The sequence below is a fragment of the Gryllotalpicola protaetiae genome (genome assembly GCF_003627055.1).
Taxonomy (GTDB): Bacteria; Actinomycetota; Actinomycetes; order Actinomycetales; family Microbacteriaceae; genus Gryllotalpicola; species Gryllotalpicola protaetiae.
The window spans coordinates 3,215,059-3,271,330 of record NZ_CP032624.1 but is presented as its reverse complement, the minus strand read 5'-3'; the positions used below and the strand labels follow the sequence as shown (position 1 = coordinate 3,271,330).

The 56,272-nt window shown below is 69.7% G+C and carries 54 protein-coding genes and 1 tRNA gene (2 of these 55 running past the window's edge); 34 read left to right on the top strand and 21 right to left on the bottom strand.

Annotation, left to right across the window (positions count from 1 at the left end; translation table 11 throughout):
• Positions 1 to 298, top strand: partial view of an RNA polymerase-binding protein RbpA gene (locus D7I44_RS15945; RefSeq protein WP_120790398.1) — the 3' portion only. 65 nt of this gene lie to the left of the window's left edge; the window shows 298 of its 363 coding nt (coding positions 66–363); the start codon falls outside the window, past its left edge; its stop codon occupies positions 296 to 298.
• A gap of 100 nt (positions 299 to 398) precedes the next feature.
• The gene (locus tag D7I44_RS15940) at positions 399 to 773 is read left to right on the top strand and encodes a hypothetical protein (RefSeq protein ID WP_120790397.1); all 375 of its coding nucleotides are present in this window, start codon (positions 399 to 401) and stop codon (positions 771 to 773) included.
• Here the strand turns inward: D7I44_RS15940 and pgl are convergent.
• Genes pgl through tkt form a run of 6 tightly spaced genes read right to left on the bottom strand, consistent with a single transcriptional unit; the run spans position 767 to position 8,890 of the window.
• On the bottom strand, positions 767 to 1,540 hold the full coding sequence (gene pgl / locus D7I44_RS15935) for a 6-phosphogluconolactonase (protein ID WP_120790396.1): 774 nt from the start codon (positions 1,538 to 1,540) through the stop codon (positions 767 to 769). The two genes, D7I44_RS15940 and pgl, sit on opposite strands and share 7 nt — an antisense overlap.
• Positions 1,541 to 1,563: 23 nt before the next feature.
• Complete coding sequence (locus D7I44_RS15930) at positions 1,564 to 2,508, bottom strand: glucose-6-phosphate dehydrogenase assembly protein OpcA (protein ID WP_120791011.1); 945 nt, start codon at positions 2,506 to 2,508, stop codon at positions 1,564 to 1,566.
• Complete coding sequence (zwf, locus tag D7I44_RS15925; protein WP_120790395.1) at positions 2,505 to 4,046, bottom strand: glucose-6-phosphate dehydrogenase; 1,542 nt, start codon at positions 4,044 to 4,046, stop codon at positions 2,505 to 2,507. The genes D7I44_RS15930 and zwf overlap by 4 nt, the downstream gene beginning before the upstream one ends.
• Before the next feature lie 12 nt (positions 4,047 to 4,058).
• Positions 4,059 to 5,660, bottom strand: a complete 1,602-nt coding sequence (locus tag D7I44_RS15920; protein WP_120790394.1) for a glucose-6-phosphate isomerase — start codon at positions 5,658 to 5,660, stop codon at positions 4,059 to 4,061.
• Entirely contained in the window at positions 5,657 to 6,775 is a 1,119-nt protein-coding gene (gene tal, locus D7I44_RS15915; protein WP_120790393.1) for a transaldolase, read from the bottom strand. The genes D7I44_RS15920 and tal overlap by 4 nt, the downstream gene beginning before the upstream one ends.
• Before the next feature lie 12 nt (positions 6,776 to 6,787).
• Positions 6,788 to 8,890, bottom strand: coding sequence for a transketolase (gene tkt, locus D7I44_RS15910; RefSeq protein WP_120790392.1), 2,103 nt, complete (start codon positions 8,888 to 8,890; stop codon positions 6,788 to 6,790).
• Positions 8,891 to 9,149: 259 nt separating this feature from the next.
• Between tkt and D7I44_RS15905 the strand changes: the two genes are divergently transcribed.
• The 9 genes from D7I44_RS15905 to D7I44_RS15865 all read left to right on the top strand — a co-directional run bounded on the left by D7I44_RS15905 (position 9,150) and on the right by D7I44_RS15865 (position 18,005).
• Positions 9,150 to 10,073, top strand: coding sequence for a heme o synthase (locus tag D7I44_RS15905; protein ID WP_120790391.1), 924 nt, complete (start codon positions 9,150 to 9,152; stop codon positions 10,071 to 10,073).
• Entirely contained in the window at positions 10,073 to 11,056 is a 984-nt protein-coding gene (locus D7I44_RS15900) for a COX15/CtaA family protein (protein ID WP_120790390.1), read from the top strand. Before D7I44_RS15905 ends, D7I44_RS15900 begins: the two co-directional genes overlap by 1 nt.
• Before the next feature lie 143 nt (positions 11,057 to 11,199).
• Positions 11,200 to 12,618, top strand: coding sequence for a Fe-S cluster assembly protein SufB (gene sufB, locus D7I44_RS15895; protein ID WP_120790389.1), 1,419 nt, complete (start codon positions 11,200 to 11,202; stop codon positions 12,616 to 12,618).
• Between the two features lie 2 nt (positions 12,619 to 12,620).
• Positions 12,621 to 13,775 (top strand): Fe-S cluster assembly protein SufD, encoded by a 1,155-nt coding sequence (gene sufD / locus D7I44_RS15890; RefSeq protein ID WP_245979748.1) that lies wholly within the window; start codon positions 12,621 to 12,623, stop codon positions 13,773 to 13,775.
• Entirely contained in the window at positions 13,775 to 14,104 is a 330-nt protein-coding gene (locus D7I44_RS15885) for a non-heme iron oxygenase ferredoxin subunit (protein ID WP_120790388.1), read from the top strand. Before sufD ends, D7I44_RS15885 begins: the two co-directional genes overlap by 1 nt.
• Entirely contained in the window at positions 14,104 to 14,868 is a 765-nt protein-coding gene (gene sufC / locus D7I44_RS15880) for a Fe-S cluster assembly ATPase SufC (protein ID WP_120790387.1), read from the top strand. Before D7I44_RS15885 ends, sufC begins: the two co-directional genes overlap by 1 nt.
• Positions 14,869 to 14,870: 2 nt before the next feature.
• Positions 14,871 to 15,200: a metal-sulfur cluster assembly factor gene (locus tag D7I44_RS15875; protein WP_120790386.1), complete on the top strand. Its 330-nt coding sequence runs from the start codon at positions 14,871 to 14,873 to the stop codon at positions 15,198 to 15,200.
• 19 nt (positions 15,201 to 15,219) lie between these two features.
• The gene (locus tag D7I44_RS15870; protein WP_120790385.1) at positions 15,220 to 16,818 is read left to right on the top strand and encodes an ABC-F family ATP-binding cassette domain-containing protein; all 1,599 of its coding nucleotides are present in this window, start codon (positions 15,220 to 15,222) and stop codon (positions 16,816 to 16,818) included.
• Positions 16,819 to 16,853: 35 nt separating this feature from the next.
• Positions 16,854 to 18,005 carry an SURF1 family cytochrome oxidase biogenesis protein gene (locus D7I44_RS15865; RefSeq protein ID WP_245979746.1) on the top strand — a complete coding sequence of 384 codons (1,152 nt, stop codon included), beginning with the start codon at positions 16,854 to 16,856 and terminating at the stop codon, positions 18,003 to 18,005.
• Positions 18,006 to 18,191: 186 nt separating this feature from the next.
• On the opposite strand, the gene D7I44_RS15855 is transcribed toward D7I44_RS15865, so the two are convergent.
• The gene (locus D7I44_RS15855) at positions 18,192 to 18,464 is read right to left on the bottom strand and encodes a DUF3099 domain-containing protein (RefSeq protein ID WP_120790383.1); all 273 of its coding nucleotides are present in this window, start codon (positions 18,462 to 18,464) and stop codon (positions 18,192 to 18,194) included.
• 54 nt (positions 18,465 to 18,518) lie between these two features.
• On the opposite strand from D7I44_RS15855, the gene fabG reads away from it, so the two are divergent.
• Positions 18,519 to 19,229, top strand: coding sequence for a 3-oxoacyl-ACP reductase FabG (fabG, locus tag D7I44_RS15850; RefSeq protein ID WP_120791008.1), 711 nt, complete (start codon positions 18,519 to 18,521; stop codon positions 19,227 to 19,229).
• Here fabG and serB read toward each other — a convergent pair.
• On the bottom strand, positions 19,226 to 19,888 hold the full coding sequence (serB, locus tag D7I44_RS15845) for a phosphoserine phosphatase SerB (RefSeq protein WP_120790382.1): 663 nt from the start codon (positions 19,886 to 19,888) through the stop codon (positions 19,226 to 19,228). The genes fabG and serB overlap by 4 nt on opposite strands.
• Entirely contained in the window at positions 19,885 to 21,129 is a 1,245-nt protein-coding gene (gene glgC, locus D7I44_RS15840) for a glucose-1-phosphate adenylyltransferase (RefSeq protein WP_120790381.1), read from the bottom strand. Before glgC ends, serB begins: the two co-directional genes overlap by 4 nt.
• A 47-nt stretch (positions 21,130 to 21,176) precedes the next feature.
• Between glgC and glgA the strand changes: the two genes are divergently transcribed.
• The 3 genes from glgA (at position 21,177) to D7I44_RS15825 (ending at position 23,533) form a co-directional block, all read left to right on the top strand.
• Positions 21,177 to 22,358 (top strand): glycogen synthase, encoded by a 1,182-nt coding sequence (glgA, locus tag D7I44_RS15835; protein ID WP_120791007.1) that lies wholly within the window; start codon positions 21,177 to 21,179, stop codon positions 22,356 to 22,358.
• 21 nt (positions 22,359 to 22,379) lie between these two features.
• Positions 22,380 to 23,168 carry an ABC transporter ATP-binding protein gene (locus D7I44_RS15830; RefSeq protein ID WP_120790380.1) on the top strand — a complete coding sequence of 263 codons (789 nt, stop codon included), beginning with the start codon at positions 22,380 to 22,382 and terminating at the stop codon, positions 23,166 to 23,168.
• Positions 23,169 to 23,278: 110 nt separating this feature from the next.
• Complete coding sequence (locus D7I44_RS15825) at positions 23,279 to 23,533, top strand: type B 50S ribosomal protein L31 (protein WP_120790379.1); 255 nt, start codon at positions 23,279 to 23,281, stop codon at positions 23,531 to 23,533.
• Between the two features lie 51 nt (positions 23,534 to 23,584).
• Here the strand turns inward: D7I44_RS15825 and D7I44_RS15820 are convergent, their stop codons facing one another.
• Positions 23,585 to 24,280: a 3'-5' exonuclease gene (locus D7I44_RS15820; protein ID WP_120790378.1), complete on the bottom strand. Its 696-nt coding sequence runs from the start codon at positions 24,278 to 24,280 to the stop codon at positions 23,585 to 23,587.
• Positions 24,281 to 24,342: 62 nt separating this feature from the next.
• On the opposite strand from D7I44_RS15820, the gene D7I44_RS15815 reads away from it, so the two are divergent.
• The gene (locus tag D7I44_RS15815; protein ID WP_120790377.1) at positions 24,343 to 25,224 is read left to right on the top strand and encodes an alpha/beta fold hydrolase; all 882 of its coding nucleotides are present in this window, start codon (positions 24,343 to 24,345) and stop codon (positions 25,222 to 25,224) included.
• Complete coding sequence (locus tag D7I44_RS15810) at positions 25,221 to 26,306, top strand: glycosyltransferase family 4 protein (RefSeq protein WP_120790376.1); 1,086 nt, start codon at positions 25,221 to 25,223, stop codon at positions 26,304 to 26,306. Before D7I44_RS15815 ends, D7I44_RS15810 begins: the two co-directional genes overlap by 4 nt.
• A 28-nt stretch (positions 26,307 to 26,334) precedes the next feature.
• Here D7I44_RS15810 and D7I44_RS15805 read toward each other — a convergent pair whose 3' ends face one another.
• The gene (locus tag D7I44_RS15805) at positions 26,335 to 26,952 is read right to left on the bottom strand and encodes a histidine phosphatase family protein (protein WP_120790375.1); all 618 of its coding nucleotides are present in this window, start codon (positions 26,950 to 26,952) and stop codon (positions 26,335 to 26,337) included.
• Entirely contained in the window at positions 26,949 to 27,782 is an 834-nt protein-coding gene (locus D7I44_RS15800; RefSeq protein WP_120790374.1) for a Sir2 family NAD-dependent protein deacetylase, read from the bottom strand. Before D7I44_RS15800 ends, D7I44_RS15805 begins: the two co-directional genes overlap by 4 nt.
• 52 nt (positions 27,783 to 27,834) lie before the next feature.
• On the opposite strand from D7I44_RS15800, the gene D7I44_RS15795 reads away from it, so the two are divergent.
• Positions 27,835 to 28,653 (top strand): TrmH family RNA methyltransferase, encoded by an 819-nt coding sequence (locus D7I44_RS15795; protein ID WP_120790373.1) that lies wholly within the window; start codon positions 27,835 to 27,837, stop codon positions 28,651 to 28,653.
• A 17-nt stretch (positions 28,654 to 28,670) separates the two neighbouring features.
• Complete coding sequence (locus tag D7I44_RS15790) at positions 28,671 to 30,032, top strand: D-alanyl-D-alanine carboxypeptidase family protein (RefSeq protein ID WP_120790372.1); 1,362 nt, start codon at positions 28,671 to 28,673, stop codon at positions 30,030 to 30,032.
• Here the strand turns inward: D7I44_RS15790 and D7I44_RS15785 are convergent.
• Positions 30,029 to 30,838 carry an SGNH/GDSL hydrolase family protein gene (locus tag D7I44_RS15785; RefSeq protein ID WP_181445577.1) on the bottom strand — a complete coding sequence of 270 codons (810 nt, stop codon included), beginning with the start codon at positions 30,836 to 30,838 and terminating at the stop codon, positions 30,029 to 30,031. The two genes, D7I44_RS15790 and D7I44_RS15785, sit on opposite strands and share 4 nt — an antisense overlap.
• Positions 30,839 to 30,932: 94 nt before the next feature.
• Here D7I44_RS15785 and D7I44_RS15780 point away from each other — a divergent pair, with 94 nt between their 5' ends.
• Positions 30,933 to 32,768 carry a DEAD/DEAH box helicase gene (locus D7I44_RS15780; protein WP_120790370.1) on the top strand — a complete coding sequence of 612 codons (1,836 nt, stop codon included), beginning with the start codon at positions 30,933 to 30,935 and terminating at the stop codon, positions 32,766 to 32,768.
• Positions 32,769 to 32,784: 16 nt separating this feature from the next.
• Positions 32,785 to 33,288 carry a DUF6328 family protein gene (locus D7I44_RS15775; protein ID WP_120790369.1) on the top strand — a complete coding sequence of 168 codons (504 nt, stop codon included), beginning with the start codon at positions 32,785 to 32,787 and terminating at the stop codon, positions 33,286 to 33,288.
• Positions 33,289 to 33,382: 94 nt separating this feature from the next.
• Here the strand turns inward: D7I44_RS15775 and D7I44_RS15770 are convergent, their stop codons facing one another.
• The 6 genes from D7I44_RS15770 to D7I44_RS15745 are packed head-to-tail and all read right to left on the bottom strand — an operon-like array spanning position 33,383 to position 40,442.
• The gene (locus tag D7I44_RS15770; RefSeq protein WP_162940326.1) at positions 33,383 to 34,069 is read right to left on the bottom strand and encodes a hypothetical protein; all 687 of its coding nucleotides are present in this window, start codon (positions 34,067 to 34,069) and stop codon (positions 33,383 to 33,385) included.
• Between the two features lie 50 nt (positions 34,070 to 34,119).
• Positions 34,120 to 34,446: a type II toxin-antitoxin system PemK/MazF family toxin gene (locus tag D7I44_RS15765; RefSeq protein ID WP_120790367.1), complete on the bottom strand. Its 327-nt coding sequence runs from the start codon at positions 34,444 to 34,446 to the stop codon at positions 34,120 to 34,122.
• Positions 34,443 to 34,646: an antitoxin MazE family protein gene (locus D7I44_RS15760; RefSeq protein WP_120790366.1), complete on the bottom strand. Its 204-nt coding sequence runs from the start codon at positions 34,644 to 34,646 to the stop codon at positions 34,443 to 34,445. The genes D7I44_RS15765 and D7I44_RS15760 overlap by 4 nt, the downstream gene beginning before the upstream one ends.
• Positions 34,647 to 34,690: 44 nt before the next feature.
• Entirely contained in the window at positions 34,691 to 38,182 is a 3,492-nt protein-coding gene (locus tag D7I44_RS15755; protein ID WP_120790365.1) for an error-prone DNA polymerase, read from the bottom strand.
• A gap of 8 nt (positions 38,183 to 38,190) precedes the next feature.
• Complete coding sequence (locus D7I44_RS15750; protein ID WP_245979744.1) at positions 38,191 to 39,813, bottom strand: DNA polymerase Y family protein; 1,623 nt, start codon at positions 39,811 to 39,813, stop codon at positions 38,191 to 38,193.
• A complete protein-coding gene (locus D7I44_RS15745; RefSeq protein WP_181445576.1) occupies positions 39,810 to 40,442 on the bottom strand; it encodes a hypothetical protein in 633 nt (210 codons plus the stop codon). The genes D7I44_RS15750 and D7I44_RS15745 overlap by 4 nt, the downstream gene beginning before the upstream one ends.
• A gap of 265 nt (positions 40,443 to 40,707) precedes the next feature.
• Here D7I44_RS15745 and D7I44_RS15740 point away from each other — a divergent pair, with 265 nt between their 5' ends.
• Together D7I44_RS15740 and D7I44_RS15735 are read left to right on the top strand one after the other, a co-directional pair.
• Positions 40,708 to 42,345 carry a SulP family inorganic anion transporter gene (locus D7I44_RS15740; RefSeq protein ID WP_120790363.1) on the top strand — a complete coding sequence of 546 codons (1,638 nt, stop codon included), beginning with the start codon at positions 40,708 to 40,710 and terminating at the stop codon, positions 42,343 to 42,345.
• A gap of 54 nt (positions 42,346 to 42,399) precedes the next feature.
• The gene (locus tag D7I44_RS15735) at positions 42,400 to 43,233 is read left to right on the top strand and encodes an undecaprenyl-diphosphate phosphatase (protein ID WP_120790362.1); all 834 of its coding nucleotides are present in this window, start codon (positions 42,400 to 42,402) and stop codon (positions 43,231 to 43,233) included.
• 158 nt (positions 43,234 to 43,391) lie between these two features.
• On the opposite strand, the gene D7I44_RS15730 is transcribed toward D7I44_RS15735, so the two are convergent.
• Positions 43,392 to 43,476: transfer RNA gene (locus D7I44_RS15730), tRNA-Leu, on the bottom strand.
• Positions 43,477 to 43,654: 178 nt separating this feature from the next.
• On the opposite strand from D7I44_RS15730, the gene D7I44_RS15725 reads away from it, so the two are divergent.
• Together D7I44_RS15725 and mshC are read left to right on the top strand one after the other, a co-directional pair.
• A complete protein-coding gene (locus D7I44_RS15725) occupies positions 43,655 to 44,965 on the top strand; it encodes a M20/M25/M40 family metallo-hydrolase (RefSeq protein ID WP_120790361.1) in 1,311 nt (436 codons plus the stop codon).
• Complete coding sequence (gene mshC, locus D7I44_RS15720) at positions 44,965 to 46,209, top strand: cysteine--1-D-myo-inosityl 2-amino-2-deoxy-alpha-D-glucopyranoside ligase (RefSeq protein ID WP_120790360.1); 1,245 nt, start codon at positions 44,965 to 44,967, stop codon at positions 46,207 to 46,209. Before D7I44_RS15725 ends, mshC begins: the two co-directional genes overlap by 1 nt.
• A 10-nt stretch (positions 46,210 to 46,219) precedes the next feature.
• On the opposite strand, the gene D7I44_RS15715 is transcribed toward mshC, so the two are convergent.
• Positions 46,220 to 47,185, bottom strand: a complete 966-nt coding sequence (locus D7I44_RS15715) for a PAC2 family protein (protein WP_120790359.1) — start codon at positions 47,183 to 47,185, stop codon at positions 46,220 to 46,222.
• Positions 47,186 to 47,305: 120 nt separating this feature from the next.
• Between D7I44_RS15715 and D7I44_RS15710 the strand changes: the two genes are divergently transcribed.
• The 9 genes in view from D7I44_RS15710 to lnt are tightly spaced (at most 57 nt apart) and all read left to right on the top strand, a layout consistent with a single transcriptional unit that may run on beyond the window.
• Positions 47,306 to 47,953, top strand: coding sequence for an HAD family hydrolase (locus D7I44_RS15710; protein WP_120791006.1), 648 nt, complete (start codon positions 47,306 to 47,308; stop codon positions 47,951 to 47,953).
• Positions 47,950 to 48,975, top strand: a complete 1,026-nt coding sequence (locus D7I44_RS15705) for a tRNA (adenine-N1)-methyltransferase (RefSeq protein WP_120790358.1) — start codon at positions 47,950 to 47,952, stop codon at positions 48,973 to 48,975. Before D7I44_RS15710 ends, D7I44_RS15705 begins: the two co-directional genes overlap by 4 nt.
• A gap of 56 nt (positions 48,976 to 49,031) precedes the next feature.
• Positions 49,032 to 49,940, top strand: a complete 909-nt coding sequence (locus tag D7I44_RS15700) for a peptidylprolyl isomerase (RefSeq protein WP_162940325.1) — start codon at positions 49,032 to 49,034, stop codon at positions 49,938 to 49,940.
• 22 nt (positions 49,941 to 49,962) lie between these two features.
• Positions 49,963 to 51,012, top strand: coding sequence for a helix-turn-helix transcriptional regulator (locus D7I44_RS15695; protein ID WP_120790356.1), 1,050 nt, complete (start codon positions 49,963 to 49,965; stop codon positions 51,010 to 51,012).
• Positions 51,009 to 52,001, top strand: a complete 993-nt coding sequence (locus tag D7I44_RS15690; protein ID WP_120790355.1) for a helix-turn-helix transcriptional regulator — start codon at positions 51,009 to 51,011, stop codon at positions 51,999 to 52,001. Before D7I44_RS15695 ends, D7I44_RS15690 begins: the two co-directional genes overlap by 4 nt.
• A 57-nt stretch (positions 52,002 to 52,058) precedes the next feature.
• Positions 52,059 to 52,283 carry a twin-arginine translocase TatA/TatE family subunit gene (tatA, locus tag D7I44_RS15685; RefSeq protein ID WP_120790354.1) on the top strand — a complete coding sequence of 75 codons (225 nt, stop codon included), beginning with the start codon at positions 52,059 to 52,061 and terminating at the stop codon, positions 52,281 to 52,283.
• A 3-nt stretch (positions 52,284 to 52,286) separates the two neighbouring features.
• A complete protein-coding gene (gene tatC, locus D7I44_RS15680) occupies positions 52,287 to 53,087 on the top strand; it encodes a twin-arginine translocase subunit TatC (RefSeq protein ID WP_245979742.1) in 801 nt (266 codons plus the stop codon).
• 22 nt (positions 53,088 to 53,109) lie between these two features.
• Positions 53,110 to 55,542 carry a DEAD/DEAH box helicase gene (locus tag D7I44_RS15675; protein ID WP_120790352.1) on the top strand — a complete coding sequence of 811 codons (2,433 nt, stop codon included), beginning with the start codon at positions 53,110 to 53,112 and terminating at the stop codon, positions 55,540 to 55,542.
• A gap of 12 nt (positions 55,543 to 55,554) precedes the next feature.
• Positions 55,555 to 56,272 carry the start of an apolipoprotein N-acyltransferase gene (gene lnt / locus D7I44_RS15670; RefSeq protein WP_120790351.1) on the top strand. Its footprint extends 977 nt past the window's final position, so the window shows 718 of its 1,695 coding nt (coding positions 1–718); the start codon lies at positions 55,555 to 55,557; its stop codon lies off the right edge, out of view.

Sequence of the window (56,272 nt, the reverse complement as noted above, 5' to 3'; positions counted from 1 at the left end):
CCACGGTCACCACGCCGACCGCATCGCCGTCTCGTACTGGGACGCGCTCGGCAACGAGACCGTCCGCTACTTCGCGGCCAATCTGCCCGACGAGGAGATCCCCGACACGATCGACTGCCCGTCATCCGGGCTCCCGGCCGGCCGTGACCGTGAGAACCCGCCGGCCGTCGCAAAGAACGAGCCGTACAAGACGCACCTCGCCTACGTGAAGGAGCGCCGCACCGAGGAAGAGGCTGAGGCCCTTCTGCAGGAGGCGCTGGACAAGCTCCGCGCCCGCCGCGGCACGCTGGCGAGCTAGCAGCAGATACGAGGAAAGCCCCCGCTTCGGCGGGGGCTTTCTCTTGCGCCGGCATCCGCCCTGAGCGCGATGCTGGGACATGCTCTCAAGCCCGCGCCGAGTGGCCCAGCTGATCGCGCTCGCACTCGCCGTCGTCGCCGTGGCGGCGGTGCTGTTCGTTCCGAGCTATTCGATCGAGACGAGCTCGTCAGACCACGGCGCGAGCTATTTCGTCGTGAGCGCCCTGGTCGTCAACGGGCCGGGCATGCTGGTGCCGTTGGGCATCCCGCTTCTCGTCGCCGTCGCCCCCGTCGCCGCCAGGGGCCGCGCGTGGCACCCGGTCTCGATCACCGCCACGGTGCTGCTCGCTGCGTTCGCGGTGATCGGGGCCTTCAGCATCGGCATCTTCTTCGCCCCCGCGGCCCTGGTCGAGATCGTCGCGCTGTTCCTGCACGCGGGGCCGCGTGCGAGAGCCGAGAAGCTCGCGGCTCAGTAGCTCTCGGCGATCAGGTCCTCGGGGACCTCGGCGGCAGCATCCTGGTCGACGAAGAAAGCGGTACGACGGCGGCCCTTGGCGCCGGCGGCCGGCACCTCGAAATACGATGCGCCGGCGAGCGCGAGACCGAGGGCTGATGCCTTGTCGGCGCCCGCCAGCACGAGCCAGACGCGCTCGGACGAATTGATCACCGGCCGGGTCAGCGACAGGCGCAGGGGCGGCGGCTTCGGCGAGTTCTGCACCGAGATCACGGGCACATCCGTGACGCGGATGCCGGGCAGATTCGGGAACAGCGACGCGATGTGCCCGTCGGGGCCGACCCCGAGGAAGGTGATGTCGAACCGCGGCCACTGGCCGCCGTCGGGGGAATGGCGGGCGAGCTCTGCGGTATACGCCGCGACGCCCTCGTCGAGCGAGGCAACCTCGTCGCTCGCCGCGAAGGCGTGGATGTTCTCCGCAGGGACGTCGATGTGGTCGAGCAGCGCCTGGCGCGCCTGCAGCTCGTTGCGGTCGCCGTCCGCCTTGGGAACGAAGCGCTCGTCACCCCACCAGAAGTGCACCTTCGACCAGTCGACGGTGTCGCGCGATGGCGACTCGTTCACGGCGGCGAGCGAGCCGATGCCGATGGTGCCGCCCGTCAGGACCACGTGCGCGCTGCCGTGCTCGGCGATGATGTCGGCCGCCTTGGTGAGGAACCGGGCCGCGACCGAAGCGGCGAGTGCTTGCTTATCGGGGTGGACAAGCACCCGCCGTTCGTTCGTCGTCATAGTTCTCTCAGACTAGCTCCGACCTAGTGGCCGAGAAGCGCGATGCCCTTGGTGATGACCTGGCCGTACAGCTCGTCGGGGTCGAGCCTGCGCAGCTCCTCGGCGAGGCAGTCGCGCAGGTTGCGGCGCGGCAGGGCCAGATCGTGAGTGGGCTGGTTCGGCTGCTTCAGCGTCGCGATGCCCGGAACGTCCCGCTCGAGGTCGATGTCCCCTGAGGCGCGCGTGAGGCGCACGCCGTGGATGCCGCTCGAACCGTTCGCACGGGTGGTGATGTCCTTGTTCACCGGAGCGTCGAGCGCCATGCGCAGCCACGCCGCGAGCAGGTACGTCGATGGGGAGTCCTCCGCCCCGGTCACGTGCACCTGGGTGACCGGCTCGAACGGCGCCTGGTCGAGCGCCGCGGCGAGCTGGGCGCGCCACAGGGTGAGCCGCGTCCAGGCGAAGTCGGTGTCGCCCGGCGCGTAGGTGACCGAGTTGTGGCGGATCGCCGCTGCGGGGTCGGGCTGGCTCGAGGCATCCGTGATGCGCCTGGTCGCGATGCGGCCGAGCGGCGAGTCGGACACCTTGATCGGCGCCTTGCGGGGCCACCAGGCGACCACGGGGGCGTCGGGCAGCAGGAGCGCCGTGACCAGGCCCTCCTCGTCGTCCGCCACGTCGCCGTAGGCGCGCAGGATGATGACCTCGGAGGCGCCGGCGTCGGCGCCCACGCGGATCTGCGCATCGAGGCGGTGGCCCACGGCGGCGATCGCCGGGTCCTCGTCGTCGGCCTTCGCGATCACGATGACGCGCATCGGGTGCTCGCGGGAGGCGTCGTTCGCGGCCTCGATGGCCTCTTCCTCTTCGCCCATCGCGGTCGAGATGACCAGGGTGAGCACGCGGCCGAGGGTGACAACACCGCCCTCGTCGCGGATCTTGACGAGCGTCTTCGCGACGCCGTTCGTCGTGGTGTCGGAAAGGTCGACGATCACGGACGCCTCCAAACTCGGCCGTCGCGGGCCATCATGTCGTCTGCGGACTTCGGGCCCCATGAGCCCGGCTTGTACTGCTCCGGCTGGCCCTGCTTCGCCCAGAACTCCTCGATCGGGTCGAGGATCTTCCAGGACAGCTCGACCTCCTCGTGGCGTGGGAACAGCGGCGGGTCGCCGAGCAGCACGTCGAGGATGAGCCGCTCGTACGCCTCGGGGCTGGCCTCGGTGAACGAGTGGCCGTAGCCGAAGTCCATCGTGACGTCGCGCACCTGCATGCCCGCCCCCGGCACCTTGGAGCCGAAGCGGATCGTGACGCCCTCGTCGGGCTGCACGCGGATCACCAGGGCGTTCTGGCCGAGCGCCTCGGTCTGCGAGCCATCGAACAGCTGCTGCGGCGCACGCTTGAACACGACCGCGATCTCGGTGACGCGGCGCCCGAGGCGCTTGCCGGTGCGCAGGTAGAACGGGACGCCCGCCCAGCGGCGGGTGCCGATCTCGAGCTTGACGGCTGCGTAGGTCTCGGTCGTCGACTGCGGGTTCATGCCGTCTTCGTCGAGGAATCCGAGAACCTTCTCGCCGCCCTGCCAGCCACCTGCGTACTGGCCGCGCGCGGTGGCCTGCGACAGGTCCGCAGGCAGTCGCACGGCCGCCAGCACCTTCTCCTTCTCGGTGCGCAGGTCGTGCGCGTCGAAGCTGATCGGCTCCTCCATGGCGGTGAGCGCGAGCAGCTGCAGCAGGTGGTTCTGGATGACGTCGCGGGCAGCGCCGATGCCGTCGTAGTAGCCGGCGCGGCCGGCCACGCCGATGTCCTCGGCCATCGTGATCTGCACGTGGTCGACGTAGTTGGCGTTCCAGATCGGTTCGTACAGCTCGTTGGCGAAGCGCAGCGCCAGGATGTTCTGAACCGTCTCCTTGCCGAGGTAGTGGTCGATGCGGAACACCGAGTCGGCGGGGAACACCGACTCGACGACCGCGTTCAGCTCGCGCGCCGTCTTGAGGTCGCTTCCGAAGGGCTTCTCGATGACGACCCGGCGCCACTGCCCCTCCTGCGGCTCAGCCAGCTTCGACTTCTTCAGCTGCTCGGTGACGAGCGGGAAGGCCTTCGGCGGGATGGACAGGTAGAACGCGTGGTTGCCGTTGGTGCCGCGCTCCTCGTCGAGGGTGTGGATCGTGTCGGCGAGGCGCTGGAACGCCGCGTCGTCATCGAACTCGCCGGGGACGAAGCGGATGCCCTGGGCCAGCTGCTGCCACACCTCGTCGTGGAACGGGGTGCGGGCGTACTGCTTGACGGCCTCGTAGACGACCTTCTCGAAGTCCTGGTCGACCCAGTCGCGCCGGGCGAAGCCGACGAGGGCGAAGCCAGGGGGCAGCAGGCCGCGGTTGGCCAGGTCGTAGACCGCGGGCATCAGCTTCTTGCGGGACAGGTCACCCGTCACACCGAAGATGATGAGGCCGGACGGGCCCGCGATACGGTTCAGCCGCTGATCGTCGCGGCTGCGCAGAGGATTGTGATCCTTGGTGATCTCCACCGGAGACATTGAGCTCGCTTACTACTCGTTGACCGCGCTGAAGAGGGTCGTGATGTTCGCCTCTGGGTCGGTCAGGTTCAGGGTCAGCACCGGTCGGCCGTGCTCAGCGAGCACAGCGCCGTCACCGGCCGCCTGCGCGTTGATCAGCTGGCCGAAGGTGAACGGGCGGTCGGGGATCTGCAGGTCCTGCGGGTGCGTCGAGGTGATCTGCAGGAAGACGCCGACCGCAGGGCCGCCCTTGTGGAACTGCCCGGTGGAGTGCAGGAAGCGCGGGCCCCAGCCGAAGGTGACCGGGCGCTTCGCGCGCGCCGCGATCAGGTCGCGGATTCCCGCGAGCTGCGGCAGCGCGAGGCGGTCGACGTAGGCCTGCACCGCGACGTACCCGCCGTCGGGCAGCTGCGCGAGCAGCGCACCGATGGCCGAGTCGAGATCGGATGCCTGGGCGAGAAGCCCCTCCGTCGCGCGGACCTCGATGCCGGAGTCCGTGAAGACGGGCGCCGTGGGCTCGGGGGTCGCGTCGAGCAGCGCACGTGCGGCGACCTTGGCGGCCTCGACGTCGGGCTGGTCGAACGGGTTGATGCCGAGCAGCCGGCCCGCGACGGCGGTCGCGAACTCCCACAGCACGAACTGCGAGCCGAGGGAGCCCGAGACGAGGATCTCGCCCTCGTGGCGGTCGCGGCGCAGCAGGTGGAACTCGGTGGCGTCCTCGACGAGGCGGGCGATCTGCAGATCGGCGAGGCCCTCGTCGAGCTCGGGCGCCTCCGTGCCAAGGACGACCGGCAGGACACCGGTGCCGAGCTTGCCCGTGGACTCCGCGATGAGCTGCTCGGCCCAGTCGCCGAAGCCGACCAGGGGGCTGCCGTCGGTGACGATGCCGAGCTTGCCCTTCGACGCCATCGCGGCGCCGAGGATGAGGCCCGGGTTCTTCTCGTCGTCGACGGCGAGCTCGCGCAGCACGGCCTCCGCCTCGAGCAGCAGCTCGTCGAGGTCGACGCCGGCGAGGCCGGAGGGCACGAGGCCGAAGGCGGTGAGAGCCGAGTAGCGGCCGCCCACGTTGGGGTCGGCGTTGAACACCGTGTAGCCGGCCTCGCGGGCGCTCACGTCGAGCGGCGAGCCGGGGTCGGTCACGATGGCGATGCGCTCGAGCGGGTCGATGCCCGCGTCGCGGAACGACTTCTCGTAGATCCGCTTGTGGCTGTCGGTCTCGAGCGTGCCGCCGGACTTCGACGAGACCACGACGGCGGTCGTCGCGAGGCGGTCGCCGATCGCGGCGAGCACCTGGCCGGGGTCCGTGGTGTCGAGGATCGTGAGCTCGACGCCCTCGGTGTTCGTGATGACCTCAGGGGCGAGCGACGAGCCGCCCATGCCGCCGAGCACGATGTGGTTCACACCGGCCGCGCGCAGCTTGTCGCGCAGCGCGTAGATGTCGGCGACGAGCGGCCGCGAGATGTTCACGGCGTCGATCCAGCCGAGGCGCTTGCTCGCCTCTGACTCGGCGTCCGGGCCCCACAGCGTGGGGTCCTGGGCGAAGACGCCCGACGCGACGAGGTCCGTCACGAGCGCGGGAAGGGCGGCCTCGACGGCCTCCTTCACCGCGCCGCTGACGTGGATCTGGACCGTCACTTGGCGGCCTCCAGCGAGGACTCGAGCGCGCCCTGCACCGAGGCGACGAGCTCGTTCCACGAGGCGATGAACTTCTCGACACCCTCGGTCTCGAGCACGGCGACGACATCCTCGTAGCTGACGCCGACCTTGGCGACCTCGTCGAGCACGGCGGCGGCCTCGGTGTAGGCGCCGGTGATCGTGTCACCCGTGACGACCGCGTGGTCGAAGGTGGCCTCGAGCGTCTTCTCGGGCATCGTGTTCACGACGCCGGGGGCGACCAGGCCGGTCACGTAGAGGGTGTCGGGCAGGCTCGGGTCCTTGACGCCGGTGGAGGCCCACAGCGGGCGCTGCAGGTTGCCGCCCGCGGCGAGCAGACCCTGGGCGCGCTCGGTGCCGAACTCCTGCTCGAAGAGCTGGTACGCGAGCACCGCGTTGGCGACGCCCGACTTGCTCTTGAGTGCGAGCGCCTCGTCGGTGCCGACCGCGGTCAGGCGCTTGTCGATCTCGGTGTCCACGCGCGAGACGAAGAACGACGCGACCGACTGGATCTTCGAGATGTCGATGCCCGCTGCCTTCGCCGTCTCGAGACCGGTCAGGTAGGCGTTGATGACCTCGCGGTAGCGCTCGAGCGAGAAGATCAGCGTGACGTTGACGCTGATGCCCTTGCCGATGACCGCGGCGATGGCCTCGAGGCCCTCCTTGGTGGCGGGGATCTTGATCAGCGCGTTCTCTTTGCCGACCTTCGCCCACAGCTCCTCGGCCTGTGCGATCGTGCCGGCCGCGTCGTTGGCGAGCAGGGGCTCGACCTCGATCGAGACGCGGCCGTCGACGCCGTTCGTGGCGTCGTAGACCGGCTTGAAGATGTCGGAGGCGTCGGCGACGTCGGCGGTGGTCAGCTCGAAGATGGCCTCGGTGGCCGACTTGCCGGCGGCGGCGAGCTGGGCGAGCTTCTCGGTGTAGCCCTCGCCCTTGCCGATCGCGGCGGCGAAGATGGTCGGGTTCGTGGTGACGCCCGTGACGTTCTTCTCGTCGATGAGCTTCTGAAGGCCGCCCGAGCTGATGCGGGTGCGCGACAGGTCGTCCAGCCAGATGCTGACGCCCGCTGCGGAGAGCTGTGCGGTGGGAGTAGTCATGTTCTCGTTCCTCTACTTCTCGTTGGCGGCGAGAGATTCCTTCGCCGCCGCGACGACGGACTCCGTCGTCATGCCGAACTTCTCGAACAGGGTCTTGTAGTCGGCCGACGCACCGAAGTGCTCGATCGAGACGATGCGGCCCCTGTCGCCGACCCAGGTGTGCCACGGCAGCGCGATGCCCGCCTCGACCGCGACACGGGCGGTGACGGATGCCGGGAGCACCGACTCCTTGTACTCGGCGCTCTGCTCGGCGAACCACTCCTGGCTCGGCACCGACACGACGCGCGCGTTGATGCCCTCGCCTGCGAGCACCTGGCGCGCCTCGACGGCGATCTGGAGCTCGGAGCCGGTCGCGATCAGGATGATGTCGGGGGTGCCGTTCGGCGCCTCGGCCAGCACGTACGCGCCCTTGCCGACGAACTTCGCCGACGCGAAGGTGTCGCCGCTCGCCTCGCCGGCGCCGCGCTCGAACACCGGCAGGTTCTGCCGGCTGAGAGCGAGGCCGACGGGGCCGCCGCGGCGCGAGAGGGTCTCGAGCCAGGCATACGCCGTCTCGTTCGCGTCACCGGGGCGCACGATCGCGAGGTTCGGGATCGCGCGCAGCGCGGCGAGGTGCTCGACCGGCTGGTGCGTCGGGCCGTCTTCGCCGAGGGCGACCGAGTCGTGCGTCCACACGAAGATCGACGGGATGTCCATGAGCGCCGCGAGGCGCACGGCGGGGCGCATGTAGTCGGCGAACTGCAGGAAGGTGCCGCCGTAGGAGCGGGTCTTGCCATGCAGGGTGATGCCGTTCAGGATCGAGCCCATCGCGTGCTCGCGGATGCCGAAGTGGAGGATGCGGCCGTAGGGGTTGCCCTGGCCCCACTCGGGAGTGGTGATCGACGACGGCAGGAACGAGCCACCGCCCTCGATGGTGGTGAGGTTCGACTCGGCGAGGTCGGCCGAGCCGCCCCACAGCTCGGGCAGCTGAGCGGCGAGGGCGTTGATCGCCTTCCCGCTCGCCGCGCGGGTCGAGACGTCCTTGCCGGCCTCGAACACGGGAAGCGCGGCCTCGAGGCCCTCGGGCAGCTCGCCCGCCTCTAGGCGGTCGAACAGCGCCTTGCGCTCAGGGTTGGCGGCGGCCCATGCGTCGAAGCCGACCTGCCACTCGGCGCGCTGCGCCTTGCCGCGCTCGATCGCGCCACGGGTGTGCGCGAGCACCTCGGGGTCGACGTCGAAGCTCTTCTCGGGGTCGAAGCCAAGGGCCTTCTTGACCCCGGCGACCTCTTCGGCGCCGAGCTTGGCGCCGTGCACCTTGCCGGTGCCCTGCTTGGTCGGCGACGGGTAGCCGATGAGGGTCTTCAGGATGATGATCGACGGCTTGTCGGTGACGGCCTTGGCCGCCTCGATGGTGTCGAACAGCTCCTGCACGTCTTCGTGGTACGAGCCGGACTTGAACCAGTCGACCGTGTGGACGTCCCAGCCGTACGCCTCGTAGCGCTTCGCGGTGTCCTCGGACAGGGCGATGTCGGTGTTGTCCTCGATGGAGATGTGGTTCTTGTCGTAGATGACGACGAGGTTGCCGAGTTGCTGGGTGCCGGCGAGCTGGCCGGCCTCGCTCGTGACGCCCTCTTCGATGTCGCCGTCGCCGGCGATGACGTACACGTGGTGGTCGAACGGCGATTCGCCGGCCGGGGTCTCCGGGTCGAACAGGCCGCGCTCGTAGCGCTGCGCGAAGGCGAAGCCGACGGCTGATGCCAATCCCTGCCCCAACGGGCCGGTCGTGATCTCGACGCCCTTGGTGTGGCGGTACTCGGGGTGGCCGGGAGTCAGGGAGCCCCAGGTGCGCAGCGCCTCGATGTCGGAGAGCTCGAGGCCCCAGCCGCCGAGGTAGAGCTGGATGTACTGGGTGAGGGAGGAGTGGCCGACCGAGAGGATGAAGCGGTCCTGGCCGATCCACTGGTCGTCGCTCGGGTCGCGGCGCATGATCTTCTGCCACAGCAGGTAGGCCGCGGGGGCCAGGCTCATGGCGGTGCCGGGGTGGCCGTTTCCGACCTTCTCCACCGCGTCGGCCGCGAGAACGCGAACCGTGTCGACCGCCTTGTTGTCAATGGAATCCCATTGCAGAGCTGCCACTGGACCTGACCCTTCACTATTCAGTGCGATCGGGTCCTGTTTCCACACCCGCCGCTTGTATCGGTTGTGCCGCCACGGACTTCATTGGCAACCGCGGCGTCTCGCAGACTTCTCCCAGCCGGAAGGTTGGAATGTTGATTCGTCTGTCGAAAGCCGCGGAAGGCGAGCACCCAACATCATAGTCGCGCCCGTGCATCCCAAGGGCACCCCTCGCGCGTGAACTAGACTCGACGCGAAACAAAACCCCCTTCGAGGAGCCATGGGCATTGCCGTAGAGCACCAGGCGGAGACGCCGGTCCGCATTGGCTTCAGGCGCAAGGCGCTGGCCTACGTCGCGCTGACCAAGCCGCGCGTGATGGAGCTGCTGCTCGTCACGACGATTCCCGTCATGATCCTGGCGGCGCACGGGCTGCCGAGCGTCTGGCTGATCATCGCGACCGTCATCGGCGGCGCGCTGTCCGCCGGCAGCGCCGCGAGCTTCAACATGTACATCGACCGCGACATCGACGCGGTCATGAAGCGCACCAAGAACCGGCCGCTCGTCACGGGTGAGCTGAGCCCGCGCGAGGCATACGTCTTCTCTTGGCTCCTCGGCATCGCCTCGACCGTGTGGCTCGCGCTCACGACCAACCTGCTGGCCGCCGCGCTGTCGGTCGTCGCGATCCTGTTCTACGTCTTCGTCTACACGCTGTGGCTCAAGCGCCGCACCGCGCAGAACATCATCTGGGGCGGCATCGCCGGCTGCTTCCCGGTGCTCATCGGCTGGTCGGCCGTGACCGCGAGCCTCGACTGGGCGCCGGTCATCCTGTTCCTCGTCGTGTTCCTGTGGACGCCGCCGCACTACTGGCCGCTCTCCATGAAGTACCGCGACGACTACAAGGCGGTCGGCGTGCCGATGCTCGGCGTCGTGCGCGGCCGCGCGCAGGTCGGCCTGCAGGTCATCCTGTACGCGTGGGCGACCGTCGCGTGCTCGCTTCTGCTCATCCCGGTGGCGAACATGGGCTGGGTCTACGCGATCGGCGCCGCGGCCTCCGGCGGCTGGTTCATCTACGAGACGCACCGCCTCTACCACCTGGCGATCCGGCACGAAGACGTCTCGCCGATGCGCGTCTTCCACGGTTCGATCACCTACCTCTCGATCCTGTTCCTCGCGGTCGCGATAGATCCCCTCATCCACCTCTGATGCGCACTCCTCTCGGCTGGGCAGCTGACCGCTGGACCCTGAGCCCGCGCGTGCTGCGCTGGGCGACCACCTTCGCCCTCGTCATGGGCGTGCTCATCGTGCTCGGCGGCGGCATCGTCCGCGTCACGGGCTCCGGCCTCGGCTGCCCCACCTGGCCGGAATGCGAGGCCGGCTCGCTGACGGCGACGCCCGAGCTCGGCATCCACGGCTTCATCGAGTTCGCGAACCGCACCCTGACCGACGTGCTGGTCATCTCGGTCGCGTGCGTGATCATCGCCGCGCGCCTGCAGAAGCCGCGGGTGCGCAGCATCACGCGGCTCGCGTGGAGCCAGTTCTGGCTCGTCGTCGCCAACGCCGTCGTCGGGGGAGTGAGCGTGCTCGCGAAGCTCAATCCCTACGTCGTCGCGCTGCACTTCATCATGGCGATGGCGCTGCTGACCGCGATCGCGCTGACCTGGCACCGCGTGCACGAGCAGCCGGACCGGCCACGCGAGGTGCGGTCCGTCGCCAAGTCGCTCAGCTGGCTCACCCTCGCCGTGACCTTCGTGCTGATCTGCGCGGGCACCCTCGCGACGGGCTCCGGCCCGCACTCGGGCCAGGCGCCGGACGGCTCACCCGTGCAGCGCATGGGCTTCGACTGGCTGGCCGTCACCTGGGTGCACGGCCTGCTCGCAGGAGCGACGCTGGCCTTAGGCATCCTGCTCGTCCTGATCCTGCGCGCACCGGGCGAGAAGGTGGCGCGCGAACGGGCTTGGTTCTTCGTCGCGGCCGTCGTCGTGCAGGGGGTCATCGGCGTCGTGCAGGCGACGACCGGGCTGCCGGCCGTGCTGGTGATCCTCCATGTCGTCGGGGCCGGCCTCGTCTGGATCGGCGCCGTCCGCCTCATCCTCGACGTGCAGCCCGGCCTGTTCCCGTCCGTGCACATTGGCGGTCCCGGCGCAGTCACGGCTGATTCAGCGCAGGCGCGCGCAGCAGTTCGATAGACTTGCAAGGTTCATGGGTGCGCCACCGCGTGCCCCCAAGCCATCCGCACAATCGCCGACTGCAACGGACTCGTGACCGTCGCGCTCATGGCGGCGAGCCGGTCTGATAACCGGTCACGGGCGGCAGATAGCGAGGTTAAAACATGTCAGACGTTCTCATCGACCGTCCTGAGCTCGCCGGCCTCGGCCAGTACGAGTTCGGGTGGGCGGACTCGGACGCGGCTGGGGCATCCGCCCGCCGCGGTCTGTCGCAGCAAGTCGTCAGCGACATCTCGGCGCTCAAAAGCGAGCCGGAATGGATGCTGCAGCGCCGCCTGCGCGCGCTCGAGACCTTCGGGAAGAAGCCGATGCCCACGTGGGGCGCCGACCTCTCCGACATCGACTTCGACAACATCAAATACTTCGTGCGGTCCACCGAGAAGCAGGCCCAGTCATGGGAGGACCTCCCTGAGGACATCCGCAACACGTACGAGAAGCTCGGGATCCCCGAGGCCGAGCGCCAGCGCCTCGTCGCCGGTGTCGCCGCCCAGTACGAGTCCGAGGTCGTCTACCACCAGATCCGCGAGGACCTCGAGGCGCAGGGCGTCATCTTCCTCGACACCGACACCGCGCTGAAGCAGTACCCCGAGATCTTCGAGGAGTACTTCGGCACCGTCATCCCCGCCGGCGACAACAAGTTCGCGGCGCTGAACACCGCGGTGTGGTCGGGCGGCTCCTTCGTCTATGTGCCGAAGGGCGTCCACGTCGAGATCCCGCTGCAGGCCTACTTCCGCATCAACACCGAGAACATGGGCCAGTTCGAGCGCACGCTGATCATCGCCGACGAGGGCTCGTACGTGCACTACATCGAGGGCTGCACCGCCCCGATCTACAAGAGCGACTCGCTGCACTCCGCCGTCGTCGAGATCATCGTGAAGAAGAACGCCCGCGTGCGCTACACGACGATCCAGAACTGGTCGAACAACGTCTACAACCTGGTCACCAAGCGCGCCATCGCCCACGAGGGCGCGACCATGGAGTGGATCGACGGCAACATCGGCTCCAAGGTGACGATGAAGTACCCGTCCATCTACCTGGTGGGCGAGCACGCCAAGGGCGAGACCCTCTCCGTCGCCTTCGCCGGCCCCGGCCAGCACCAGGACGCCGGCGCGAAGATGATCCACATGGCGCCGTACACGCAGTCGTCGATCGTCTCGAAGTCGATCGCCCGCGGCGGCGGCCGCGCCGGCTACCGCGGCGAGGTGCGTGTCGACCCGAAGGCCCACCACGCGGCGAACACCGTCCGCTGCGACGCCCTGCTCGTCGACACCATCTCGCGGTCGGACACCTACCCGGCCATCGACATCCGCGTCGACGACGTGCAGCTCGGCCACGAGGCCACCGTGTCGAAGGTCTCGGAGGAGCAGCTCTTCTACCTGATGAGCCGTGGCCTGCCGGAGGACGAGGCGATGGCGATGATCGTGCGCGGCTTCATCGAGCCGATCGCCCGCGAGCTGCCCATGGAGTACGCCCTCGAGCTCAACAAGCTCATCGAGATGGGCATGGAAGGATCGGTCGGCTAAGCGTGAGCACGACATACACCGAGACCGAGGTCCCGGCGCTGCCCAGCGCGCCGGTGCAGACCCGCTCAGAGCGCCCGACCTCCGTCGATGTCAACGACTTCGACGCCGTCACCGGCCGCGAGGTGCAGTGGAAGTACACCCCGGTCGGTGAGCTCACCGAGCTCACCGAGGGCGCGCTGAACGGCGCGTCCTATGACTTCACGGTCGTCAACACGGGCGGCATCCGCACATCATGGGTCGGCCGCGACCACAAGCTGGTCGGCTCGGCCGGCCTGCCGGAGGACCGTGCCAGCGCCAACGCCTGGACGCACTTCGAGCGCGCGCTGCTGATCGAGCTGTCGAGCGAGACCAGCTTCGAGGCCACGCTGACCAGGGCATCCCTCGGCACCGCCGCGCGCGGCGCGCACACGATCGTGTCGGTCGCCCCCAACACGCACGCGACGCTCGTGCTCGAGAACCGCGGCGACGCGTTGCTCACCGAGAACGTCGAGATCGTGGTCGGCGACGGCGCGAACCTCACGCTTGTGAGCGTGCAGGACTGGTCGGATGCCTCGAAGCACGTCGCCGCGCACTTCGCGAAGGTGGGCCGCGACGCGAAGCTCAAGCACGTCGTCGTCTCGCTCGGCGGGAAGATCGTGCGCCTCAACCCGTCCGCCCGACTCGCCGGCCCCGGCGCCGACACCGAGCTGCTCGGCGTGTACTTCGCCGACGCGGGTCAGCACCTCGAGCACCAGGTCTATGTGTTCCATGAGGCCGCCAACGGGAAGAGTCGCGTGACCTACAAGGGCGCGCTGCAGGGCGAGGCCGCGCACACCGTGTGGATCGGCGACGTGCTGATCGGGCCGGACGCGGTGGGCACCGACTCGTACGAGCAGAATCGCAACCTCGTGCTCACCGAGGGCACGCGCGCCGACTCGGTGCCGAACCTCGAGATCGAGACCGGCGACATCGCCGGGGCCGGCCACGCGAGCGCGACCGGCCGCTTCGACGACGAGCAGCTCTTCTACCTGCAATCGCGCGGCATCACGGAGGACGAGGCGAGGCGTCTGGTCGTCCGCGGATTCCTGGTCGAGATCATCCAGCAGATCGGCGTCGCCTCGCTCGAGGAGCGACTGAACGCCGCGATCGAGCAGGAGCTGGCCGGGGGTGCTCGCTAGTGGCATCCGTCAAGGTCTGCGCCTTCGATGACCTGGTCGTGAACCAGGCCAAGCGCGTCGTCGTCGAGGGCGTCCCGATCGCCGTCGTGCGCGACGCGACGGACAAGGTCTACGCGATCGGCGACACCTGCACGCACGGCGACATCTCGCTGGCCGAGGGCTTCGTCGAGGGCGACACCATCGAGTGCTGGGCGCACGGCTCACAGTTCTCGCTCACCAGCGGCAAGCCGCTCAACCTGCCGGCGTACGAGCCGGTCCCAGTTTTCGAGGTCGAGATCGCCGACGGCGACATCCTCATCGACCCCAGCCTGAAGAAAGTGAATTCGTAATGTCTGTTCTCGAGATCCGCGACCTGCAGACCACGGTCGAGACCGAGCAGGGCACCAAGCAGATCCTCCGCGGCGTCGACCTCACCGTGAAGTCGGGCGAGATCCACGCTGTGATGGGCCCCAACGGCTCGGGCAAGTCGACCCTCGCCTACACGATCGCCGGCCACCCGAAGTACACCGTCACGGGCGGCACCATCACGCTCGACGGCGAGGACGTGCTCGCGATGACCGTCGACCAGCGCGCCCGCGCGGGCCTCTTCCTCGCCATGCAGTACCCGGTCGAGATCCCCGGTGTGACCAACACCAACTTCCTGCGCACCGCGAAGACCGCGATCGACGGCGAGGCGCCGTCGATCCGGCAGTGGACAAAGGACGTCAAGGGCGCGATGGAGAAGCTGCGCATGGACCCGTCGTTCGCGGCCCGCAACGTCAACGAGGGCTTCTCGGGCGGCGAGAAGAAGCGCAACGAGATCCTGCAGCTCGAGCTGCTGAAGCCCCGCTTCGCGGTGCTCGACGAGACCGACTCGGGCCTCGACGTCGATGCGCTCAAGATCGTCTCGGAGGGCGTGAACCGCGCGCACCAGGCATCCGACCTCGGCATCCTGCTGATCACGCACTACACGCGCATCCTGCGCTACATCAAGCCGGACTTCGTGCACGTCTTCGTCGCCGGCAAGATGGCGGAGGAGGGCGGCCCCGACCTCGCCGAGCGCCTCGAGGAAGAGGGCTACGACCGCTATGTCGACGCCCTCAACGTGAGCTGATCATGGCCACCGCACTCGCTCCGGAGAAGTTCGACCAGGTCGTCGAATCGCTCAAGGACGTGATGGACCCCGAGCTCGGCGTCAACGTCGTCGACCTCGGACTCATCTACGATCTCGCGTGGGACGACGAGCACGACGCGCTCATCATCTCCATGACGCTGACCAGCGCCGGCTGCCCGCTCACCGACGTGCTCGAAGAGCAGACCGGTGAGGCGTTGGACGGCGTCGTCGAGCGGTTCCGAATCAACTGGGTGTGGATGCCGCCGTGGGGCCCCGAGCGGATCACCGACGACGGGCGCGACATGATGCGCGCGCTCGGCTTTTCTATTTAGGCAGGACCATGGCGATCTGATGCTGGCGGTTTCGAACCTCGAAATCCAGGTCGGCGCCCGCACTCTCATGTCGGGCGTCGATTTCCGTGTTCAGAAGGGTGACAAGATCGGCCTCGTCGGCCGCAACGGCGCCGGCAAGACCACCCTCACCAAGGTGCTCGCCGGCGATCTCGCGCCCGCCGACGGCACCGTGACGCGCTCGGGCGAACTCGGCTACCTGCCGCAGGACCCGCGCACCGGCGACCCCGAGATGCTCGCGCGCACCCGCATCCTCGACGCGCGAGGTCTCGGCACGCTGAATCTGCAGATCCACGAGCAGACCTTCAAGATGTCGGATGCCGACCCCGCGGTCGCCGACAAGGCGATGCGCCGCTACGCCACCCTTCAGGAGCGCTTCGAGGCGCTCGGCGGCTACGCGGCCGAGGCCGAGGCCGCCTCGATCGCGAGCAATCTCAACCTGCCCGACCGCATCCTCGACCAGCCGCTGAAGACGCTCTCGGGCGGTCAGCGGCGCCGCATCGAGCTCGCGCGCATCCTGTTCTCCGACGCCGAGACGATGATCCTCGACGAGCCGACCAACCACCTCGACGCCGACTCCGTCGTGTGGCTGCGGGAGTTCCTCAAGAACTACCAGGGCGGCTTCATCGTGATCTCGCACGACGTCGTCCTCGTCGAGGAGGCCGTCAACAAGGTCTTCTACCTCGACGCGAACCGCGCCGTCATCGACATCTACAACATGGGCTGGAAGAAGTACCTCGCCCAGCGCGCCTCCGACGAGGAGCGTCGCAAGAAGGAGCGCGCAGGCGCCGAGAAGAAGGCGTCCGCGCTGCAGCTGCAGGCCGCGAAGTTCGGCGCGAAGGCGACCAAGGCCGCCGCCGCGCACCAGATGATGGCGCGTGCCGAGAAGCTGCTCTCCGGCCTCGACGAGGTGCGCCAGGTCGAGCGGGTCGCGAAGCTCCGCTTCCCGGAGCCTTCACCGGTCGGGCGCACGCCGCTCAAGGCATCCGATCTCTCCAAGTCCTACGGGTCGCTCGAGATCTTCACCGCCGTCGATCTCGCGATCGACCGCGGGTCGAAGGTCGTGATCCTCGGCCTCAACGGGGCGGGGAAGACGACACTGTTGCGCATCCTGGCGGGCGTCGACGCGCCCGACACGGGCGAGCTCGAGCCGGGCCACGGACTGAAGATCGGGTACTACGCACAGGAGCACGAGACGCTCGATGTCGCCCGCTCGGTGCTGCAGAACATGGTGTCGGTGTCGTCGCACCTCACCGAGACCGAGGCCCGCAAGGTGCTCGGCTCGTTCCTGTTCTCCGGCGACGACGTTCACAAGCCGGCCGGCGTGCTGTCGGGCGGCGAGAAGACGCGTCTCGCGCTCGCGATGCTCGTCGTGTCGTCGGCGAACCTGCTGCTGCTCGACGAGCCGACGAACAACCTCGACCCCGCATCGCGTGAGGAAATCCTCGACGCGCTCGCGCACTACTCGGGCGCCGTCGTTCTGGTCTCGCACGACCCGGGTGCCATTGAGGCGCTGAATCCCGAGCGCGTGCTGATCATGCCGGAGGGCACCGAGGACCTCTGGACCCCCGACTACGTGGAGCTCGTCGAGCTGGCGTAAGGAACCGCCAAGCAACTCGCGAGAAGATCTACGCAGTGTCCGATCGTCGCCCTCAGGGCTCCCTGCAGCGCCGCCAGAGCGGCGCCGTGGAGAGGCGACGCCCCGGCGCACTCGAGCGCAAGACCGCGGCGGTCTACGACACGACCACCGAGGGCATGGTCGGGTGGGAGTTCACCCGTACGCGGCGGTGGATTCTGTACATCGTGGCCGCCGTCGTGTTCGCGGCGATCTGCGGCTTCCTGTCGCACTGGCAGTACGACCGCGGCCAGCAGGCCACCCGTTACAACACCCGGGTCGCGGCCAACTTCGATGCGACTCCCGTCACGCTCGACAGCGTGCTGCCGACCCTCGACTCCTATGACGCCCACGACATCTGGAAGCCGGTCACGGTGACGGGGGAGTACCTCGCGAGCGACCAGCTGTTCGTGCGCACCCGGCCGTGCGGCGATGACACCGGCTTCGAGGTGCTGACCCCGCTCAGACTCGACAGCGGCAGGATCTTCATCGTCGACCGCGGCTGCATCGACGCGGGCTCCGACCCGCAGCGGCCGAAGGCCGAGCCGAAGCCTCCGGCCGGCACGGTGTCGCTTGTCGCGCGCATCGAGCCGGGGGAGTCCACCAAGGGTTCGACCCCGGCGATCAAGAACCAGATCGAGTCGATCGACCTCGCCCAGATCAAACAGCGTCTCGGCGACGGCGCGGTCTACACCGGCGCCTACGGCCTCCTCGACACGCAGACGCCGGCCTCGGCGACCGCGCTCACGACGGTGATCAGCGGTGCGCCCACCGTCGGCACCGTCATCCACTGGTCCTACATGGTGCAGTGGGTGCTGATCGCGATGATCGGCTTCGCGGGCCTCTGGTATGGCATGCGCACCGAGTTCCGGCGCATCAACGCCGACCACCCCGAAGAGCGCGAGCGCGCCCGCAAGCGGCGTCAGCGGGCGGCGAAGAAGAAGTTCACCGACGCCGAGGTGGAAGACGAGCTGCTCGACGGCTTCATCCCCCTCTCCCGCTGGGGGATCGAGGGGAAGGTCGCCATCGCGCCGCCAGGGCCACGCCCGCGCGCGTCGATCGATGCGAGCGCGCCCGAGTCGAATGAGCGCCCTGCCAGGCGCAGCGGCCCCGACGTGATCGTCATCCAGCCGAGTGAGCAGGCGCCTCAGGCTCCTGACTCAACGGACTGACCGACACCGGGAAGCCGCGCGAGCTCAAGAATCCGTTCAAGAACTCGCGATGCTCGTCGCACGCGAGCCAGGTCTTGCCGCGATCGCCCGTATGGATCTGGGGATTCCGCCAGTCGATGCGCCAGACCGCGGCCTCACGGCACCCGGACCGCGAGCACTCGCGCGCGCCGGGCTCGCCGAACAGGCTCATCGCCGGTCGTCGTGCCGCACGAGCGCGCCGGGCCGCTCGACCTGGCCGCCGTCGCCCACCTGCACGGCGTTCGCGACGACGACGGCGAAATACGGCAAGAAGATCGCACCGACCGCCGGAATGAGCAGCCACCAGCCCCGCACCCAGATGCAGGCGAGCACGCACAGCACGCGGACGCCCATCATGATCGAGTACTCGATCATGCGCTTGCGGCGCTCTGCGTCGGGCGACGGCGGCAGGGAGGTGATGGTATGCGCGGTGGCTTTCATGGGCTTCGGTCAAGCCTACGTCTCGCCTGCCAATACGATTCCCGTATGCCTCACATCACCACCCCCCGCACCGTGCTGGTCACCGGCGGAAACCGCGGAATCGGCTTCGCCATCGCCCAGGAGTTCGTGGCCAAGGGCCATCGCGTCGCCGTCACGGCGCGCTCGGGGGAGGGCCCGGAGGGCACGCTCACGGTGCGCGCAGATGTGACGGATGCCGCGGCCGTCGACGCCGCGTTCAGCGAGGTCGAGGCGGCACTCGGCCCCGTCGAGGTCGTGGTGGCCAACGCCGGCATCACCCGCGACACCCTCATGCTGCGCATGAGCGAGGAGGACTTCGACGCCGTCGTCGACACCAACCTCGGCGGCTCGTTCCGCGTCGTGAAGCGCGCGCTCAAGGGATTCCTCAAGGCGAAGTTCGGCCGCATCGTGTTCATCTCGTCGGTCTCCGGCCTCTACGGCAACCCGGGTCAGACGAACTACTCGGCGTCGAAGGCCGGCCTCGTCGGCATGGCACGCTCGATCACGCGCGAGCTCGGCAGCCGCGGCATCACGGCGAACGTCGTCGCCCCCGGCTTCATCGAGACCGACATGACCGCCGAGCTGCCCGAAGAGCAGACGGCCGCCTACAAGAAGGCGATCCCCGCGGGTCGATATGGCACGGCGGCCGAGGTGGCGAAGGCGGTCGCGTGGGTCGCGAGCGACGACGCCGGCTACATCTCAGGCGCTGTCATCCCCGTCGACGGCGGGTTGGGAATGGGGCATTAGCCCCGCAGGCCCAGCAGCGGGAGCAGCTGCGACAGGTCCTGCACGTCGACGATCACGTCGGCCGTGGCGCGCACCCGCGGCTTCGCGTTGAACGCGACCGCGAGCCCGGCGACCGCCATCATCTCGAGATCGTTGGCGCCGTCGCCGACGGCGACGGTGCGCGATTCGCGGATGCCTGAGGCATCCGCCCACTCCCTGAGAGCCTCTGCCTTGCCGAGCGCGTCGACGATCTCGCCGTCGACGCGGCCCGTCAGCCGGCCGCCGTCGACCTCGAAGCGGTTCGCCCGCCAGAAGTCGAGCCCGAGCTCTGCGCCGAGCGGGTCGAGCACCTCATGGAACCCGCCGGAGACGACGCCGACCTTGCCGCCTGCGGCGTGCACGCCGTCGATCAGCTCGCGCACCCCGGTGGTGACGGTCAGCCGTGAGCGCACCTCGGCGAAGGCATCCGTCGAAAGCCCCGCAAGGGTCGCGACCCGCTCGCGCAGCGACTCGGCGAAATCGAGCTCGCCCAGCATCGCGCGCGTCGTGATGTCGGCGACCAGAGCGGTCGTGCCTGCGTGATCGGCGATGAGCTCGATGACCTCATCGTGCAGCAGCGTCGAGTCGGCGTCGAGGACGACGAGGAAGGCCGCGCCCGTCTGCTCAAGAGGCAGGCTCATGGAAGGACGCGAACTCCCTTTCCGACCACGACCAGGCCGGACTCGGTGACGGTGAACCCGCGCGCCCGGTCGCGCGCCAAGTCGATGCCGACCTCTGCGCCTTGCTCGATGACGACGTCCTTGTCGAGGATGGCGCGGCGCACGTGCGCGTCCGGGCCGATCGTGACGCGGTCGAACGCGACGGTGTCCGTGATGTTCGCGCCCGAGTCGATCAGGGTCCACGGGCCGAGCACGCTGCGCTCGACGTGCGCGCCGGAGATGACCGAGCCGAGGGACACGATCGAGTCGATCGTCGCCCCGATCGAGCCGCGGGCGTCGCGCACGACCTTGGCGGGGGGCGAGTTGAGCTCCTGCGAGTAGATCGGCCACTCGCGGTTGTAGAGGTTGAAGATCGGCAGCGCCGAGATCAGGTCCTGGTGGGCCTCGAAGAACGACTCGATGGTTCCCACATCGCGCCAGTAAGCGCGGTCGCGCTCGGTCGACCCCGGCACGTCGTTGTCTTTGAAGTCGTAGACGCCGGCCTCGCCGCGTTCGACGAAATACGGCACGATGTCGCCGCCCATGTCGTGGTTCGACTCAGGCCGCTCCGCGTCGCTCTCGACCGCCTCGACGAGCGCGTCGACGTCGAAGACGTAGTTGCCCATCGAAGCGAACACCTCGTGAGGCGAGTCGGGCAGGCCGATCGGGTCGGACGGCTTCTCACGGAACGCGCCGATCTTGTCCGGCTGCTTCGCGTCGACCTCGATGACCCCGAACTGATTCGCGAGCGCGATCGGCTGGCGGATCGCCGCGACCGTGGCCCGAGCCCCCGACGCGATGTGCGCCTCGATCATCTGGGCGAAGTCCATGCGGTAGACGTGGTCGGCGCCGACCACGACGACGATGTCGGGCTTGGCGTCGCGCAGCAGGTTGAGGTTCTGCAGGATCGCATCGGCCGAGCCGGAGAACCAGCGCTTGCCGAGGCGCTGCTGGGCCGGCACCGACGACACGTACGAGTTGAGCAGCTGGGGCAGGCGCCAGGTCTGCGAGATGTGCCGGTCGAGCGAGTGCGACTTGTACTGCGTGAGCACGACGAGCTGCCGCAGGTCGGAGTTGACGAGGTTCGACAGGGCGAAGTCGATGAGGCGGTACTGGCCGCCGAACGGAACGGCGGGCTTCGCACGGTCCGCCGTGAGCGGCATGAGGCGCTTGCCCTCGCCGCCGGCCAGAACCACACCGAAGATCTTCCTACCCGCCCTCATGCAACCGACATTAGTTGGCCCGACGGGCCTGTACTAGCGTCATGACCATGCGAGTCGACCTCATGACACGGGAGTATCCGCCCGAGGTGTACGGCGGCGCGGGGGTGCACGTCGCCGAGCTCGTGAAAGCCCTGCGCGCCCGCACCGAGGTGCGCGTGCACGCATTCGGAAAACCGCGCGACGAGGCGGAGGTGTTCTCCTACGCGGTGCCTTCCGAGCTGGCATCCGCCAACCCCTCGCTCGCCACCCTCGGCGTCGACCTGCAGATGGCCCAGACCGCGCAGGGCGCCGATCTCGTGCACTCGCACACCTGGTACGCGAACAGCGCGGGCCATCTCGCGAAGCTGCTGCACGGCGTCCCGCACGTCGTGACCGCGCACAGCCTCGAGCCGCTGCGCCCGTGGAAGGCCGAGCAGCTGGGCGGCGGCTACCGGGTCTCCAGCTGGATCGAGAAGACCGCGTATGAGGCGGCGGATGCCGTCATCGCCGTGTCGGAGGGCATGCGCCGCGACATCCTGCGCTCGTACCCGGCGATCGATCCGGCCAAGACCCACGTGGTCTACAACGGCATCGACCTGTCGGCCTGGCAACCGAACCCCGATCGCGAGGTCGCCCGGTCGCTCGGCGTCGACCCCGATCGCCCCGCCGTCGTGTTCGTCGGCCGCATCACCCGGCAGAAAGGGCTGCCCTACCTGCTGCGCGCGGCCAAGGCGCTGCCCGCCGAGGTTCAGCTGGTGCTGTGCGCCGGCGCACCGGACACCCCCGAGATCATGACCGAGGTGCAGGGCCTCGTCGCCGAGCTGCAGGCCGCGCGCTCGGGCGTCGTGTGGATCGAGCAGATCCTGCCGCGCGAGAAGCTCACCGCCGTGCTGTCGGCGTCGACCGTGTTCGTGTGCCCGTCGGTGTACGAGCCGCTCGGCATCGTGAACCTCGAGGCGATGGCCTGCCGGCTGCCCGTCGTCGGGACCGCAACCGGCGGAATCCCCGAGGTCGTCGTCGATGGTGTGACCGGCCGGCTCGTGCCGATCGACCAGGCGCAGGACGGCACGGGGACGCCGATCGACCCCGAGAGGTTCGTCGCCGATCTCGCCACCGCGCTCATCGAGGTGGTGAGCGACCCGGCACGGGCTGCGGCCATGGGGGCGGCAGGCTACGAGCGCGCACGGGATGCCTTCTCGTGGTCGTCGATCGCCTCACAGACGCTCACCGTCTACGAGAGCCTGGTGTGATCTCCCGATAGGGTTGTTGACATGTCGAGCACCGTCGTCAGCATGCAGTCCGCCGCCGTCGAGCGGTCAGGCAACACGATCCTCGAGGGCGTCGACTGGACTGTGACGAGCGATCAGCGCTGGATCGTTCTCGGCCCCAACGGCGCGGGGAAGACGACCCTGCTGCAGCTCGCCGCCGCACAGCTCGCCCCCACCTCGGGCACCGTGACGCTGCTCGACGAGAACACGGCCGAGATCGACCCGGCAGAGCTGCGCCCGCACATCGGCTTCGCCTCGAGCGCCCTGTCGCGCCGCCTGCCCTACGGCGAGACCGTTCTCGACATCGTCCTCACCGCCGCGTACGGCATCACCGCGCGGTGGAAGGAGGAGTACGAGGACATCGACGAACGCCGAGCCCACCGCGTGCTCGCCGAGTGGAAGGTCGACCACCTCGCCGACCGCAAGTTCGGCGAGCTCTCCGACGGCGAGCAGAAGCGCGTGCAGATCGCCCGCTCGGTCATGGCGGATCCCGAGCTGCTGCTGCTCGACGAGCCGGCCGCATCGCTCGATCTCGGCGCCCGCGAAGAGCTCGTGCAGCTGCTCGGCGGCTACGCCGGGTCGCCGTCGGCCCCCGCGATCATCATGGTGACCCACCACGTCGAAGAGGTGCCGGTCGGCTTCACCCACGCAATCGTGCTCTCCGGCGGCAGGGTCGCTGCCGCAGGCCCGATTCGCGAGACACTCACCTCCGACGTGCTGTCGTCCGCCTTCGGCATCGCCATCAAGGTCAAAGAGAGCGACGGTCGGTTCACGGCGCGCGCCAAGTCGTGACCACTCCGACGACCTGATAGAATCGGTGTTTGGCCCCCAGCGCTCTGCGCCGGAGCGGGCCGACGTTTTTCACACACCAATCGCAACCGACGTTCAAAAGGCAACTCACTATGAAGGCTGACACCCACCCGAACTACGCCCCCGTGGTCTTCCGCGACCTGGCTTCGGGCGCGACGTTCCTCACGCGTTCGACCGTGACGAGCGACAAGACGATCGAGCTCGACGGCACCACCTACCCGGTGATCGACGTCGAGATCTCGTCTGAGTCGCACCCGTTCTACACGGGCAAGCAGCGCATCATGGACTCCGCCGGCCGCGTCGAGAAGTTCAACCAGCGCTTCAAGAACTTCGGTGCCAAGAAGTAACTCGGCTTACGACAAAGGCCCTGGGCTCACGCCCAGGGCCTTTTCGCATTCTCAGAAGCGCTCGGGCCAGGTGCCCGTCGCGACGAAGTTCAGGTCGCCGAGTTTGTTGCGCCGGAACTCCGCATAGCTCTCCTCCTGCTGGCGGAACCAGTCGATCTGCTGCGCGTGCAGCTCGGCCGCCGTCATCGCGAGCTGCGCCTGGTACTTGACGGCGATCGCCTGCGCGACGCGGCCGGCCGCGATGGCGTCGAAGCCGGCGTCGTGCGCGTCGTCGCCGAGGTCGACGCCGTAGAACTGGGCGGTGATCTCGAGGGTGCGCTTCCCCTTGCGGTAGCGGTCGACGGCCTTGTCGATCACCAGCGGGTCGATGATGGGCAGGGGGTTCTCGAGCGGCGCGACGCCGAAGCGCTTGGCCTCGCGGTTCAGCACCGTGAAGTCATATGGCGCGTTGTAGGCCACGACCGGGACACCGCGCTCGAAGAGCACGCGCAGTGCGGCGACGATCTCGGCGACGCCCGTCTCCGCGTCCATACCCTCGAGCCTCACGCGCTCGGTCGTGTAGCCGTGAACGGCGGCGGCGGCCTCGGGGATCTCGACCATCGGGTCGATCACCCAGTCCTGTCGGGAGACCGTGATGCCCTGCTCGTTGATCACGCCGACGTGCGCCGTGACGATGCGCGCGGTCTCGGTGTTGACCCCGGTCGTCTCGAGGTCGAACACGCCCAATTGCTCATGCCATCCGCTCATGGCTCCAGGTTAGGAGGCACCCCTGACACGGGCCGACTGCGACGCTCGGTAGCCTGGGAGCGATGCACGAGATCGAGCTGCCCGGTGGCGTCACGCGCTGGGTCACCTACGGGGTGACGGACACAGCCGGCGAGGCGGCGGATGCCGGCGCGGGCCCCGTGATCGCCGTGCACGGCTTCCGCGGCGACCACCACGGACTCGAGCCCGTCGTCGAGCGTCTTGCGGGCCGGCATGTGATCGCCCCCGACCTGCCCGGCTTCGGGGCGTCGGATGCCTTCACCGACCGCCCCCACGACATCGACGGCTACGCGCGCTGGCTGGGGGAGTTCAGCCGGGCCGTCGTGCCCGACCGCCCGGTGACGCTGCTCGGCCACTCCTTCGGCTCGATCGTGGTGGCCGCAGCGCTGGCGCAGAGGCAGGTCGAGGCATCCGTCGCCGTGCTCGTGAACCCGATCGGCGCGCCAGCGCTCAAGGGTCCGAAAGCGGTCGGCACGGGCGCGGCCGTCTTCTACTACTGGCTCGCGAGCGCCCTGCCCGCGCGGGCGGGGAACGCGCTGCTGCGCAGCCCCGCGATCGTGCGCACGATGAGCGTGATGATGGCGACGACGCGCGAGCCTGAGCTGCGCCGCTGGATCCATGCGCAGCACGACGCCTACTTCTCGCTGTTCGCCGATCGCTCGTCGCTGCTCGAGGCGTTCCGCGCGTCGGTGTCGCACGATGTCAGCGAATACGCGGCACGGCTCGAATTGCCGGTGCTGCTCGTCGCCGCCGCGCAGGACCAGATCACACCGCTCACCGCCGAGCGCCGCCTCGCCGGGCTGCTGCCCGACGGCACGCTCGAGGTGATCGACGGAGTCGGCCACCTCATCCACTACGAGAAGCCCGCCGAGGCGGCCGCGCTCATCGATGGGTTCCTCGCGAGCCACGCGAGCCGACCGTCGTGAGGGTGCTGTTCGACTGCCGCTACGTGCGCACGGGGCGGCACGACGGCATCAGCCGCTACAGCGCCGAGCTGGTGCGCGAGCTCGCGAAGCTGACGCCGGTCGAGCTGCTGATCAGCGACGAGGCGCAGCTCGCGAACCTGCCCGCCGGCCTGCCATGGCACCTGATCGGCTCGCAGACCGGCCCGGGGGAGCCGTGGCGCGCCCGCGAGGTCAACCGCCTGCACCCCGACGTCGTCTTCACGCCGATGCAGACGATGGGCTCGCGGGGCCGGAAGTACAAGCTCGTGCTGACCGTGCACGACCTCATCTACTACGTGCACCGCACGCCGCCGCGCACGATGCCCTGGTACGTGAAGATCGCGTGGCGGCTGTACCACCTGGCGTGGTGGCCGCAGCGGATGCTGCTGAACGGCGGCGACGCCGTCGTCTCGGTGTCGCAGACGACCGCGGACCTCATCGCCGAGCACCACCTCACGAGGCGGCCGGTCTTCATCGTCCCGAACGCTGCGCCTGAGCCCTCGGCGGGGGCGCTCGCGCAGGCATCCGCCCGCACCCCGCCCGTGGATGCCCCGCTGAGGCTCGTGCACATGGGCCAGTTCGTGCCGTACAAGAACATCGATGCGCTGGTGCGCGCGATGCCGCTGCTGGGGCGCGGCTACGAGCTGCATCTGATGAGCCCGGTGACGGCTGCCGAGCGGACCCGCCTCGCCGACCTCGCCCCTGGCGCCGCGCTCGTATTCCACGACGGCGCGAGTGACGCCGACTACGAGGCCGCGCTGCTCGGCGCGCACGCGCTCGTCACGACCTCGTGGGACGAAGGCTTCGGCATCCCGGTGATCGAGGCGATGCGGCTCGGCACGCCGGTCGTCGCCAGCGACATCGCGATCTTCCGGGAGGTCGGGGGAGAGGCCGCGGCGTTCGTCGACCCCGCATCGCCGGCGGACGTCGCGCGCGGCATCCGCTCGCTCGAATCGCCGGATGCCTGGATCGCGGCAAGCCGCGCCGGGCTCGTTCAGGCCGCCGCCTTCAACTGGGCTGCCTCTGCGCGCGCTCTTTTCGAGATGCTGCAGTCGCTCGATTAGCTCGTGACGACTTCCGATCGGCCCCGGCTCAGTCCGCGGCGCCCACCTCGACGTCGACGTCGAGCTCGGTCAGCTCGTCGAGCGCGACGTTGAAGGTCACGAGCTGCAGCTCGCCGTCGACGACCTCCAAGTCGTGCACCGACGCGTTGCCGACGAACTCGCCCTTCGCCGGCCGCTCGCCGCCGGTGAGATGCCGCGCGACGGCGCCGATGACGCCGCCGTGGACCACCACGAGAATCCGCTCGCCCGCATGATGCGCAGCCAGCGTCGACAGCGCGCCCAGCACGCGCGCGAGCAGCGTCTCGTCGTTCTCCCACTCGGGGATGTCGGCGCGGTTGTCGCCGAACGCCGCTCGGATCTGGGGGCCGTTCATGCCCTCCGCACGGCCGTAGCCGCGCTCCTCGAGCCCGGGAACGGCGACCGGTCCGGGCAACCCCAGCTCGCCCGCGATGATCGCGGCCGTCTCGAACGCGCGCGCGAGCGGCGAGGCGTAGATGCCGTCGAAGCTGCGCACCCGCAGCGCTCGCCCCGTCTCATGCGCCTGCTCGCGACCGGTGTCGTTCAGAGGGATGTCGGTACGACCCTGAAGGAGCCCGTCCCGGTTCCAGTCGGTCTGGCCATGGCGGACGAGGGAGACGCGGGTCACCGCTCCAGTCTGTCAGCCAGTGCCGTGAGGTATTCGGATGCTCCGCCGTCGATCTTCACGGTCGCGCGGCTGTCGGCCTTGGTCTCGCCGCGGTTGATGACGACGATCGGCAGCTTGCGGCGGCGGGCCTGCTCGATGAGGCGGATGCCGGTGTTGACGACGAGCGACGAGCCGGCGACGAGCAGGGCGTCGGATGCCGCGATGAGCGCCTTCGCCTCGGCGAAGCGGTCGACCGGCACGAACTCGCCGAAGAACACCACGTCGGGCTTGAGGGGGCCGCCGCAGACCGTGCACTCCGGAACGACGAATTCGTCGACCTCGGCGACCTCCGCATCGCCGTCCGGGTTGATCACGACGGCCTCGGGGGCGGCGAGCCACGGGTTCGCGGCGTCGATGCGCAGCTCGATATCCGGGCGGGCGAACACCTGGCCGCAGTTCAGGCACACGACCCGGTCCATCGCCCCGTGCAGCGGTACGACGTGGCGGGAGCCCGCACGCACGTGCAGCCCGTCGACGTTCTGCGTCACGACGCCGGCGACGTTGCCGTGCGCCTCGAGCTCGGCGAGCGCGCGGTGGCCGGCGTTCGGCTGGGCGGAGTTGAACAGGGGGTAGCCGAGGTGCGAGCCGGCCCAGTACCGCTGCCGCGCCCGCGGTGACGCCAGGAACTGCTCGATGGTCATCGGGTTGCGACGCGGGGCGCCTGCGCCGCGATAGTCGGGGATGCCGGAGTCGGTGCTCACTCCCGCCCCGGTCAACACCGTGATCGTGCGGCCTGCGAGCGCTTCGACGGCGGCGTCGAGCTGGGTGTCGGTCGACTGCAGTTCAAGCATCCGCACACCTCCTCGGCGTTCTTCCTCAAATGCTACGGGCAAGATGTTTCGTATGGATGTCCGCGCGATCGACGACCTCGACGACCCCGCCCTGGCCGACTACTCGCGGCTGACCGATGTCGCGCTGCGGCGCGTCACCGAGCCGGCGGGCGGCCTGTACCTCGCCGAGTCGACCAAGGTGATCGCGCGCGCGATCGAGGCCGGGCACCGCCCGCGCTCCGTGCTCGTGCAGGAGCAGTGGCTCGACGACGTGGCCCCACTGCTCGAGGGATTCCCCGACGTGCCCGTCTTCGTCGGGGAGGCGCCTCTGCTCGAGCGGCTGACCGGCTATCACCTGCACCGCGGCGCGCTCGCGTCGATGCACCGGCCCGTGCTGCCGAGCGTGCCCGAAGTCCTGGCGGACGCCCGACGTGTCGTCGTCCTCGACGGACTCGTCGATCACACCAACGTCGGGGCGATCTTCCGCTCGGCCGCCGGCCTCGGCGCCGATGCGGTGCTCGTCACGCCGAGCTGCGCCGACCCGCTCTACCGCCGCAGCGTGCGCGTCTCCATGGGAACGGTGCTGCAGGTGCCGTGGACCCGCTTGCCCGAATGGAAGGATGGCGCAGCTGATCTCTTGCGTGAGAGCGGATTCCACATCGCCGCCCTCGCCCTCGCCGACGACGCCGTGCCGCTCGATCGTTTCGCGGCAAGCGCGCCGGAACGCGTCGCACTGGTCATGGGCGCAGAGGGCGACGGGCTGGGGCGGCGCGCCCTGGCGTCTGCCGACACCATCGTGACCATCCCGATGCTGCACGGCGTCGACTCGCTCAACGTGGCTTCGGCGAGCGCGGTCGCGCTCTGGGCGCTGCGCGCCAAAGGCACAGCCTGACTGCGTAACATCGCCTCGTGAGCTCCGCCGTCGACCTTGAGCCAGAGCCCGAGCTGGGCGACTCGACGGCAGCCGTGGCGAGCACTCCGAAGCCTCGGCGAGGGCGCCGCGCCGCGATCGCGACGGTCAGCACGGCATCCGTCGTCGTACTCGCCCTGCTCGCCTATCTGGGCGCAGCACTGCTGCACCCACTGCCCACCACAGCGGCCGTGATCCCCGCCGAGGCGATCACGCCGATCACAACCGCCGCCGTCGCGCCGGCATGGCCGACGCAGGGCGGCGCCGCGGTCGGACTCGTCGGGCAGGCCGGCCTGCTCGGCTCGAGCGGCAGCGACGCGAGCGTGCCGATCGCGAGCATCACGAAGACGATCACGGCGCTCGTGCTCCTCGACAAGTACCCGCTGAAGGCCGGCGACCCGGGCCCGACCATCACGTTCGGCCAGGGCGATGTCGACATCCTGAACCAGGTATGGGCCGAAGACGGCTCGTGGGCGACCGTGCAGGCGGGGGAGCAGCTCACGCTCACCCAGGCCATGACCGTGATGATGCTGAAGAGCGCGAACAACTACGCGCGGTCTCTCGCGGTGTGGTCATACGGTTCGCAAGACGCCTTCGTCGACGCCGCCAACGCGTGGCTCGCCCAGCACGGCTTCACGCACACGCACATGACCGACCCGTCGGGCCTCGACCCCGGCAGCGTGAGCAACATGACCGACCTCGTCGGCATCGGCGAGCTCGCGATCGCGAACCCCGCGCTCGCCGCTGTCGTCAACACGACGAGCGCGACGATGCCCGCGCCGGTCGGCGAGATCCAGAACACCGACCCGCTCATCGGCAAGGACGGCATCGAGGGCGTCAAGACCGGATTCACCGACCAGGCCGGCCACTGCCTGCTGTTCGCGTCGAAGGTGACGATCAATGGCACTCCGCGCACGATGGTCGGCGTCATGGTCGGCCAGCCGACCTACGACGCGCTGTGGTCGGGCGTGCCCGCGCTGCTCGCGAGCTACGAGAAGGCCTTCCACCAGGTGGATCTGACGGATGCCGGGCGCATGGTCTACGCGACGTACAGCACCCCGTGGGGCGGCTCGACCCGGGTTGTCGCGGCCAGCCGCCCGAGCGTCGAGATCTACTCGGCCAGCTCGATCGCGATCACGGTCACCGCAGACAGACTCGCCGCCGTCGCCGCGAAGGCCAAGGTCGGCACCGTCACCTTCAGCTACGGCGGCAAGGCCGTCGTCGCCGACCTCACCACCGAGCGCGCGATCGAGGCGCCGACCACGTGGTGGAAGCTCACCCACCCCCAGGTGCTCTTCGGCTGGCAGGACTCGCAGCTCTGGCGCGACCTGTTCGACAAGCGCAGCCTGCTCGGCTCCTAGCTCGGGTCGTCGACCGACTCAGGTGCGGTCAGCGGCGCGAGGGGCGCGAGGTCCGGCCGCTTCGGCGGCAGGCCGTCGCCGCTCGAGACGTGCTTGAGACGGCGGACGACCCAGGGCCACGCGTACTCGCGCGCCCACTGCAGGTCCTGCACGCGCGCCTCGCGCCAGCTGCGCGGGGGGACCGGCGCGGGCGTCAGCACGGGCAGATCGTTGGGAACGCCCAGAGTGCGCAGCACGAGGCGCGCGACCGCCTGGTGGCCGAGCGGCGACATGTGCAGGCGGTCGATCGACCACATGCGCATGTCCTGGATCTCGGTCAGCGACCACTGGTCCGCAACCAGGCATCCGTACTTCGCCGCGATCTTGCGCACGTCTTCGTTGTAGATCGCGACCTTGCCACGGATCGCCTTGAAGGTTCCGGACCACCCGACGTCGACACCCGTGAACACGACGATCGTGGCGCCGGTCGTCGCGAGCCGCGCGATCGCCTGCTCGAAGATGGCGGCGATCTCGTCGGGGTCGGTGCCGGGGCGGATGACGTCGTTGCCGCCCGCCGAGATGGTGATCAGGTCGGGCCGCAGGGCGACTGCGGCGTCGACCTGGTCAGCGAGGATCTGACGCACCAGCTTCCCGCGCACGGCGAGATTGGCGTAGGCGAAATCGGAGGTCTTCGCCGCCAGCACCTCGGCGACGCGGTCGGCCCAGCCGCGGAATCCGTCGGCGGCATCGGGGTAGGGGTCGCCGAGGCCCTCGGTGAAGCTGTCGCCGAGCGCTACGTACCGCGTGAAAGTAGATAGTTCGGGCATGTTAACCATTTTGCCACTCCGTGTGCACTCGCGGTGGCGCGCCTGTGGAGACACGCCCGGCGGTGTCACTGCCTCTTGTTAGCATCGCATCTCCATGACTGATTCGCCCCTCGTCGGTATTCCGAGCCCCGGCGAACCCGCGCACACCCCTGGCACCTTCGCGGCCGAGCACCTGTCGCCCGCGTTCCCGGCCCGCGCCCCCTGGGGCACCGTCAGCCGCCTGCGCGCCTGGCAGCAGGAAGCGCTCGATGAGTACTTCCGCACCGAGCCGCGCGACTTCCTCGCCTCGGCGACGCCCGGCGCCGGCAAGACGACCTTCGCGCTGCGCCTCGCCTCAGAGCTGCTCGGCCGGCGCACCATCGATCGCATCGTCGTGGTCGCCCCGACCGACCACCTGAAGCGGCAGTGGGCAGAGGCGGCGGCACGCGTCGGCATCCACCTCGACGCCGAGTTCAAGAACGCCCACCGCCGCTTCGCGCGCCATTACCGCGGCATCGCGGTCACCTACGCGCAGGTCGCCGCGAAGGCGTCGCTGCACAAGGACATCGTCGAAGACGGGCGCACGCTCGTGATCCTCGACGAGGTGCACCACGGCGGCGACGCCCTGTCGTGGGGCGACGCCGTGCGTGAGGCGTTCGAACGGGCGACCCGGCGGCTGTCGCTGACCGGAACGCCGTTCCGGTCGGACACCTCGCCGATCCCGTTCGTGACCTATCTGCCCGACGCCAAGGGCATCCGCACCTCGCTGACCGACTACAACTACGGCTACGGGCGCGCGCTTGCCGACGGCGTCGTGCGCCCCGTGCTGTTCATGGTCTACGCGGGGCACATGCGCTGGCGCACCCGCGCCGGGGAAGAGATGGAGGCGCGGCTCGGCGAGGGCAACACGAAGGACGTCACCTCGCAGGCGTGGCGTACCGCGCTCGACCCGGAGGGGGACTGGATTCCCGCGGTGTTCTCGGCCGCGACCCGGCGCCTCGACGAGGTGCGGCAGCAGATCCCGGATGCCGGGGGGCTCGTCATCGCGACCGACAAGGAGCAGGCGCGGGCGTATGCCGCGATCCTCGACGTCATGACGGGCGAGAAGACCACCGTCGTGCTCTCGGACGAGAAAGAGGCCTCCGACAGGATCAGCGCCTTCGCGGCATCCGATTCGAAATGGATGGTCGCCGTGCGCATGGTGTCGGAGGGCGTCGACGTGCCACGCCTCGCGGTCGGCGTGTACGCGACCAACTCGTCGACGCCGCTGTTCTTCGCACAGGCCATCGGCCGTTTCGTGCGCGCCCGGCGCCGCGGCGAGACCGCATCGGTGTTCCTGCCCGACGTCGAGCCGCTGATCGCGCTGGCCGGCGCGCTCGAGCTGGAGCGCGACCATGCGCTCGACCGGGATGTGTCTTCCGAAGAGGGCGACCTCTACAACCCCGAAGACGCCATGATGCAGGCCGCCGAGAAGGACGACAAGGCGTCGGATTCCTTGGAGGGCGAGTTCTCGTACCAGGCGCTCGGATCGCACGCCGCGTTCGACCGCGTGCTGTTCGACGGGCAGGACTACGGCGGCTACGCCGAGCCGGAGACCGAGGAGGAGCTGGACTTCATCGGCATCCCGGGCCTCTTGGAGCCCGAGCAGGTGCACGAGCTGCTGATGACCCGGCAGGCGAGGCAGTCGCGGCGCGCCGCGTCGCGTCCGGAGCCTGTGCCCGACGTCGAGCCATCGCCGGCCAAACCGCTGCCGCTCTACCGCACCCTGAAGGAGCAGCGCTCGCTGCTCAACTCGCTCGTCGGGCTGTATGCGAAGTCGAAGGACCAGCCGCACGGCCTCGTGCACGCAGAGCTGCGCCGCAGCTGCGGTGGCCCCGCCGTCGCGAAGGCGTCGATGACGCAGCTCGAGGCGCGCATCCAGCTGCTGCGCAAGCGGCTGGGGCACACCTGACCGGTAGTTTGACACCATGAGCGACGACGCACGATCCGGCAGCCTGAACCGCCCCGGCGAGTCGGATGCTCAGCGCTACGACCGCAACTGGGAGGACATCCTGCAGGAGCTGCGCGTCACGCAGACCGGCAACCAGATCCTCACGGGCTTCCTGCTCGCGCTCGCCTTCCAGCAGCGCTTCCACGAGCTCGAGCCGGTCGGCATCACGATCTATCTCGTGCTCGTGGGCCTCGCCTGCACGGCGACGCTGCTCGCGCTCGCGCCCGTCTCACTGCACCGGTGGCTGTTCCAGCACCACGCCAAGAAGGACGCCGTGCTGATCGGCAACCGGATCCTGCGCGTGAACCTCATCGCGGTCGCGCTGCTGATCATCGGCGTCGCGCTGTTCCTGTTCTACTTCGTGCTGTCCCTCACGGCGGGAGTCATCGCGGCCGTCGTGGTCGCGCTCGTGATCATCGGCCTCTGGGTGCTGCTGCCGATCGACATGCTGCGCCGCGAGCGTCGGGGTCGCAGCGCCTAATGGCCGGCTCTGCGGATGCCGCTGCCGGTCTTGGCCGCCGCGCACAGAGGCCAAATCCTCGCAATCGACGGGGTCTCGACTCGTCGGATGGGAACTAGATGCGACGCGTCTCGAAGGCCACGTCGACAAAGCGCAGCTCGTCACGTGGGAGGACTGCCGTGACCGTGCTGTTGTTGGCGAGCGCGACACCGACGCCGTAGACATCGGGGTCCGTGTCGATGCGGATGCCCGACCGCTCGAACCCGTTCACAAGCACGGTCACCCCATGCTCGACATGACGCTCGTCGACCGGGCTGTCGAGGTCACCGGGCAGCTCGCCGCGCACGCGCGTCTCGCGGAATCCGTTCTCGAGGATGTGGTTCACATGCGCGGCGAGCCGCGCCTCGACGGAGTCGTACTCGCGCGGCTCGGAGCGCCAATGCGTGATGACGCACTCCCAGAGAAGGGGGTAACGCGTACGGCGCACGCGCTCGAGCAGCCACGGCGGCCGCTCCGACGGGACCTGGCGGTCGAGGCTCGCGCGCTGCTCGTCGCCGAGCTCGGCGAGATTCACCGGATCGTGGATGTTGTGCGGGTTCCGCCACAGCGTGTAGCTGATCGAGACGTCGCACGAGTCGAACACCCCGTTGTGAGTGCCGGAGCTGACGCCGAACGCATCCCAGTCCTCGAGGTGGCGCTGCGGCACCAGGCCGATCACGGGCACCGGCATCCGCCTCGCCTTCTCGATCAGCTCGATCGCCGGATCGGGCGCGTCGGCCTTCAGCCGCCCACCGAATCGCATGAGGTCAGTCTGCGTGTCGGGCACTCATGACGCCAGTGCGTTGCGAAGCCTCATCCTGCTAACCCCAGGAAGACGATCACCAATCTCTCCACCTCGATCAATTGGCTGCCGGTGAGCGAGCCGAACTGCTTGCCGATGTTGTTCCTGCGCACCGTGGTGAGCTTGTCGACCATGATGAAGCTGGTCGCGTCGAGCCCGTTCCCGCCCGCCGGGTCAAGTCGGTAACGGAGAAGGGGTGCGTCAACCGCCGTTGTGGTGAGAGGAGCAACCGTGACCGACTCGGTTGCGTCGAAGCGGTCGTCTTGAAGGATCAGCGCCGGGCGCGGTTTCGATGCGTAGACGTCACCGGAAACGGTCCAGAGCTCGCCGCGCCTCATTCGTCCCACGGCGCAGAAATGGCTTCGATGAAGTCCTGGTCTTCACCTCGACGATCGGCCTCGGCGACAAGGATCGCCTGCCTCCGCGCTTCATCGACAAAACCCGGTGTTCGCACATCGGGGACCCAGGTCTGCACCAGGCGATACCCCGCCTTCCTCATCCTGTCGCGATGACTTGCCACGCGGTCTCTTGTCCCCATGTACCCAGTGTTACATGTAACGCGTGCCGCGTGCCCGATTCACGTCACTGGAAATCCCGGGACTTCATCTCGACGGGCAGCTGGAGCAGCTGAAGCCGGTCGGCGGCGATGTTCACGACCCCCTCGGGGCTGCGCTCCAAGATGCCGCGCACGACCATTCCCTGCGCTTCCCGCGCGACGCGCCGGTGCCTCTTCCAGACCCCGGTGGAGACGATGACGTTGACCATGCCGGTCTCGTCCTCGAGGTTGAGGAAGGTGATGCCGGAGGCCGTCGTCGGTCGCTGCCGGTGTGTGACGACCCCGCCGACGAACACCCGGCTCCCGGATTCCGCGCTCCCCAGCTCGGCGGCGCTCAGCACCCCGCCCGCCCGCAGCACCGCGCGCCGATACCGCATCGGATGATCGTCGGGGGACAGGCCCATGGCCCAGATGTCGTAGGCGAGCCGATCCGCCTCGCTCGGCGCCGGCAATAGCGGCGGCTGGACGACGACCGCGGTGTGGGGCAGATAGTCGGCGCGCTCCCGCCCGGCGGGACCCGCCTGCCAGAGCGCTTCACGCCGCCCGATCCCCATCGACTGGAAGGCGCCGGCCGCAGCGAGGGCGGTGAGCTGCGGCTCGCTGAGCGCCGCGCGCCGCGCGAGATCGTGCAGGTCGAGATAGGGCCCGCTCTCCCTCCGTGCAGCGACGATGCGCTCAGCCACCTTCTCGCCGATGGACCTCACCCCGGCGAGCCCGAGCCGCACGGCGAAGCGGCCGTCACGGCGGTGGGCGGCGCTCTCGTCGGGAGCAGCCGGGTCGAACGGCTCGCTCTCTTCGACGTCTTCCGGATTTCCCCCGGTCTCGTGCCAGCCCAGGCACTCGTCCATCCCCGTGATTCCAGGACGGGGTGCGGATGCCTCGCCCCACGGCCCCTTCTCATCGAGCGGCTCGAGGCTCGCGTGCGCATCGGAGCGGAGGATGTCGACGCCGCGGACCTCGACGCCGTGACGCCGCGCATCCCGCACGAGGGTCTCCGCGGAGTAGAAGCCCATCGGCTGCGCCCGCAGCAGCCCGGCCAGGAAGGCGGCGGGGTAGTGCAGCTTGAGCCAGGAGCTCGCGTAGACGAGCAGCGCGAAGCTGAGCGAGTGGCTCTCGGCGAAGCCGAAGTCGGCGAAGGCGTGGATCTGCTCATAGATGGCCTCGGCGCCCTGCCCCGTCAAGCCGTTCTCCGCCATGCCGGCGAAGAGCTTCTTCTTGAGCGACTCGATCTTCTCGACCCCGCGCTTGGAGCCCATCGCCCGGCGCAGCAGGTCGGCGTCCTCGGGGGAGCAGCCGCCGACCGCCATCGCCATCTGCATGATCTGCTCCTGGAAGAGCGGGACGCCGAGGGTGCGCTTCAGCACGGATTCGAGCAGCGGGTGCGGGTAGCTCACCGGGTCGCCGTCGCCACCTCGCAGCCGCTCCCGGCGCCGCAGATAGGGGTGCACCGCACCGCCCTGGATCGGCCCCGGTCGGATCAGCGCGACCTCGACGACGAGGTCATAGAACCGGCGGGGCTGCAAACGGGGGAGCGTGGCGAGCTGCGCGCGCGACTCGACCTGGAAGACGCCGACCGCGTCCGCCCGGCACAGCATGTCGTAGACGGCCGGCTCTTCCTTCGGCAGGCTCGCGAGACCCCACTCCTCGCCGACGCCGTCGCGGACGATCTCGAAGATGTACTGCAGCGCCTCGAGCATCCCCAGGCCGAGCATGTCGAACTTGACGAGCCCCATCCACTCGACGTCGCCCTTGTCCCATTGCAGCACGGTGCGGTCCTTCATGCGTGCGTGCTCGATGGGGCAGATCTCGCCGACGGGCCGCTTGGTCAGCACCATGCCGCCGGAGTGGATGCCGAGGTGGCGCGGCGCCTTGCTGAGCTGACGCGCGAGCCCGAGGACGGTGTCGGGGATGCCGTCGGCGTCGGCCGAGACGCCGCCTCCCCAGTCCTCGATGCGTCTGCCCCAGGCATCCTGCTGGCCGGGAGAGAACCCGAGCGCCTTGGCCATGTCGCGCACGGTCGCCTTCGGCCGATAGCTGATCACAGTGGCGACCTGCGCGGCATTCCGCCGCCCGTACTTCTCGAAGGCGTACTGGATGATCTCCTCCCGCCGCCGGGAGTCGAAGTCGACGTCGATGTCGGGCTCCTCGTCGCGCAGATGGGACAGGAAGCGCTGGAACGGCAGCCGGTAACGGATCGCATCGATCGCCGTGATGCCGAGTACGTAGCAGACAGCCGAGTTGGCGGCCGAGCCGCGACCTTGGCAGAGGATGCCGCGCGTGCGCGCTTCTCGCACAAGGTCGTGCACGATCAGGAAGTAACCGGGGAAGTCCTTCTTCTGGATGACCGCGAGCTCGTCTTCGAGGCGCTGCTCGATCTCTGCCAGGGGCACGGGCCGCCGCCCCTCCGGATAGCGCTCTGCGATGCCTGCGGCGACCAGTTCGCGCAGGTAGCTCATCTGCGTGTAGCCCTCCGGGATCTCCTGTTCGGGCAGCCCTGGCTTGACGCTGTTCAGTTCGAAGGCGAGATCGGATGCCAGTTCCACGGTTGCCTCGATCGCACCGGGGTACCGCCCGAACAGCCGGTGCATCTCGGCCCCGCTGCGCAGATGGGCGTTCCCCGCGGCCGGAAGCCAGCCGTCGAGCTCGTCGAGGCTCCGTCGCGCGCGCACGGCCGCGACGGCGGTGGCGAGCGGCCGACCGTCGGGGGTCGCGTAGTGGACATTCCCCGTCGCGACGACCAGCAGCCCGCGCTTCTCGGCGAGCTCGTACAGTGCGTCGTTGTACGAGCTCGCGAGCGGGTCGCCGTGGTCGAACAGCTCCACTACGACGTTGCCGGGGCCGAACAGGTCGACGAGCCGGTCGAGCTCCCAGGCGGCGGCATCCGTGCCTCCGTCGGCAGAGGCCAGCGCCTGCCGGACGGCTCCCTTCCGACACCCGGTCAGGACCGCCCACTGGCCGTCGGCCGCCCCGGCGAGCGCGGGGAGCTCGTAGATGGGGCGACCCTTCTCCGCGCCATCGGCGAGCTGAGCCTCGGTGATGGCCCCGGCGAGTGCGTGGTAGCCGGCCTGGCCGCGCGCGAGGACGAGCAGATGCGTCCCTTCCGGGTCGGGCGCGCCGTTCTGCGGGGCAGAGAGCCCGAGGGACAGCTCGGCGCCGAACACGGTCTTCACCTCGATGCGGTCTCTTCGGTAGGCGGCTGCCGCCTCCGCCAGCTGCACCGCGCCGTAGAGCCCGTCGTGATCGGTGATGGCGAGGGCGGAGAGCCGGAGCCTCGCCGCCTCCTGCAGGAGTGCCGCCGGTGAGCTCGCGCCGTCGAGGAAGCTGTAGTGCGAGTGCGCGTGCAACTCGGCGTAGGGCACGAACGGCCCGTCGTCGAGTTCGAGGGGCTGCGCCTCGATCGGCTCGCGCCTCCGCGAGCCCGGCCGTTCGACCAGCTCGTCCGGCTGATCGGGCCTCGCGCGCCCGGAAAGAGTCCGCTCGAACTCGGACCACGGCATCGCCGGGTTATTGAAGCCCATAGGACCCCCTAGTCATAGCGCGCCTCGGCGAGCCAGGACTCCCCGTCGAACAGCAGCAGCCAGGCGGTGCCGTCGGCGTCGACAACGCTGAAGCGGTGCACACGGCGCGCGGTCGCCGCATCCCACCAGCGCTCGTCGACGGTCCACGGGCCGGCCCAGCCGCCGATCGGGCGGGCGACTCGCAGCGCCTCGCCGTGCGAGCCGATGGGTCGCGCACCGGGCGCCGCCGCGAACAGCGCGGGCTCGCCTTCGACGAGGCCGCGGTCTGAGACGACGACCGGCTCACCGGAATCCGTCAGCAGCTCGACCTGCACGCGCGGCAGGAACACCGTCGCCGGCAGGGGGTCGGGCAGCGCGCCCGGCCAGGGCTGCCCGGCCCGCTCCGCTGTTCCGGCGGGGGAGCGGTCGCCCCACGGCACGAGCACCTGCCGGTCGTCGAGCAGCCGGCCGCCGCCGAGCGCGGCGGTCACGACGGCGTCGTGCCCGAGCATGCTCTGCACCCGGGAGAGCGCATGGTGCACGCGTTCGTCGGGGGCGTCGCCCCACAGCCCCTGCTCATGGTGGTGTGCCGCATCGACGCTCTCGGGCGCGAACACGAGCTGCACGACAGGTGCCGTGAGCGCACCCGTTCCCGGCCCGACGCCCTGCAGCTGCCAGCGCAGCCGGTCGACGAGGTCAGCCGCAGTGAACCACCGCGGATGCAGCCAGGTGCGCGAGCTCTCCGCCCCGTCCTCCGTCTGGATCGTCACCGTCACGGCGGTCGCCACGAGCTTCGCCGCGGTGAGCCCCGCGATGACGTCGTCGGCGGTCTGCCGGGCGGCGAAGGCGAGCTGGTCGACGCGGTCGAGCCCCTCGTCGAAGACGAGCCGGCGCTCGAGCGCCCGCTGCGGCGACCGCGGCACGACGACCTGCGCGTCGCGCCCGGTCACGAGCGTGTGCACGCGCGCGCCGGTGAAGCCGAAGCGCTCGACGAGCTCGTCGGCTGCCATGCCCGCGAGCGCCCCGAGCGTCGGCAGCCCGAGCCGGCGGCACAGCGCCGTGAACCCGTCGTCGCCCATGACGTCGACGGGCAGCGCGGCGAGGAACGCGGGGGAGCCGCCCTCGGCGACGATCAGGACAGATGGCTCAGAAGCGTCGCCGGCAGACGGATGCCTGGCCGCCTGCTCCGCTGCGAAGGGACCGTCGGCGACCCCGACGCGCGCGTCGGGCACGCCGTGCTCTGCCAGCACCCCGAGCAGCACCTCGGCCGCCTCGGCCTCGCCGCCGTAGTACCTCGCCGGCCCGCGCGAGCGCAGCGCGCACATGCCGGGCCTGATCGGCTGCACCCCGGGCACGGTCTGCTCGACGGCGGCGAGGATCGGCTCGAAGAACCGCGCGTCGGCCTGCGGGTCGTAGGGCAGCACCACGAGCTCAGGGCATCTCGCCTGCGCCTCGCGCACACGCAGCCCCCGCCGCACCCCTGCGGTGCGAGCCTCGGCCGAGCAGGCGAACACGAGCCCCTTCTCGATCAGCGCGATCGCATTGCCGACCGCGATCGATGGATATTTGAGCAGCGCCGCCCTGATCGGCCAGTCGGGGCACCACAGCACGATCGAGCGCGTGAGCGCGCCCTGCTCCGCTGCGGCACTCACGACACCCGCTCCCATCGGAGCGCGGGCACGGCGACGGCCGGCCGCGCGTCGCGACCGTAATCGCCGGGCAGCCGCAGCTGCGCGACCCGCGGGCGGCCGCTGCGCACCTCGGAGCGCACCGTGACGAGACGCTCGCGCGGGTAGCCGTGGCCGCGCCCGATGCCGGCCCAGCGGCTCTCGGTCACGGCGAGTGCCGCCTCGGAGCCCGGCCACGCCGGCGCCCCCTCCGGCAGCAGGGAGATCAGCACGGCGCCGCGCTGGCGCAGGCGGGCGGCCAGCTTCGCCGCTTCCGCATCGCCCACCCGATCGCCCGGCCGCACGACCACGATCGCGAGCGCATCGGCGAGCGCGGCGGCGACGGACAGCCAGGAACGGCCCGGCTCGCGCACGAGCACGAGCCGCCCGAGCTCGATGCCGAAGCGCGCCGCCGCCTCCGCCCCGAACTCGGGGACGCCGACGACCCCGCACCAGGCGCCGTCGGCGCTCGCGGCCGCGAGCAGCCCCATCACCAGCGTCATCGACCCCGCGACGGAGTACACGGACCCTGCCTGCAGCGCCCCACCGGGCAGCAACGACATGAAAGCGGGCAGAGTGGGCAGCGCACGGGTGTCGAGCCGCGTGCGCTCCATTCCGGAGATGCGCGACTTGAGCTCGCGGATGCGCTCGAGATCGGCTTGCGCCTTTTCAAAGACACTGCCTTTTTCAAAGACACTGCCCTTTTCGAGAGCATCGGATCGGAGTGCATTCCCCACTCACCCATATTCGAACTCTCATTCGAACATGTCAAGGTGAAGAATCCACTCACATCGAAGGCTCCTCGAACACCCAGCAAGCGCCCACAAGTCTTCCACGTGCCTCCGACACTGGCCCGTGAGCCCCACCACAATAGGCACCATGGCACTGCTCGCAGGCACCACCCGAGGCGACTGGCGCGGCGAAGCCCTGATGGGCATCACGCTCGCGGCCATGTCGGCCCCGGTTGCGATGGCCTTCGCCCAGTTCGCCGGACTGCCGCCGACCATGGGCCTCTACACGCTGATCGTGCCGGGCATCGTGTTCGCCTTCTTCGCCGCGACCGGCCGCCTCACCGCGGCCCCGGACGCCGTCGGCGTCGCGCTCATCGCCGCGACGCTCACCCCGCTCGCGCACCCGGGCACCGCGAACTATGCAGAGCTCGCGACCGCGCAGGCGCTCGTCGCGGCCGCCGCGTACGCGGTCATCGCCGTCTTCCGGCTGAGCCGTGTGACGGTTCTCCTGCCGACTCCGGTGCTGCTCGGCTTCTCGGCCGCCGTCGCGCTCGACCTGCTGGTGCGCGAGATCGCCGGGATGTTCGGCATCGAGCTGGCGAAGACCGTGACGGATGCCGCAGCCGACGGCTTCCCACAGCATGCACGCGCCCTGATCACCCGGCTCGACACCGCGAACGTCTGGGCGATCGCGGTCGCGGCAGGCGCCATGATCGTACTGCTCATCGGCCGGCGCATCGCCCGCCGTCTGCCGTGGGAGCTCGCCGTCTACCTCGCCGCGTTCGCCAGCTATCGCGTGTTCGAGCTCGCGAGCCACGGCGTCGCGACCGTCGGCCGCGTCGGCGGCGGACGCCCGCCGTTCGCGATTCCCCTGCTCGACGCAGGGGAGTGGCTCGCCCTCGCCCCCGGCGCGATCGTCATCGCCTTCGCGGCGCTCGCCCTTCACCAGGACCAGGACACCGCCTACCAGCCGGCCGGCGCCCGCGACGGCATCGTCTACGGCCTGGCGAGCGCGGCGAGCGGTGTCTCAGGCGGCTTCGCGATCGGGCCGTCGCCCGCCTGGCGCGCACGTCTGGATGAGCTGCGATCGCACTCGCAGCTGCCGGCGCTCGTCGCCGCCCTGCTGATCCTCGCCGGGGTCGTCTTCGGGGGCGGATTCCTGGGCGAGCTGCCGACCCCCGCGTTCGGCGCCATCGCGGCGCTCGCGACGTGGCCGCTGCTGCGGCTGCGCGAGGCGCGCGTGCTCTGGCGCACCTCGAAGGGCGAATTCCTGCTCGCGCTCGTCGCCTTCGCGGTCACGCTCGCGTTCGGGCCGCTGTGGGGGCTCGCGACGGCGGCGGCCATCGGGTTGCTGAGACTGCTGCTCGCGGCATCCGCCCCGCCGCTCGACGTGATCGACGCCGACGGGCGCCCCATCGCCCCGCTGCGCGCCGGCGCACCGGCACCGCGCACGACGGCACCCGGCATCGTCATCGTGCGCCTCGCCGCGCCCGTCAACGCGACCACGGCGGGAGCGCTGGCGCGGGGCATCGACCTTGCAACACGCGGCGCCGACCCGAGCATCCGCCATCTCGTCGTCGATGGCGAAGCCATCACCGCCATCGACGCGACCGGCGCCGCCGTGCTGCGCCGCGCCTTCGCGAACCTGGCGGAACGGGGCGTCTCGGTCGACTACTGCCGGGCGCGCGCGGTGCTGCGCGTCGACCTCGAGCACCACGGCCTGCTCGGCGGCAGTCACGTGTTCCGAACGTGTCGCGAAGCACTCGACGAACTCGGCCCCCGCTAACCTGTCCGAGACCGCCTGTGCCGTTTCTCACGGCGCACCCGAAAGGATCACCGCGTGAATCTCCTGCAAGCGATCATCCTCGGCATCGTCGAGGGCATCACCGAGTTCCTGCCCGTCTCGAGCACCGGCCACTTGACGATCGTCGAGAAGCTGCTCGGGCTGCACGTGAACGACAAGGGGGTCACGGCCTTCACCGCGATCATCCAGGTGGGCGCGATCATCGCCGTCATCGTGTATTTCTGGCGCGACATCGTGCGACTCGTGGGGGCGTGGTTCCGTGGCCTCGCCAACCGCAACGCGCGCGGGCAGGACTACCGGCTCGCGTGGTTCGTGATCATCGGCACGATCCCGATCGGCATCATCGGCCTGCTCGGCCGCCACTTCATCGCGGGCCCCCTGCGCAACCTCTGGGTGGTCGTGGTCGCGCTGGTGGTCTGGAGCGCCGTCATGTGGTTCGCCGAGCGCGTGGCGCTCAAGCAGCGCAGTGAAGCGAAGATGAACCTGACGGATGCCATCTTCATCGGCGTCGTGCAGTGCTTCTCGCTCGTGCCGGGCGTCTCGCGTTCGGGCGCCACGATCAGCGCCGGCCTGCTGCGCGGCCTCGACCGCGTCGCGGCGACGCGCATCTCGTTCTTCCTCTCCATCCCGGCCCTCATCGCGGCGGGCGGCTTCGAGGCCGCCACCTCGGCGAGCGACATCTCGGCGACGGTCGGCTGGGGCGCCACCGCCGTCGGCACGCTCGTCAGCCTGATCGTCGCCTACGTGTCGATCGCCTGGCTGCTGCGTCTCGTGCAGCGCCACCCGATCACCGTGTTCATCTGGTACCGCATCGCGGTCGCCATCGTGGTCGCTCTGCTGCTCGGCTTCGGGGTCATCAGCGCCACGTAGCTCGAGTGCGTAGGAACCGGCCCTGATTCGCACGATTGTTCCTACGACGCGCGCGATCGCGTAGGGCCGATCGCGCGCATTGCGCCCGGTTCCTACGGGCCGCGGCCGCGGCACCACACGCAAAAGAACCCCTGGTCACCCAGGGGTTCTTTCTGTTGTGCGCGAGGGGGGACTTGAACCCCCACGCCCTATACGGGCACTAGCACCTCAAGCTAGCGCGTCTGCCTATTCCGCCACCCGCGCGCACTTCCGGCGGCCCGAATTGCTTTGACCGCCGAGGAAAAACCTTAGCACGGGTTACGGGGTGTCTCGTGCACGCGGCCACCCGCCGCCGACTCGGCTGTGCCCATGGCACGCCGGTCCCCGCCCGGCGCGCACGCCGAGTCGCCGTACACGCCGCCGACTCGTCTAGCGTAGGGACATGACCGACCTCGCCCGCCCCGAACTCGACGAGACCGCGATCATCGCGAGCGAGCTGATCCGCCTCGACACCACCAATTACGGCGAGGGGAAGTCGAAGGGCGAGACCGAGGCCGCGGAGTACGTGGCCGCGAAGCTCGAAGCCCTCGGCCTCGCACCGCAGCTGTTCGATTCGGCCCCGCGCCGCACCAGCGTCGTCGCGCGTGTCCCCGGCCGCAACAGCTCGAAGCCCGCGCTCGTCATGCACGGCCACCTCGACGTCGTGCCCGCCGACGCGACGCAGTGGAGCGTCGATCCCTTCGCGGGCGAGATCAAGGACGGCATGCTGTGGGGCCGCGGCGCCGTCGACATGAAGAACGTCGACGCCATGATGCTGACGGCCCTCGGCGACGTGCTGCAGGGCGGCGGCCAGCCCGAGCGCGACCTCGTCATCGCGTTCTTCGCCGATGAGGAGAACGGCGGCGGCTTCGGCTCGCATTTCCTCGCCCGCGAGCACCCCGAGCTGTTCGCCGGCGCGTCCGAGGCGATCAGCGAGGTCGGCGGCTACTCGATCGACATCGAGGGAAAGCCCGCGTACCTGCTGCAGACCGGCGAGAAGGCGATGATCTGGGCGAAGCTCGTCGCCGAAGCGCCGCCGGGGCACGGCTCGCGGCTCGTGAAGCGCAATGCCGTCACCGAGCTCGCAGAGGCTGTCGCGAAGATCGGCCGACTCGAGTTCCCCGTGCAGCTCACCGAGACGACGGGCGAGCTCATCGCCGAGCTCGGCCGCATCCTCGGCACCGACCCGCAGCAGGTCGGGCCCGACGAGCTCGTGCTGCGCACCGGATCGGCGGCCGGCTTCATCACGGCGACCCTGCGCAACACCGCCAACCCGACGATGCTGACGGCCGGCTACAAGTCGAACGTCATCCCCGAGCGGGCCGAGGCGCGCCTCGACATCCGCCCCCTGCCCGGGCAGGAGGACGAGGTGCTCGCCCTCATCGACGAGCTCATCGGCGAGAACGTGCGCATCGAGCTCGTCGTGAAGGACACCGGTCTCGAGAACCCGACCACAGGCGAGCTCGTCGACACCATCGGCGCCGTCATCGAGCGGCACGACCCCGGAGTCCCGGTGCTGCCCTACCTGATGCCGGCAGGCACCGATAACAAGGCGCTCTCGACGCTCGGCATCAGAGGCTACGGATTCGCCCCGCTCAAGCTGCCGGCCACGCTCGACTTCCCCGCCCTGTTCCACGGCATCGACGAGCGGGTGCCGCTCGAGGCGCTCACCTTCGGCCGCGCGGTGCTCGCCGACCTGCTGGCGAGCTACTGATGGCGGTCGCGTGGCCGCAGCCTGAGCTTCCCCAGGTGCCCGGGCACAGCCTGCCCCCGCTCGTCTACGACAGCGCAAGCGATGCGCTGGTCGTCGCCGAGCCGGCCGACGGCACCGCGACGCTCTACGTCTGCGGCATCACGCCATACGACGCGACCCATCTCGGCCACGCGAACACCTACCTCGCCTTCGACACGCTGCAGCGGGTGTGGCGCGACGCGGGCTTCGCGGTGCGATATGCGCAGAACATCACCGATGTCGACGACCCGCTGCTCGAGCGAGCGGCGCGTGACGGCGTCGACTGGCGCGAGCTCGCGGCGACGGAGATCGACGGATTCCGCGCCGACATGACGGCACTCGGAGTCATTCCGCCGGACGCATATGTCGCCGTGACCGAGCGCATCGAGCCGACGGCGGTCGCCGTCGCCGAGCTGCTCGCCGCGGGGGTCGCCTACCGTGTGCCTGCCTCAGACGCCTCTGCGGGCAGCGATGGCGTCGACATCTACTTCGATTCGACGGCGGCGGCGGACGTCTCACCGTGGCGCCTCGGGCAGGAGAGCCGCCTCACCCGCGACGAGATGCTGCCGATCTTCGCCGAGCGCGGCGGCGACCCGGACCGAGACGGCAAGCGCGACGAGCTCGACCCGCTGCTGTGGCGCGCCGCGCGCAACGGGGAGCCGTCGTGGGAGTCGCCGGTCGGCGCCGGCCGCCCCGGCTGGCACATCGAGTGCGCGGTCATCGCGCTCGACGAGCTGGGCGAGACCGTCACCGTGCTCGGCGGCGGCTCGGATCTGGTCTTCCCGCACCACGAGTTCAGCGCCGCGCATGCCTCGGCACTCACCGGCGAGGCGGCCGCGCGGATATATGCCCACGCCGGCATGGTCGCGTACCGTGGCGAGAAGATGTCGAAATCGCTCGGCAATCTCGTCAAGGTGAGCGAACTGCGGAGGAGCGGGGCCGACCCCCGCGGCATCCGTCTCGCCCTGCTCGCGCACCACTACCGCGACGACTGGGAGTGGACGGATGCTTCGCTGCCGGCCGCCCTCGACAGGCTCGCGCGCTGGCGGTACGCGCCCGTCACCGACGACGGCGGGGCGTCACTCGCAGCGCTGCGCGAGGCGCTTCACCGCGACCTCGACACGCCGGCGGCCCTCGCGGTCGTCGACACGGCGGTGAAGGCCGGCGGCCTGCCGCCCGAACTGCGCGCAGGCATCCGCCTGCTGCTCGGCATCGAGCTGGGCTGACGGGCGCGCCTCAGCTGTTCGGCCGCCAGGGCTCTGAGGGACCGCCGCCGCCCGCGGTGCCGCCGTCGCGGCCATCGCGGCCGTCGGGGTTGCGGCGCAGGTAGCGCTCGAACTCCTGCGCTATCGCCTCGCCGCTCGCCTCTGGCGAGTCGACGGTGTCGCGCGCCTGCTCAAGCTGCTCGATGTACGCGGCCATGTCCTCGTCCTCGGCGGCGAGCTCGTCGATGCCGCGCTCCCACTCCGCGGACTCGTCGACGAGCTCACCGCGCGGGATGGTCACGTCGACGAGCTCCTCGAGCTTGTCGATGATCGCGAGCGTCGCCTTGGGGCTCGGCGCGTTGTGCACGTAGTGCGGCACGGACGCCCAGATCGAGATGGTCGGGATGCCGACGGCCTCTGCCGCCTGCCCGAGCACCCCGAGGATGCCGGTCGGCCCCTCGTACGTCGATCGCTCGAGCACGAGCTCGCGCCGCACGGCCGCGTTGTCGCTCGAGGCGCCGACCGAGATCGGTCGCGTGTGCGGCACGTCGGCGAGCAGCGCGCCGAGGAAGACGATCGCGTCGATGTCCGCGGCGAGCGCGGCGTCGATCAGCTCACCGGCGAATGCCTTCCAGGCCCGCGACGGCTCCGTGCCGAGCAGCAGGTAGATGTTCCCGGCGTTGTCGCCTGTGACGCCCAGCTCGGCGTCCGCGGCGAGCGCACGCGGCTGCCGGCCCGGCTCAGAAGGACCGTACAGCACGGCCCCCGGCCACTGCAGAATCCGCGTGCCGTCGTCGTCGAGCTTCGTGATCGGCCGGGTGAACTGGAAGTCGTAGAACACCTCCGGGTCGATCTCGTGCAGCGCGACGACGTCGAGTACATCCTTCAAAGCCCTGACCGCGCCGGTTGCGGCTTCGCCCGCGTCGTTCCACCCCTCGAAGGCAACGACCAGGATTCGACCGCTCAGAATGCCCTTGCCGTCAGCGCCGTCAGTCAAACGCCACCTCGCCCTTCCGTAGCTAGCGATTGCGTCTCACCAGGATAGGCCCGGGCGTGCCGCGGCCCCCCGATAGACTCGGGCTCCGTGACACAGCTGCCCGCCGCCGTCCTCTTCGACATGGACGGAACGATCGTCGACACCGAGCCGTACTGGATGACGGCCGAGTCCGAGCTGGTGCGCAGCTGGGGCGGAACGTGGACGCACGACGACGGCCTGACCCTCGTCGGAAACGGCCTCGAGGTCTCTGCGGCGGTGCTGCAGTCGCGCGGCGTCGACCTCGACATCGCGACCATCATCGACAAGCTCACCGACCGCGTCACCGAGCAGCTCGCCGAGGTCGGCGTTCCCTGGCGTCCTGGCGGGCAGGATCTCCTCAGAGAAGTCCGCGAGGCCGGCATCAAGACGGCGCTCGTCACCATGTCGTTCCGCCGCATGGCCGAGCAGATCGCCAGCTACATCCCCTTCGATCCGTTCGACGTGATCATCGCCGGCGACGAGGTCGAGCACCCCAAGCCCCACCCCGAGGCGTACCTCACCGCGGCGCAGCGGCTCGGCGTGCAGGCATCCGCCTCGATCGCCATCGAGGACTCGCTCGGCGGCCTTGCATCCGCGGTCGCGGCCGGCACCATCGCGATCGGCGTGCCGCACCTCGTGCCGCTGCCCGAGACCGGCGACCACACCATCTGGCCGACGCTCGAGGGGCGCACGCTCGGCGACCTGTGCGCGCTGGCGTCCGAGAGAGCAGCAGAGGCACCGCAGGCATGAGCGACACCCCGACCGGCACACTGGCGTTCAGCGGACCGTTCCGCACCGGCGACCGCGTGCAGCTCACCGGCCCCAAGGGCCGCATGAACACGATCACGCTGAAGCCGGGCGAGAAGTTCCACACCGAGCGCGGCTTCATCGCGCACGACGACGTCATCGGGCAGCCCGACGGCACGGTCGTCGCGAACTCGACGGGCGCGCTGCACCTCGCGCTGCGCCCGCTGCTCAAGGACTTCGTCATGTCGATGCCGCGCGGCGCCGCGATCGTCTACCCGAAGGACGCGGCTGCGATCCTCGCCAAAGCCGATATCTTCCCCGGCGCGACCGTGGTCGAGGCGGGCGTCGGCTCCGGCGCGCTGTCGCTGTGGCTGCTGCGCTCGATCGGCGCGGAGGGCCGGCTCGCGAGCTTCGAGCGCCGGCAGGAGTTCGCCGACATCGCGCTGGGCAACGTGGCCGGGTTCCTGGGGTACCGACCGGTCAACTTCGACATCACGGTCGGCGATCTGACGGATGCCCTGCCCAGCGTCTTCCCCGACGGAACGGTCGATCGTGTTGTGCTCGACATGCTGGCCCCGTGGGAGCCTCTCGAGGCGGTCGCCGCCGCGCTCAAGCCCGGGGGAGTGCTGCTCTGCTACGTCGCCACCGTGACGCAGCTCAGCCGCGTCGCCGAGGCGATCCGCGACACCGGACATTTCACCCACCCCGATGCCGACGAGACGATCGTGCGCGGCTGGCATGTCGAGGGACTGGCCGTCCGCCCCGACCACCGCATGGTGGGGCACACCGGATTCCTGATCACAGCCCGCCGCCTCTCGCCGGGCGCCGAGCTGCCCGAGCTCAAGCGCCGCGCCAGCAAGAAGAGCTACACCGACGAGGACGTCGAGCTGTGGACACCCGGCGCTTTGGGCGAGCGCGGCAAGAGCGCGAAGATCCTGCGCAAGAAGGCCAGGGAGGCGCAGCGCATCGCGGATGCCCGCCTGGGCGACGACATCGCCGTCGAGACGCCGGAGGAGACGCCATAGCTTGCTCTACTAGAGTGTCGTCCGCCACCACGAGCCCGTCCATCGAAAGAGCACCCGTGCGCCGTTCATTCCCCGCCTTGATCGCCATCGCCGTCGTCGCCGGCGCCGCCCTCACGGGCTGCACCGGCAATTCGATCGCCGCCTCGGCCGCCTGCGATGTGAAGAGCGGCAGCGGCTCCGAGTCGATCCGCGCGACCGGCGCGTTCGGGAAGGACCCGGAGGCGAGGGTGCCGTCGCCCCTCAACGTGACGAAGGCGCAGTCCACCACGCTGATCCAGGGTCACGGCAAGAAGGTCGGCGACGATGGCGTCGCCGAGGTCTACCTCACCCTGTTCGACGGGGCGACGGGGCAGATCGGCGCAGAGACCTCTGAGAACTTCGTGCCCGTGACGAGCAAGGCGCTCGGCGCCGGCCTCGCCGGCGCGATCGGCTGCGCCCAGGTGGGCTCGCGGCTCGCCGTCGTCATCCCGCCGAAGCAGGCCGCGATGTTCAGCGCCCCCGAGGGCTCGTCGATCGCCGCGATCGTGGATGTCAAGAGCGCCTTCCCGAACCGCGCCACCGGCCGTGCGCGCCCCGCGACACCGGGCTTCCCGACCGTCGTGCTCGCCCCGAACGGTCAGCCGGGCATCGTGATCGGCTCGCACGCCGCGCCGACGAAGGTGCAGTCCGCAGTGCTGCGTCAGGGCGACGGCGCGGTGGCGACGAAGAAGGATGCGCTGGTCGTGCAGACGCAGATCGTCGGCTGGTCAGACCAGACGAGCGCCACCGGCACCTGGGAGAACGGCTCGGCCACGGTGCAGACGCTGAGCGATGGCAGCGCGCTCGCGCAGGAGCTTCTCGGCAGGAGGATCGGCTCGCAGATCATCGTGCTGACCCCGGCCGCGAAGTCCGGCTCCGGCGATGCGACGGCGACCGTCGTCGACATCCTGGGAAGCATCCCTGCCGCATCGATCCAGCAGCAGTGACCGCGGCAAATAAGCTGGGCAGATGCCCCGTATCGTCCCGCCAGAGGAGCGGCAGTTCGCGCTTGTGCTCGCGCTGCTCGCGACCGAGCAGGGGCTGACGAAGGAGCAGATCCTCTCCACTGTCGACGGCTATCACCAGAAGTACGCGGCGGACGGCGACAACGCGAACCTCGAGCGCCAGTTCGAGCGCGACAAGGATGCGCTGCGCGAGCTCGGCGTCCCGCTCGAGACCGTCGACGCCCCCGGGCAGTCCGGCAACAACCAGCTGCAGAGCTACCGCGTCTCGAAGGGCGACTACGAGCTCCCCGACGACATCACCTTCACGCCGACCGAGCTGTCGCTGCTGCAGCTCGCGGGAACGGTGTGGCGTGAGGGCTCGCTCTCCGGTGACATGCGGCGGGCGATGATCAAGCTGCGCGCGGCGGGCATCGAGCCGGACGGGTCGATGCTCGGCTACGCTCCGCGGCTCAAGCAGCTCGAGCCCGCGTTCGCGCCGCTCACGCAGGCGATCGAGCGCCGCGAGACGGTCGTGTTCCCTTATCTCCGCCCCGGTCGCAGGCTGGCGCGGCAGCACACGATCAAGCCGCTCGCCCTGTTCCAGTTCCGTGGCCGCTGGCTGTTCATGGGCCTCGACGCCGTCCCTCTCGGCGCGCGCGAGCACCGGCTCACGTTCCTGCTCTCCCGCATCGTCGGCGACGTCGTCTCGACGCACGAGCGCTTCGACGCGCCCCCTGGGGACCACAGCGCAGAGGCGCTCGCCGAGCTCGAGAAGCTCTGGGAGCGCAACACGGCGACCGTCGCGGTCGAGCCGGGCAGCGATGCGGCGATCCGGCTCGGCAGGCGCTACGGCGGCACGACGGCTGACGGTCGCCTGCTGGTCGTGCACTACAGCGACCTGACGCTGCTCGCCGACGAGCTCGCCGGCTACGGGCCGGAGGCGACGGTCATCGAGCCCGACGAGCTGAAGCTGGCCGTGCTCTCGCGTCTCGAGGCCACGGAGTGGGCGCACCGCGAGCCGGGCTCCGAGGCGCCCGCTGCGCGGTCTCCACAGCCATCGGAAGGTGATGCATGAGCCCGCGCCCCGCCTACGCCGCAGACCGGCTCGCGTTCCTGCTGTCGGTCGTGCCGTACCTGATCGATCACCCGGGTGTCCCCGTCGCCGAGGCGGCCGCCCACTTCGGGCTCACCGAGCGGGAGATGCGCGACCAGGTCGAGCGCATCACCGGCATGGGCGTGCCGGGCACGACGAAGACGTACGGCCCCGAGGACCTCTTCGACATCGACTGGGACGCGCTCGACGACGACGGCATCATCTTCATCACGAATCGCGTCGTCATCGAAGACGCCCCGCGCTTCTCCGCCCGCGAGGCGGCCGCCCTCATCGCGGGCCTGCAGTACCTGCAGGCGATCCCCGGAACGGCCGACACCGAGGCTCTCGCCGGGCTGATCGCGAAGCTCGCGCGCGGCGCGTCGGCAACGCCGCCGCCTGTGGCGATCGACCATGGTGGGGCGGACGCCGGGCTGGACGTCGTCCGCGACGCGCTCGCCCGCGGTATCCGCCTCGAATTCGACTACTTGAACGGCCGCGGCGAACGCGAGCGCCGACCCGTCGACCCGCTGCGCCTCGAGAGCCGCGACGACGTCTGGTACCTGCGCGGCTGGTGCCACCTGCGCGGCGACGTGCGCGTGTTCCGCGTGGACCGCATGGCCGACGTGACGACGACGGATGCCGCAGCCGAGCACACCCCCGACGAGATCGCCCTCTCCGAGACCCTGTTCGACCCCAGCGCGGACGACTTGGTCGTCGAAGTACGTCTCGCCACGAGCGCCATTCCCGGCTTCGCCGAATATCTCTCAGCCGATTCGAAGCTCGAGCCGGCAGGTGACGGTTTTGTGCGAACCAGCATCCGTGTCGCCCATTTCCACAGCCTGAAACGGCTGGTCGGGACCATGCCGGGGCTGCTCACCGTGGTGGGCCCGCCTGAAGCGCGCAGGGCCGTGGCGGACTGGGCGAGGGCCGGGGTCGACCGCTATCGAAACGCTCGCGCAGAACACGGTTAGACTGCACGGGATGCCCGCACCAGGCATCCTCACAATCCCGCAAACCAAGGAACAACAATGGGCTTTCTCCGCGACCTAGGCGGATGGCATCTGCTGATCATCCTCGTGATCATCGTGCTGCTGTTCGGAGCAACGAGGCTCCCGGCCGTTTCGAAGAGCATCGGCCAGTCCGTGCGCATCTTCCGCCGTGAAGTCAAGACCATGAAGGACGAGCCGAGCGCCGAAGACGACGCCGCCGCAGCAGGCAAGTCGTCCAGCACCGCGGCCGACGACAAGAAGTAGGCCGTGAGCGCCACTGCCACCAAGGCTGGGCGCGCCGCCAAAGATCCCGACGGGCGGATGTCGCTCGGTCAGCACCTGATCGAGCTTCGCAACCGTGCGATGATCGCCGCCATCGGGGTGATCGTGGCGGCGATCGGCGGGTGGTTCGTCGAGCCGTTCGTGTGGAGCGCCCTGACAGCTGTCATTCAGAACATGGCGACAGCGCAGAACGCGCATATCAACTTCCCGACCCTGACGGCGGCGTTCGACCTGCGGATGCAGCTGACGCTGTACATCGGCCTGGTCGCCTCGTCACCGCTGTGGCTGTACGAGATCTTCGCGTTCCTGACGCCGGGCCTGACGGGCAAAGAGAAGCGCTACATCTTCGGGTTCTTCTTCTCGGCCGTCCCGCTGTTCCTCGGCGGGTGCGCGTTCGGCTGGTACGTGACTCCGCACATCGTGACGCTGTTCGCGAGCTTCGCGCCGCACGACAACCTGACGATCCTGAACGCGAGCGACTACTTCACCTTCGTGCTGAAGCTCGTGCTGGCCGTCGGCGTCGCGTTCGTGACGCCGGTGTTCATCGTGCTGCTCAACATGATCGGCATCATCTCGGCCGCCGCGATCCTCAAGGCGTGGCGCTGGGCGATCCTCGGCTCGATCCTGTTCGCGGCGCTCGCGACCCCGTCGACCGACGTCGTCTCGATGATGCTGCTCGCCGTGCCGCTCGTTGTGCTGTACTTCGCGGCCGCAGGGTTCGCGTGGCTGCACGACCGGCGCAAGAACCGCGACGCGGAAGACCTCGACGCTGAACTCGCCACATAGCACCGCCACGTAGCATGAACGGGTGACCGACCAGCTCTCGCCGTCCGAGCGGTACGCGGCTTCGAAGACCCGCTCGCGCTCGCCTCGGCTCGACGAGTTCCGGTCGTTGCTGCGCTTCGATCTCGATCCGTTCCAGCTCGACGCCTGCGCGAGCCTCGAGGCGGGCCGCAGCGTGCTCGTCGCCGCGCCGACGGGGGCCGGAAAGACGGCGGTCGCGGAGTTCGCCGTGCACCTCGCGATGGCGACACCGCACCAGAAGGTGTTCTACACGGCGCCGATGAAAGCGCTGTCGAACCAGAAGTTCAACGAGCTCGTCGACCGCTACGGGCCGGAGGACGTCGGGCTGCTCACCGGCGACACCAACGTCAACTCGCGCGCGCGCATCGTCGTCATGACGACTGAGGTGCTGCGAAACATGCTGTACGCCGACTCGGACCTGCTGCCGGGACTCGCGTTCGTCGTGATGGACGAGGTGCACTACCTCGCGGACCGGTTCCGCGGCGCGGTGTGGGAGGAGGTCATCATCCACCTGCCGCAGCAGGTGCGCCTCGTCTCGCTGTCGGCGACGGTCAGCAACGCCGAGGAGTTCGGCGACTGGCTGCAGGCCGTGCGCGGCGACACCGACGTCGTGGTGTCCGAAGAGCGGCCGGTTCCCCTCGAGCAGCACGTGCTCGTGCGCTCGAAGCTCGTCGACCTCTTCGAGGGCGCCGGGCGGGATTCCGCGATCAAGGTGAATCCCGAGCTCGTGCAGCTCGCCCGAGCGGGCGGGCGCCCGTCCGGCGGGCGCGCAGCTTCCGATCGTGGCAGGCGGCACGGCGGCGGATTCGGCGGGCACGGATTCCGGCTCGATCGCTCCGAGGTCGTGAGCCTGCTCGACGGGCGCCGGCTGCTGCCTGCGATCTTCTTCGTGTTCAGTCGCAACGGGTGCGACCAGGCGGTGCAGCAGGTGCTGCGCGCAGGCATCCGCCTCACCGAGCAGTGGGAGCGCGAGGAGATCCGCCAGGTCGTCGAGGAGCGCACCCGCACGCTGCTCGACGAGGACCTCGCGGTCCTCGGCTACTGGGAGTGGCTCGAGGGGCTGCAGCGGGGTGTCGCCGCGCATCACGCGGGCCTGCTGCCCGCCTTCAAAGAGGTCGTCGAGGAGCTCTTCCAGCGCAAGCTCGTCAAGGTCGTGTTCGCCACAGAGACCCTCGCGCTCGGCATCAACATGCCCGCGCGCACGGTCGTGCTCGAGAAGCTCGAGAAGTTCAACGGCGAGGCGCGCGTGCCGATCACGCCGGGGGAGTACACCCAGCTGACCGGCCGCGCCGGTCGCCGCGGCATCGACGTCGAGGGGCACTCCGTCATCCAATGGGTCGACGGGCTCGACCCGCAGGCGGTCGCCGCCCTCGCCTCCCGCCGCTCCTACCCGCTGAACTCCAGCTTCCGGCCGACCTACAACATGGCCGTGAACCTGATCGAGCAGTTCGGGCGCGAGCGCACCCGCGAGATCCTCGAGTCGTCGTTCGCGCAGTTCCAGGCCGACCGCGCCGTCGTCGACCTGGCGCGCGCGGTGCGCAAGCGCGAGGAGTCGCTCGCGGGCTACGCCGATGCGATGACATGTCACCTCGGCGACTTCGCCGAGTATGCGGCGATCCGCCGCGAGGTGACCGACCTCGAGAAGCAGAACTCCAAGATGCAGGGGCAGTCGGCCGCGGCGAAGACGCGGGTGCAGCGTGAGCTCGCCGATCTCCGGCAGCGGATGCGCCGGCATCCGTGCCACGGTTGCGCCGAGCGCGAGCAGCACGCCCGCTGGGCCGAGCGGTGGTGGCGTCTCAAGCGCGAGACCGATCAGCTGAACTCGCAGATCCGCAGCCGCACCGGCGCCGTGGCCCGCGTGTTCGACCGGGTCAGCGAGGTACTGATCGCGATCGACTACCTGCACGTCGGCGAGGACGGGCAGGTGCGCCTGACTTCGGACGGCAAGCGACTGCGGCGCATCTACGGCGAGCGCGACCTGCTCGTCGCGGAGAGCCTGCGGCACGGCCTGTGGGACGGGCTGGACGCCCCGAGCCTCGCCGCCATGGCGTGCGCGCTGGTCTTCGAGCCGCGCCGCGACGAGGTGAACCCGCCGGAGCACCTGCTGCCCAAGGGCCGCTTCCGCGAGGCGCTCGACAAGACCCAGACGCTGTGGGCCGAGCTCGACGACCTCGAGCGCGAGAACCGGCTTCCGGGCAGCGACCCGCTGTCGGTGGGGCTCGCTCCGGCGATGCACGCCTGGGCGCGGGGGCAGGCGCTCGAGCGCGTGCTCGACCAGGCAGAGCTCGCGGCGGGCGACTTCGTGCGCTGGGCGAAGCAGACCATCGACCTGCTCGACCAGCTGTCGATCGTCGCCGACGGCGAGCTCGGGCGCACGGCGCGGCAGGCGCTCGACGCGGTACGTCGCGGCATCGTCGCGTACTCGAGCGTGGGCTAGCAGGGGCGACGGATGCTGCGGAAGATCGATTCGCCGCCCGGCGGCGTGTCGCCGTCGGCACCCCGGCGTGTCGCGCGGAATCCCTTCCGCACGGACGGGGCGGCGTCTGCAGACCGCCTGCGCGGCCTCCCATTGTGGGCGGCGCTGCTCTGCGCCGCCGCCGGGGGAGTGCTCTTCGACGGCGCGTTCCCCGACCACTACTGGTGGCCGCTCGTGTTCCCGGGCGTCGCCCTGCTGCTGCTCGCGCAGCAGGGCCGTGGCGCCTGGAGCGCCCTGCTCGTCGGCTTCGTCGGCGGCCTCGCGTTCTACGTCTCCGACATCTACTGGACGGCGCTCTACCTCGGCCCCATCCCGTGGCTCGCGCTGTCGATCACCGAGTCGGCGTTCTGGGCGCTCGCAGCGCTGCTCTTCACGCTCGCATACCGTTGGGTGCCGCGCGCACTGCCCGGCGTCTTCGGCCGGGTCGTCGCGCTGCCGCTCATCATCGCCGGGCTGTGGACGCTGCGCGAGCTGCAGACCAACCACTGGCCGTTCACGGGTTTCGCCTGGGGCCGGGTCGCGTATTCGCAGTCCGAGAGCCCGTTCACGCACCTGGTCGCCTGGGTCGGGGTGGCGGGGCTCACCTTCCTGCTGGTCTGGCTCTCGGCGCTCGCGCTCGCGTGCGCACAGGAGGCAGGGCTGCGCAGGGCGACCCGGGCGTTCATCCCTGTCGTCGCGGCGCTGGCCCTGG

Excerpts from the sequence above, each read along its gene's own strand:
- pgl (WP_120790396.1), bottom strand. The coding sequence starts at position 1,540 with ATGACGACGAACGAACGGCGGGTGCTTGTCCACCCCGATAAGCAAGCA.
- zwf (WP_120790395.1), bottom strand. The coding sequence starts at position 4,046 with ATGTCTCCGGTGGAGATCACCAAGGATCACAATCCTCTGCGCAGCCGC.
- tal (WP_120790393.1), bottom strand. The coding sequence starts at position 6,775 with ATGACTACTCCCACCGCACAGCTCTCCGCAGCGGGCGTCAGCATCTGG.
- D7I44_RS15905 (WP_120790391.1), top strand. The coding sequence starts at position 9,150 with ATGGGCATTGCCGTAGAGCACCAGGCGGAGACGCCGGTCCGCATTGGC.
- D7I44_RS15900 (WP_120790390.1), top strand. The coding sequence starts at position 10,073 with ATGCGCACTCCTCTCGGCTGGGCAGCTGACCGCTGGACCCTGAGCCCG.
- sufB (WP_120790389.1), top strand. The coding sequence starts at position 11,200 with ATGTCAGACGTTCTCATCGACCGTCCTGAGCTCGCCGGCCTCGGCCAG.
- sufC (WP_120790387.1), top strand. The coding sequence starts at position 14,104 with ATGTCTGTTCTCGAGATCCGCGACCTGCAGACCACGGTCGAGACCGAG.
- D7I44_RS15875 (WP_120790386.1), top strand. The coding sequence starts at position 14,871 with ATGGCCACCGCACTCGCTCCGGAGAAGTTCGACCAGGTCGTCGAATCG.
- D7I44_RS15870 (WP_120790385.1), top strand. The coding sequence starts at position 15,220 with ATGCTGGCGGTTTCGAACCTCGAAATCCAGGTCGGCGCCCGCACTCTC.
- D7I44_RS15855 (WP_120790383.1), bottom strand. The coding sequence starts at position 18,464 with ATGAAAGCCACCGCGCATACCATCACCTCCCTGCCGCCGTCGCCCGAC.
- serB (WP_120790382.1), bottom strand. The coding sequence starts at position 19,888 with ATGAGCCTGCCTCTTGAGCAGACGGGCGCGGCCTTCCTCGTCGTCCTC.
- glgC (WP_120790381.1), bottom strand. The coding sequence starts at position 21,129 with ATGAGGGCGGGTAGGAAGATCTTCGGTGTGGTTCTGGCCGGCGGCGAG.
- glgA (WP_120791007.1), top strand. The coding sequence starts at position 21,177 with ATGCGAGTCGACCTCATGACACGGGAGTATCCGCCCGAGGTGTACGGC.
- D7I44_RS15830 (WP_120790380.1), top strand. The coding sequence starts at position 22,380 with ATGTCGAGCACCGTCGTCAGCATGCAGTCCGCCGCCGTCGAGCGGTCA.
- D7I44_RS15825 (WP_120790379.1), top strand. The coding sequence starts at position 23,279 with ATGAAGGCTGACACCCACCCGAACTACGCCCCCGTGGTCTTCCGCGAC.
- D7I44_RS15820 (WP_120790378.1), bottom strand. The coding sequence starts at position 24,280 with ATGAGCGGATGGCATGAGCAATTGGGCGTGTTCGACCTCGAGACGACC.
- D7I44_RS15815 (WP_120790377.1), top strand. The coding sequence starts at position 24,343 with ATGCACGAGATCGAGCTGCCCGGTGGCGTCACGCGCTGGGTCACCTAC.
- D7I44_RS15800 (WP_120790374.1), bottom strand. The coding sequence starts at position 27,782 with ATGCTTGAACTGCAGTCGACCGACACCCAGCTCGACGCCGCCGTCGAA.
- D7I44_RS15795 (WP_120790373.1), top strand. The coding sequence starts at position 27,835 with ATGGATGTCCGCGCGATCGACGACCTCGACGACCCCGCCCTGGCCGAC.
- D7I44_RS15785 (WP_181445577.1), bottom strand. The coding sequence starts at position 30,838 with ATGCCCGAACTATCTACTTTCACGCGGTACGTAGCGCTCGGCGACAGC.
- D7I44_RS15780 (WP_120790370.1), top strand. The coding sequence starts at position 30,933 with ATGACTGATTCGCCCCTCGTCGGTATTCCGAGCCCCGGCGAACCCGCG.
- D7I44_RS15775 (WP_120790369.1), top strand. The coding sequence starts at position 32,785 with ATGAGCGACGACGCACGATCCGGCAGCCTGAACCGCCCCGGCGAGTCG.
- D7I44_RS15770 (WP_162940326.1), bottom strand. The coding sequence starts at position 34,069 with ATGCGATTCGGTGGGCGGCTGAAGGCCGACGCGCCCGATCCGGCGATC.
- D7I44_RS15765 (WP_120790367.1), bottom strand. The coding sequence starts at position 34,446 with ATGAGGCGCGGCGAGCTCTGGACCGTTTCCGGTGACGTCTACGCATCG.
- D7I44_RS15760 (WP_120790366.1), bottom strand. The coding sequence starts at position 34,646 with ATGGGGACAAGAGACCGCGTGGCAAGTCATCGCGACAGGATGAGGAAG.
- D7I44_RS15755 (WP_120790365.1), bottom strand. The coding sequence starts at position 38,182 with ATGGGCTTCAATAACCCGGCGATGCCGTGGTCCGAGTTCGAGCGGACT.
- D7I44_RS15745 (WP_181445576.1), bottom strand. The coding sequence starts at position 40,442 with ATGGAGCGCACGCGGCTCGACACCCGTGCGCTGCCCACTCTGCCCGCT.
- D7I44_RS15740 (WP_120790363.1), top strand. The coding sequence starts at position 40,708 with ATGGCACTGCTCGCAGGCACCACCCGAGGCGACTGGCGCGGCGAAGCC.
- D7I44_RS15725 (WP_120790361.1), top strand. The coding sequence starts at position 43,655 with ATGACCGACCTCGCCCGCCCCGAACTCGACGAGACCGCGATCATCGCG.
- mshC (WP_120790360.1), top strand. The coding sequence starts at position 44,965 with ATGGCGGTCGCGTGGCCGCAGCCTGAGCTTCCCCAGGTGCCCGGGCAC.
- D7I44_RS15710 (WP_120791006.1), top strand. The coding sequence starts at position 47,306 with ATGGACGGAACGATCGTCGACACCGAGCCGTACTGGATGACGGCCGAG.
- D7I44_RS15705 (WP_120790358.1), top strand. The coding sequence starts at position 47,950 with ATGAGCGACACCCCGACCGGCACACTGGCGTTCAGCGGACCGTTCCGC.
- D7I44_RS15695 (WP_120790356.1), top strand. The coding sequence starts at position 49,963 with ATGCCCCGTATCGTCCCGCCAGAGGAGCGGCAGTTCGCGCTTGTGCTC.
- D7I44_RS15690 (WP_120790355.1), top strand. The coding sequence starts at position 51,009 with ATGAGCCCGCGCCCCGCCTACGCCGCAGACCGGCTCGCGTTCCTGCTG.
- tatA (WP_120790354.1), top strand. The coding sequence starts at position 52,059 with ATGGGCTTTCTCCGCGACCTAGGCGGATGGCATCTGCTGATCATCCTC.